Annotated in this window: 56 protein-coding genes and 1 tRNA gene (2 of these 57 cut by a window edge); 34 read left to right on the top strand and 23 right to left on the bottom strand. The window is 71.2% G+C overall.

The genetic code is table 11. The features are described from left to right. The 3 genes from AB0B35_RS10695 to AB0B35_RS10685 all read left to right on the top strand — a co-directional run. A protein-coding gene (locus AB0B35_RS10695; RefSeq protein ID WP_361043349.1) for a YfjI family protein crosses the window boundary here: on the top strand, positions 1–1,024 show its 3' portion. It extends 494 nt beyond the left edge of the window; the window shows 1,024 of its 1,518 coding nt (coding positions 495–1,518); its start codon lies off the left edge, out of view; it ends in the stop codon at positions 1,022–1,024. A gap of 244 nt (positions 1,025–1,268) precedes the next feature. Further along, positions 1,269–1,511, top strand: coding sequence for a helix-turn-helix domain-containing protein (locus AB0B35_RS10690; protein WP_361043346.1), 243 nt, complete (start codon positions 1,269–1,271; stop codon positions 1,509–1,511). Beyond that, positions 1,512–2,888, top strand: a complete 1,377-nt coding sequence (locus AB0B35_RS10685; protein ID WP_361043343.1) for an integrase — start codon at positions 1,512–1,514, stop codon at positions 2,886–2,888. A 129-nt stretch (positions 2,889–3,017) separates the two neighbouring features. On the opposite strand, the gene AB0B35_RS10680 is transcribed toward AB0B35_RS10685, so the two are convergent. Then, positions 3,018–3,089 (bottom strand) — tRNA-Arg (locus tag AB0B35_RS10680). A gap of 179 nt (positions 3,090–3,268) precedes the next feature. Here AB0B35_RS10680 and AB0B35_RS10675 point away from each other — a divergent pair. Beyond that, a complete protein-coding gene (locus AB0B35_RS10675; protein ID WP_361043340.1) occupies positions 3,269–4,027 on the top strand; it encodes an LPXTG cell wall anchor domain-containing protein in 759 nt (252 codons plus the stop codon). Between the two features lie 66 nt (positions 4,028–4,093). Here AB0B35_RS10675 and AB0B35_RS10670 read toward each other — a convergent pair whose 3' ends face one another. Further along, on the bottom strand, positions 4,094–4,723 hold the full coding sequence (locus tag AB0B35_RS10670) for a DUF305 domain-containing protein (RefSeq protein WP_360520994.1): 630 nt from the start codon (positions 4,721–4,723) through the stop codon (positions 4,094–4,096). A 10-nt stretch (positions 4,724–4,733) separates the two neighbouring features. After that, positions 4,734–5,528 carry a DUF3105 domain-containing protein gene (locus AB0B35_RS10665; RefSeq protein WP_361043338.1) on the bottom strand — a complete coding sequence of 265 codons (795 nt, stop codon included), beginning with the start codon at positions 5,526–5,528 and terminating at the stop codon, positions 4,734–4,736. A gap of 86 nt (positions 5,529–5,614) precedes the next feature. Here AB0B35_RS10665 and argS point away from each other — a divergent pair, with 86 nt between their 5' ends. The 7 genes from argS (at position 5,615) to AB0B35_RS10630 (ending at position 13,773) form a co-directional block, all read left to right on the top strand. After that, positions 5,615–7,258, top strand: coding sequence for an arginine--tRNA ligase (gene argS, locus AB0B35_RS10660; protein WP_361043335.1), 1,644 nt, complete (start codon positions 5,615–5,617; stop codon positions 7,256–7,258). 6 nt (positions 7,259–7,264) lie between these two features. Next, positions 7,265–8,650, top strand: a complete 1,386-nt coding sequence (gene lysA, locus AB0B35_RS10655) for a diaminopimelate decarboxylase (protein WP_361043332.1) — start codon at positions 7,265–7,267, stop codon at positions 8,648–8,650. 44 nt (positions 8,651–8,694) lie between these two features. After that, complete coding sequence (locus AB0B35_RS10650) at positions 8,695–9,981, top strand: homoserine dehydrogenase (RefSeq protein WP_361043329.1); 1,287 nt, start codon at positions 8,695–8,697, stop codon at positions 9,979–9,981. A gap of 183 nt (positions 9,982–10,164) precedes the next feature. Next, entirely contained in the window at positions 10,165–11,214 is a 1,050-nt protein-coding gene (gene thrC / locus AB0B35_RS10645; protein ID WP_203698788.1) for a threonine synthase, read from the top strand. Between the two features lie 89 nt (positions 11,215–11,303). Then, positions 11,304–12,521 carry an MFS transporter gene (locus AB0B35_RS10640; protein ID WP_361043326.1) on the top strand — a complete coding sequence of 406 codons (1,218 nt, stop codon included), beginning with the start codon at positions 11,304–11,306 and terminating at the stop codon, positions 12,519–12,521. A gap of 166 nt (positions 12,522–12,687) precedes the next feature. Further along, complete coding sequence (locus AB0B35_RS10635) at positions 12,688–13,551, top strand: SPFH domain-containing protein (protein ID WP_361043323.1); 864 nt, start codon at positions 12,688–12,690, stop codon at positions 13,549–13,551. A gap of 9 nt (positions 13,552–13,560) precedes the next feature. Then, on the top strand, positions 13,561–13,773 hold the full coding sequence (locus tag AB0B35_RS10630) for a hypothetical protein (protein ID WP_361043321.1): 213 nt from the start codon (positions 13,561–13,563) through the stop codon (positions 13,771–13,773). A 30-nt stretch (positions 13,774–13,803) separates the two neighbouring features. Here the strand turns inward: AB0B35_RS10630 and AB0B35_RS10625 are convergent, their stop codons facing one another. Further along, positions 13,804–14,178 carry a hypothetical protein gene (locus AB0B35_RS10625; protein ID WP_361043318.1) on the bottom strand — a complete coding sequence of 125 codons (375 nt, stop codon included), beginning with the start codon at positions 14,176–14,178 and terminating at the stop codon, positions 13,804–13,806. A gap of 126 nt (positions 14,179–14,304) precedes the next feature. Between AB0B35_RS10625 and thrB the strand changes: the two genes are divergently transcribed. Together thrB and rho are read left to right on the top strand one after the other, a co-directional pair. After that, positions 14,305–15,216, top strand: coding sequence for a homoserine kinase (gene thrB, locus AB0B35_RS10620; RefSeq protein ID WP_361043316.1), 912 nt, complete (start codon positions 14,305–14,307; stop codon positions 15,214–15,216). A gap of 384 nt (positions 15,217–15,600) precedes the next feature. Continuing rightward, positions 15,601–17,538, top strand: a complete 1,938-nt coding sequence (gene rho, locus AB0B35_RS10615) for a transcription termination factor Rho (RefSeq protein WP_361043313.1) — start codon at positions 15,601–15,603, stop codon at positions 17,536–17,538. Between the two features lie 62 nt (positions 17,539–17,600). Here the strand turns inward: rho and AB0B35_RS10610 are convergent, their stop codons facing one another. Beyond that, on the bottom strand, positions 17,601–17,966 hold the full coding sequence (locus AB0B35_RS10610) for an alpha/beta hydrolase (RefSeq protein ID WP_361043393.1): 366 nt from the start codon (positions 17,964–17,966) through the stop codon (positions 17,601–17,603). A gap of 148 nt (positions 17,967–18,114) precedes the next feature. Between AB0B35_RS10610 and AB0B35_RS10605 the strand changes: the two genes are divergently transcribed. Then, positions 18,115–21,504, top strand: a complete 3,390-nt coding sequence (locus AB0B35_RS10605) for a phosphodiester glycosidase family protein (protein ID WP_361043310.1) — start codon at positions 18,115–18,117, stop codon at positions 21,502–21,504. Between the two features lie 131 nt (positions 21,505–21,635). On the opposite strand, the gene AB0B35_RS10600 is transcribed toward AB0B35_RS10605, so the two are convergent. The 3 genes from AB0B35_RS10600 to AB0B35_RS10590 all read right to left on the bottom strand — a co-directional run bounded on the left by AB0B35_RS10600 (position 21,636) and on the right by AB0B35_RS10590 (position 24,305). Further along, positions 21,636–22,223, bottom strand: coding sequence for a Uma2 family endonuclease (locus AB0B35_RS10600; protein ID WP_361043307.1), 588 nt, complete (start codon positions 22,221–22,223; stop codon positions 21,636–21,638). Between the two features lie 88 nt (positions 22,224–22,311). Continuing rightward, the gene (locus tag AB0B35_RS10595) at positions 22,312–23,193 is read right to left on the bottom strand and encodes an AAA family ATPase (RefSeq protein ID WP_361043304.1); all 882 of its coding nucleotides are present in this window, start codon (positions 23,191–23,193) and stop codon (positions 22,312–22,314) included. A gap of 20 nt (positions 23,194–23,213) precedes the next feature. Continuing rightward, positions 23,214–24,305: a 2'-5' RNA ligase gene (locus AB0B35_RS10590; protein ID WP_361043301.1), complete on the bottom strand. Its 1,092-nt coding sequence runs from the start codon at positions 24,303–24,305 to the stop codon at positions 23,214–23,216. A gap of 184 nt (positions 24,306–24,489) precedes the next feature. On the opposite strand from AB0B35_RS10590, the gene rpmE reads away from it, so the two are divergent. Both rpmE and prfA read left to right on the top strand, forming a co-directional pair. Beyond that, a complete protein-coding gene (gene rpmE, locus AB0B35_RS10585) occupies positions 24,490–24,714 on the top strand; it encodes a 50S ribosomal protein L31 (RefSeq protein ID WP_360520943.1) in 225 nt (74 codons plus the stop codon). A gap of 84 nt (positions 24,715–24,798) precedes the next feature. Continuing rightward, entirely contained in the window at positions 24,799–25,887 is a 1,089-nt protein-coding gene (prfA, locus tag AB0B35_RS10580) for a peptide chain release factor 1 (RefSeq protein ID WP_360520941.1), read from the top strand. Positions 25,888–26,046: 159 nt separating this feature from the next. Here prfA and AB0B35_RS10575 read toward each other — a convergent pair whose 3' ends face one another. Genes AB0B35_RS10575 through AB0B35_RS10565 form a run of 3 tightly spaced genes read right to left on the bottom strand, consistent with a single transcriptional unit; the run spans position 26,047 to position 28,671 of the window. Next, positions 26,047–26,835 (bottom strand): ABC-2 family transporter protein, encoded by a 789-nt coding sequence (locus AB0B35_RS10575; protein ID WP_361043299.1) that lies wholly within the window; start codon positions 26,833–26,835, stop codon positions 26,047–26,049. A 1-nt stretch (position 26,836) separates the two neighbouring features. Further along, positions 26,837–27,676, bottom strand: coding sequence for an ABC-2 family transporter protein (locus AB0B35_RS10570; RefSeq protein WP_361043296.1), 840 nt, complete (start codon positions 27,674–27,676; stop codon positions 26,837–26,839). Beyond that, on the bottom strand, positions 27,673–28,671 hold the full coding sequence (locus tag AB0B35_RS10565) for an ATP-binding cassette domain-containing protein (RefSeq protein ID WP_361043294.1): 999 nt from the start codon (positions 28,669–28,671) through the stop codon (positions 27,673–27,675). The genes AB0B35_RS10570 and AB0B35_RS10565 overlap by 4 nt, the downstream gene beginning before the upstream one ends. Before the next feature lie 118 nt (positions 28,672–28,789). On the opposite strand from AB0B35_RS10565, the gene prmC reads away from it, so the two are divergent. From prmC to AB0B35_RS10545, 4 genes are all read left to right on the top strand, one after another. Beyond that, positions 28,790–29,602 carry a peptide chain release factor N(5)-glutamine methyltransferase gene (gene prmC, locus AB0B35_RS10560; RefSeq protein WP_361043291.1) on the top strand — a complete coding sequence of 271 codons (813 nt, stop codon included), beginning with the start codon at positions 28,790–28,792 and terminating at the stop codon, positions 29,600–29,602. 168 nt (positions 29,603–29,770) lie between these two features. After that, positions 29,771–30,439, top strand: coding sequence for an L-threonylcarbamoyladenylate synthase (locus AB0B35_RS10555; RefSeq protein ID WP_361043288.1), 669 nt, complete (start codon positions 29,771–29,773; stop codon positions 30,437–30,439). Then, positions 30,439–31,038, top strand: coding sequence for a phosphotyrosine protein phosphatase (locus AB0B35_RS10550; protein ID WP_361043285.1), 600 nt, complete (start codon positions 30,439–30,441; stop codon positions 31,036–31,038). The genes AB0B35_RS10555 and AB0B35_RS10550 overlap by 1 nt, the downstream gene beginning before the upstream one ends. An 89-nt stretch (positions 31,039–31,127) precedes the next feature. Continuing rightward, a complete protein-coding gene (locus AB0B35_RS10545; RefSeq protein WP_361043282.1) occupies positions 31,128–31,532 on the top strand; it encodes a hypothetical protein in 405 nt (134 codons plus the stop codon). Positions 31,533–31,613: 81 nt separating this feature from the next. Here the strand turns inward: AB0B35_RS10545 and AB0B35_RS10540 are convergent, their stop codons facing one another. Continuing rightward, positions 31,614–32,072 carry a hypothetical protein gene (locus AB0B35_RS10540; RefSeq protein ID WP_361043279.1) on the bottom strand — a complete coding sequence of 153 codons (459 nt, stop codon included), beginning with the start codon at positions 32,070–32,072 and terminating at the stop codon, positions 31,614–31,616. 182 nt (positions 32,073–32,254) lie between these two features. Between AB0B35_RS10540 and AB0B35_RS10535 the strand changes: the two genes are divergently transcribed. The 11 genes from AB0B35_RS10535 to AB0B35_RS10485 all read left to right on the top strand — a co-directional run bounded on the left by AB0B35_RS10535 (position 32,255) and on the right by AB0B35_RS10485 (position 41,389). Next, positions 32,255–32,470: an AtpZ/AtpI family protein gene (locus AB0B35_RS10535; RefSeq protein WP_203696950.1), complete on the top strand. Its 216-nt coding sequence runs from the start codon at positions 32,255–32,257 to the stop codon at positions 32,468–32,470. Between the two features lie 25 nt (positions 32,471–32,495). After that, positions 32,496–33,296 carry a F0F1 ATP synthase subunit A gene (gene atpB / locus AB0B35_RS10530; RefSeq protein ID WP_361043276.1) on the top strand — a complete coding sequence of 267 codons (801 nt, stop codon included), beginning with the start codon at positions 32,496–32,498 and terminating at the stop codon, positions 33,294–33,296. Between the two features lie 135 nt (positions 33,297–33,431). Next, entirely contained in the window at positions 33,432–33,638 is a 207-nt protein-coding gene (atpE, locus tag AB0B35_RS10525; RefSeq protein ID WP_155371925.1) for an ATP synthase F0 subunit C, read from the top strand. 73 nt (positions 33,639–33,711) lie between these two features. Continuing rightward, the gene (locus tag AB0B35_RS10520) at positions 33,712–34,260 is read left to right on the top strand and encodes a F0F1 ATP synthase subunit B (protein WP_361043273.1); all 549 of its coding nucleotides are present in this window, start codon (positions 33,712–33,714) and stop codon (positions 34,258–34,260) included. Beyond that, positions 34,260–35,075: a F0F1 ATP synthase subunit delta gene (locus tag AB0B35_RS10515; protein ID WP_361043271.1), complete on the top strand. Its 816-nt coding sequence runs from the start codon at positions 34,260–34,262 to the stop codon at positions 35,073–35,075. Before AB0B35_RS10520 ends, AB0B35_RS10515 begins: the two co-directional genes overlap by 1 nt. A gap of 119 nt (positions 35,076–35,194) precedes the next feature. Further along, positions 35,195–36,829: a F0F1 ATP synthase subunit alpha gene (atpA, locus tag AB0B35_RS10510; RefSeq protein WP_361043268.1), complete on the top strand. Its 1,635-nt coding sequence runs from the start codon at positions 35,195–35,197 to the stop codon at positions 36,827–36,829. Between the two features lie 2 nt (positions 36,830–36,831). After that, the gene (locus tag AB0B35_RS10505) at positions 36,832–37,761 is read left to right on the top strand and encodes a F0F1 ATP synthase subunit gamma (RefSeq protein ID WP_203696943.1); all 930 of its coding nucleotides are present in this window, start codon (positions 36,832–36,834) and stop codon (positions 37,759–37,761) included. Then, a complete protein-coding gene (atpD, locus tag AB0B35_RS10500; protein ID WP_360520897.1) occupies positions 37,761–39,194 on the top strand; it encodes a F0F1 ATP synthase subunit beta in 1,434 nt (477 codons plus the stop codon). The genes AB0B35_RS10505 and atpD overlap by 1 nt, the downstream gene beginning before the upstream one ends. 113 nt (positions 39,195–39,307) lie before the next feature. Further along, on the top strand, positions 39,308–40,561 hold the full coding sequence (locus AB0B35_RS10495; RefSeq protein ID WP_361043265.1) for an LCP family protein: 1,254 nt from the start codon (positions 39,308–39,310) through the stop codon (positions 40,559–40,561). A 98-nt stretch (positions 40,562–40,659) separates the two neighbouring features. Beyond that, positions 40,660–40,944 (top strand): F0F1 ATP synthase subunit epsilon, encoded by a 285-nt coding sequence (locus AB0B35_RS10490; protein WP_360520890.1) that lies wholly within the window; start codon positions 40,660–40,662, stop codon positions 40,942–40,944. A 22-nt stretch (positions 40,945–40,966) separates the two neighbouring features. Then, entirely contained in the window at positions 40,967–41,389 is a 423-nt protein-coding gene (locus tag AB0B35_RS10485; protein ID WP_361043263.1) for a DUF2550 domain-containing protein, read from the top strand. 12 nt (positions 41,390–41,401) lie between these two features. Here the strand turns inward: AB0B35_RS10485 and AB0B35_RS10480 are convergent, their stop codons facing one another. The 4 genes from AB0B35_RS10480 to AB0B35_RS10465 form a co-directional block, all read right to left on the bottom strand. Then, a complete protein-coding gene (locus AB0B35_RS10480; RefSeq protein WP_361043261.1) occupies positions 41,402–42,196 on the bottom strand; it encodes an ABC transporter permease in 795 nt (264 codons plus the stop codon). Positions 42,197–42,278: 82 nt separating this feature from the next. Further along, entirely contained in the window at positions 42,279–43,250 is a 972-nt protein-coding gene (locus AB0B35_RS10475) for an ATP-binding cassette domain-containing protein (protein WP_361043258.1), read from the bottom strand. Positions 43,251–43,298: 48 nt separating this feature from the next. After that, the gene (locus AB0B35_RS10470; protein WP_361043255.1) at positions 43,299–43,685 is read right to left on the bottom strand and encodes a VOC family protein; all 387 of its coding nucleotides are present in this window, start codon (positions 43,683–43,685) and stop codon (positions 43,299–43,301) included. Continuing rightward, positions 43,682–44,260 (bottom strand): cob(I)yrinic acid a,c-diamide adenosyltransferase, encoded by a 579-nt coding sequence (locus tag AB0B35_RS10465; protein ID WP_361043252.1) that lies wholly within the window; start codon positions 44,258–44,260, stop codon positions 43,682–43,684. The genes AB0B35_RS10470 and AB0B35_RS10465 overlap by 4 nt, the downstream gene beginning before the upstream one ends. A gap of 85 nt (positions 44,261–44,345) precedes the next feature. Between AB0B35_RS10465 and murA the strand changes: the two genes are divergently transcribed. Further along, the gene (gene murA, locus AB0B35_RS10460) at positions 44,346–45,635 is read left to right on the top strand and encodes a UDP-N-acetylglucosamine 1-carboxyvinyltransferase (RefSeq protein WP_361043390.1); all 1,290 of its coding nucleotides are present in this window, start codon (positions 44,346–44,348) and stop codon (positions 45,633–45,635) included. A gap of 135 nt (positions 45,636–45,770) precedes the next feature. Here the strand turns inward: murA and AB0B35_RS10455 are convergent, their stop codons facing one another. Further along, a complete protein-coding gene (locus tag AB0B35_RS10455; protein ID WP_360520869.1) occupies positions 45,771–46,091 on the bottom strand; it encodes a hypothetical protein in 321 nt (106 codons plus the stop codon). 134 nt (positions 46,092–46,225) lie between these two features. On the opposite strand from AB0B35_RS10455, the gene AB0B35_RS10450 reads away from it, so the two are divergent. Next, positions 46,226–47,074, top strand: a complete 849-nt coding sequence (locus AB0B35_RS10450) for a 3-hydroxyacyl-CoA dehydrogenase family protein (RefSeq protein WP_361043249.1) — start codon at positions 46,226–46,228, stop codon at positions 47,072–47,074. Positions 47,075–47,179: 105 nt separating this feature from the next. Here AB0B35_RS10450 and AB0B35_RS10445 read toward each other — a convergent pair whose 3' ends face one another. Genes AB0B35_RS10445 through AB0B35_RS10435 form a run of 3 tightly spaced genes read right to left on the bottom strand, consistent with a single transcriptional unit; the run spans position 47,180 to position 49,703 of the window. After that, entirely contained in the window at positions 47,180–47,974 is a 795-nt protein-coding gene (locus tag AB0B35_RS10445; protein WP_361043246.1) for an alpha/beta hydrolase-fold protein, read from the bottom strand. Beyond that, a complete protein-coding gene (locus tag AB0B35_RS10440; RefSeq protein WP_361043243.1) occupies positions 47,974–48,843 on the bottom strand; it encodes an ABC transporter permease in 870 nt (289 codons plus the stop codon). Before AB0B35_RS10440 ends, AB0B35_RS10445 begins: the two co-directional genes overlap by 1 nt. Beyond that, positions 48,840–49,703 (bottom strand): ABC transporter ATP-binding protein, encoded by an 864-nt coding sequence (locus AB0B35_RS10435; RefSeq protein ID WP_361043240.1) that lies wholly within the window; start codon positions 49,701–49,703, stop codon positions 48,840–48,842. Before AB0B35_RS10435 ends, AB0B35_RS10440 begins: the two co-directional genes overlap by 4 nt. A 126-nt stretch (positions 49,704–49,829) precedes the next feature. Between AB0B35_RS10435 and AB0B35_RS10430 the strand changes: the two genes are divergently transcribed. Continuing rightward, the gene (locus tag AB0B35_RS10430; RefSeq protein WP_361043237.1) at positions 49,830–51,821 is read left to right on the top strand and encodes a protein meaA; all 1,992 of its coding nucleotides are present in this window, start codon (positions 49,830–49,832) and stop codon (positions 51,819–51,821) included. 11 nt (positions 51,822–51,832) lie between these two features. Here AB0B35_RS10430 and AB0B35_RS10425 read toward each other — a convergent pair whose 3' ends face one another. The 3 genes in view from AB0B35_RS10425 to AB0B35_RS10415 are tightly spaced (each overlapping or abutting the next) and all read right to left on the bottom strand, a layout consistent with a single transcriptional unit that may run on beyond the window. Continuing rightward, a complete protein-coding gene (locus AB0B35_RS10425; RefSeq protein WP_361043234.1) occupies positions 51,833–52,483 on the bottom strand; it encodes a hypothetical protein in 651 nt (216 codons plus the stop codon). Continuing rightward, positions 52,480–55,188 (bottom strand): FtsK/SpoIIIE domain-containing protein, encoded by a 2,709-nt coding sequence (locus AB0B35_RS10420; protein WP_361043231.1) that lies wholly within the window; start codon positions 55,186–55,188, stop codon positions 52,480–52,482. Before AB0B35_RS10420 ends, AB0B35_RS10425 begins: the two co-directional genes overlap by 4 nt. Continuing rightward, positions 55,181–55,871: the 3' portion of a hypothetical protein gene (locus AB0B35_RS10415; protein WP_361043229.1), read on the bottom strand. It continues 317 nt past the right edge of the window; only the last 691 of its 1,008 coding nucleotides appear in the window; its start codon lies off the right edge, out of view; it ends in the stop codon at positions 55,181–55,183. Before AB0B35_RS10415 ends, AB0B35_RS10420 begins: the two co-directional genes overlap by 8 nt.

Here is a 55,871-nt window from a genome sequence, read left to right as displayed (position 1 = left end):
CGCTGAGGCCCTGGCCGCTGTCATGGCCGTGGAAGAGATCGCCGTGCCGACGCTGCCCCGGCTGATCTGCGACGACCACACCCCCGAAGCCCTCGTGAGCATGATGGCCGCCAACGGCGGGCGCATGGCCGTGATCAGCGACGAGGGCGGGATCTTCGACACCCTGGCTGGCCGCTACTCCAGCACGCCGAACCTGGATCCGTATCTGAAGGGCTACAGCGGCGGGCACCTGTCCACCGACCGGCAGAGCAGGGCAGGCGAGACCATCGAAGACCCCGCCCTCACGGTCGGGGTGATGACCCAGCCGTCCGCGCTGCGCAAGTTCGGGTCCAACGCCGAGCTGTTCGGCCGCGGGCTGCCAGCGCGGTTCTGGTTCATCCTGCCGCGCAGCCTGGCCGGATACCGCGACCAGGACTCGCCCTCCGTGCCGGTGTCCGTGGCCGCGCGGTACGAGTCCACCGTCCGCATCCTGGCCACCACCCTGGCCGAGTGGGACGGGCCGCGCGTGCTGACCCTCACCGACGAGGCCAGCCGCGTACGCGCCGCAGCAGCCGAGACCATCGAGGAGCAGTTGCGCCCCGGTGGCGCGCTGCACGACGTGCGCGAGTGGGCCAACAAGCTGTTCGGGGCCATGCTCCGGCTGGCTGGGCTGTTGCACCTGGCGCACCACCCGACCGACGCATGGGAGCGCCAGATCAGCGGGGAGACCATGAGCCAGGCCGCGCAGGTCACGGCGTGGCTGATCGCCCACTACACCGCCGCTCTCGCGCTGGTCCACGGCGACCCCGCAGGCGAAACCGCGCATGACGTCCTGGCCGTGCTGGTCGCCAAGGACATGCGCACCTTCACCCGGCGCGACCTCCACAGGCGCGTGCAGCGCAAGCTGCCGCGCGCTGAGCAGGTCATGTCCGTGCTGGCCACCCTGGCCCAGCACGGATGGGTCCGCACCACCGCCGACGGGGACTACGAGCTACACCCCGACGCACCCGCCTACGTCAATGGCAGCGCGCCGACCGGCAGTTGATCTTTCCTGTCACCGCTGTCACCGCCTGTCACCGGCAGGCGGTGACAGCACTTCAGGCCACCTGAACAGCGCGAACAACGTGTGGCGGGAGCGATTGTCACCGTGTCACCGCTGTCACCGCCTCCCGTGGCCCCAGCCGACGACCGCACGGAATGCGCCGGCCGCCAGGCAAGCGCGCCCCGACATCTAACTAGCACCAAACGCGCACAGATCTTGGCTCAGAAATGCTCTCAGGCCGCTTCTCGTGGCCACGACACAAGGGGGACTGCTGCTAATGACCGCGCCAACGCTTCCCAGACAGCGCAGCGCTGACGTCCTGCTCAAGGTCAACGAGGTTCTGGAAATTCTCGGCATCGAGCGCTCGACGTTCTACGACTGGCGCGCGAAGCGGCGAGCACCGCGGTGCGTCAAGTTGCCGAACGGTCAGCTTCGGGTCCGTCGCAGCGTGCTGGACGCGTGGGTGGACGCACAGGAGGAGGGCAACTGAATGACCACGACCTATGACGTGCGCATTTGGAAGAACGAGGTATATGTAGGCAAGCGCACGACCACTTACTGGGTCCTGTGGTCGGTAGCCGGCCAGCGGCGAAAGGAGCCGTTCAAGACGGCGGCGCTAGCTGACAGCTTCCGGTCCGGCCTGGTCAGCGCTGCCCGCGTGGGTGAGGCGTTCGACGTCGAGACCGGCCGACCGGTCTCGATGCTACGGGCGGGGCGACAGGCAACCTGGCTGACCCTTGCTCAGTCCTTCGCAGACGCCAAGTGGCCGCGGGCCGCTGCCACGACCAGGCGAACGCATGCCGAGGCGCTAACTGCGGTGACTACCGCGATGTTCAGAGACAGCCGCGGGACACCCGACGCCAGGCTGATCCGGCACGCGCTCAACCGGTGGGCGTTCAACCCCACCCGGCGGGATGATCCGGGGTGCCCTCCGGAGGTGCGCGCCGCTCTGCGATGGATCGCCGACCATACTCGGCAAGCCTCTGAACTGGCCCGGCCCGATGTACTGCGCACTGTCCTGGACAGCCTCACGGTGCGGCTCGACGGTAAACCGGCGGCATCGAGTGTGGTCAGCCGACGTCGGAAGATCCTGAATACGTGCCTGTTCTACGCCGTGGAGCAGCAGATTCTCTCGACCAATCCCATGCCGGCGCTGAAGTGGACGCCTCCGCGGACCAGTCACGCGGTCGACCGAAGATCTGTGGCCAATCCGGCCCAGGTGCGTTCGGTGCTCAACGCCGTGGGGGAGCAGCAGCGAAGCGGACCCCGGCTGGTGGCGTTCTACGCCTGCCTTTACTTCGCAGGGCTGCGGCCGGAGGAGGCGGCGAGCCTGTGTCGCAGCAACCTGGCCTTACCTGCGCGGGGATGGGGAGAGCTGAACATTGAGGTAGCGGAGCCGCACGCGGGCCGGGAGTGGACCGACTCCGGCAAGAACCGTGACCGGCGGCAGCTCAAGCAGAGGGCGGTGGGGGAGAGCCGTGCCGCGCCGTGCCCGCCTGAGTTGACGGCTCACCTTCATCGCCACATCGAGACCTTCGGCATCGCCGAAGACGGCCGCCTATTCCGGGGAGAGCGCAACGAAGAGGAGATGCCCAAAGGAACGATCAACAAGACCTGGCGGCTAGCCCGAGCGGCGGCGTTCACGCCGGAGGTCTGCGCGACACCCCTAGCGCGCACGCCCTACGACCTGCGGCACGCTGCCGTCTCGACGTGGCTCAACGGTGGGGTGCCTGCCACGCAGGTGGCTGAGTGGGCCGGCCACTCGGTGGAGGTGCTGTTGAAGATCTACGCCAAGTGTCTGGACGGCGGTACGGCTCAGCTCAGACGCCGGATGGACGAGGCCTTAGGCCATGATCCGGGGGCCTAAAACTTCGGAACGTATTCGGAACGGGTGCCCGTAGAAGGCCGGTAACAACCGGACACAGTCGTACATAGGCTTGAGGCCGCTGGTCTGCTTCGCGCAGGTCAGCGGCCTCTTTTTGCTGGTGCTCCGTAGTGCCCCCGGCAGGATTCGAACCTGCGCCCCCGCCTCCGGAGGGCGGTGCTCTATCCCCTGAGCTACGGGGGCTCAGTGACCGACAAAGAGTAGCAGGTCCCCTTCGTGGCATCGAATCGGTATCCGGGTCGTCCGTTCGGCCGATGGTGTGTCGTGTCGATCATCGGTCCACGGCCGGTTAATCCGATCCGAGCCCTCATCGCACCGGGTCACGATGTGGCGTTGCACCACTTCCACCCCCCGGAGGACCCATGAACAAGCGTCTGCTGGCGCCGCTGGCCACCGTCTCGCTGGCGGCCGTGGGCGCTGGGCTCGCCACGTTGTTCGCCCTGCCCGCGCAGGCGCACAACGCGCCGACCGCGCCCTATGACGCGGTGCTGCACCACGCACACCACAACACCAAGGCGAAGATCTTCACCCGCGGCTGTACGGAGATCGGCAACCTGGCCGCCGCGGACAAGGACGGCTGGGTGTTCAACATCGCGCCGGACGAGTTCGACACCACGATCGGCATGTGGGCGAAGTTCGACACCCCCGGCGGCCAGGTCACCACCTATATCAAGGACGGCGACGCCGACGCGTACCCGCACGGCTTCGCCAACGCCACCAACAAGCACCTGGCCTGGGTGGTCGTGCCGGCCGGCTGGACCCTGCTGGACGCCGAGGGCAAGAGCGTCGGCAGCAAGAACGTGGACCGGATCGTGGTCACGCACACCTGCGCGGGGGAGGGTGGCAACACCCCGTCGCCGTTCCCGTCGGAGTCGCCGAGCGGCACGCCGACACCGGGGACGCCGACGCCCGGCACGCCGACCCCGGACTCGTCCGAGTCCCCGGGCACGAGCGGCACGCCGGGCGTCCCGGGTGACTCGCCGTCGCCGTCGGAGCCGGGCCTGCCGGTGACCGGCGCGGCCGTGACCGTTTTCGCTTCGGTGGGCCTGACCCTGGTCGTCGGCGGGGCGGGCACGATCTTCCTGGTGCGTCGCCGCCGGGACCTGCCGACCGAGGTCTGAGCGCGCAGCGATGAATGAGAAGGGCCCCGCCGGAGTTCCGGCGGGGCCCTTGCTCTGCGTGTCCGATCAGCGCTTGGCGAGCGTGGTCTGCAGCTTCTGCATCTCGGAGATCTCCAGCTGCTGGCGGGCCTTCATGCCCTTGGCGAGCCAGAGCACGTCGGGATCGTCGGTCTGGGTCAGCACGGCGTCGACCATGTGCACGCCGCCCAGGTGATGCTTGATCATCATCTCCAGGAACAGGCGGTCGACGTCCTTGCCGGTGGCGTTCTCCAGCGCGGTCATCTCCTGCGAGGTGGCCATGCCGGGCATCAGGTTGCCGTTGGTCAGCGACTTGTCGCCGTCGGGCATCCAGGCCATGGGCTTGGCGTCGGAGTTGATGTTCAGGCTCCAGTCGCGCAGCCACTGGCCCATGATGCCGATCTGGGCCTGCTGGGTGAGCGCGATGTCCTCGCCGAGGACGCGCACCTCGTGCGCGTTGCCCTTCTTCGCAGCGATCATGGCCATGGCCACGGCCTGGGCATGGTGCGACGACATGTCGCGGGCGAAGCCGGCGGCGGCCGAGTCGTCGGCCGGCGTGGCAGGTGCGGCCAGCCGGGTCACGCCGAAACCGATGGCGAGCCCGACCAGCACCGCGAGCGCCACGGAGAGGGCCAGCCCTCGCGTGCTGAACCGAGGGCTGTTCCCCACGTCCGTCATGTCGCTCCTGTCAGCCCTGCTGCTGCTGGGTGAGCGCGGCGACCTGCTGCTCGTTCAGCGGCTTGTCGCCGGTGGCGGTGTTGCCGCCCTGGCACGTCGCGCCCGGCTCCTGGGTCGCGTTGACCCGCAGCGCGCCGATGAAGTCGTCGATCCGGGAATCGCTCGCGTTGTCGACCTTGAGCTGGTAGGACCAGGCCTGCAGGGAGATCGGCTTGTCCAGGTTCTCGACCGGGCTCATCAGCATCATCTCCTTGCCCTCGACCTTGGCGGCCAGCGCGGCCACCTGGTCGGCGGGCAGGTCCTTGCGGTACGTGATCCAGACGGCGCCGTGCTCCAGGCTGTGCACCGCGTGCTCGTTCGGGATCGGGGCCTCGTAGACGTCGCCCATGCACTGCTGCCACACGTAGCTGTGGGTGCCGCCGACCGGCGGGTTCTGGTCGTACTTCTCCGGGTTGTACGTGTGGTTGCTCTTGAGCTCCGTCGTCACGTGCGTGATGCCGTCGATGGCGTTGGCGCGCGTCTCCCAGTCGTAGCCCGCGCCGCCCGGCCGGAACGCCGCCCAGGCGCCCCAGCCGATGATGCCGACCGCGATCAGGCCGACGGCGGCGAACATGGCGATGGGACCCCAGTTGCGGCCCTGGTTGACCTTGACAGGCGTGATCGGCTTCTTGGGGCCGCCCTTGACGCCCTTCGGCGGGGTCTTGGCACCGCCGCCGGTGGCGGGCTTGGCGCCGGCCGCGGGCTTGCCGCCGACCTTCACAACATTGGGGCGGTGCTGCTCGCCGCCTTGCGTGCTGATGCTCATCGTGGTGTCCGTCACATCGAGGGGTGGGCGCGCCCGCCGTGCGGTGGGACGCAGAGGGCCGAAGTCTACCCGGTTAGCATGGCCGGGTGACTCCCGCGAATATCGCCGATGCTGTCCTGACCGCCGCAAAAGCCGTCTTCACGGCCCGCGGCCTCGACCTGGCGGCCCTGCCGGCAGCGGCGACGGTGGAGCGTCCGCGCAACCCGGAGCACGGAGATTACGCCACCAACCTGGCTCTTCAGGTCGCCAAGAAGGTCGGCGCGAACCCGCGCGATCTCGCCTCGGCCCTGGCCGCGGAACTCAGCAAATTCACAGGGATCGCTGCTGTGGAGATCGCCGGGCCGGGCTTCCTCAACATCCGGGTGGACGCGGCGGCGGCGGGGGAGCTGGCCCGCCTGGTCGTCACCCAGGGTGCGGCGTACGGGCACGGCACGGCGCTGGCCGGGCTGCGGCTGAACCTGGAGTTCGTGTCGGCGAACCCGACCGGCCCGATCCACCTGGGCGGGGTGCGCTGGGCCGCGGTCGGCGACGCGCTCGCGCGGCTGCTCAAGGCGGCGGGCGCGGACGTCACGACCGAGTACTACTTCAACGACGCCGGTTCGCAGATCGACCGGTTCGCCAAGTCGCTGCAGGCCGCGGCGCGCGGTGAGGCGACACCGGAGGACGGCTACGGCGGCGCGTACATCGCCGAGATCGCCGAGGCGGTCCAGGCCAAGCACCCCGGCGCGGACGACCTGGAGACGTTCCGGGTCGAGGGCGTCGAGCTGATGTTCGCGCAGATCAAGTCGTCGCTCGCCGAGTTCGGCACGCACTTCGACGTGTACTTCAACGAGAAGGACCTGCACACCAAGGGTGAACTGGACCTGGCCCTGGAGCGGCTGCGGGCGCAGGGGCACATCTACGAGGCCGACGGCGCGACCTGGCTCCGGACCACCGACTTCGGCGACGACAAGGACCGGGTGCTGCGCAAGAGCGACGGCGAGTGGACCTACTTCGCCGCCGACTGCGCCTACTACCTGGACAAGCGGGAGCGGGGCGCGGAGAAGATCGTCATGATGCTGGGCGCCGACCACCACGGCTACGTGGGCCGGATGCGCGCCATGGCGGCCTGCTTCGGCGACGACCCGGACGTCAACCTGGAGATCCTCATCGGGCAGCTGGTCAACCTGGTACGCGACGGCCAGCCGATGCGCATGAGCAAGCGCGCGGGCACCGTGGTGACCATGGAGGACCTGGTCGAGGCGATCGGCGTGGACGCCTCCCGCTATGCCCTGGCCCGGTACAGCATCCACTCGCCGATCGACATCGACGTCGACCTGTGGACCCGGGCGACCCGCGACAACCCGGTCTACTACGTGCAGTACGTCGCCGCCCGCTCCGCGAGCGTCGCCCGCAACGCGGCCGAGCTGGGGCTGACCAGGGATACGGGCGAGTTCGACCCGGCGCTGCTGGCCCACCCGAAGGAGCTGGAGCTGCTCAAGGCGCTCGGCGACTATCCGGCCGTGGTGGCCGGCGCGGCCGAGCTGCGGGAGCCGCACCGGGTGGCGACCTACCTGGAGACCCTGGCCGGGGACTACCACCGCTTCTTCGACAACTGCCGGGTGCTGCCCATGGGGGACGCACCGATCGAGCCCGTCAACGTCGCCCGGCTCTGGCTCAACGACGCCACTCGCACCGTCATCGCCAACGGCCTCGGCCTGCTCGGCGTGACCGCCCCTGAACGGATGTGAACAGCCTTGCGCGCACATGAGGCCGGTGCCCTGCACGGAGACTTCGGGCACCAGGGACCTTCCTGGCTGCGTACACCCGCTGACGTGAACGAGCTGATGGCGCCGCTGTGGCCGCGTACCGCGACCAAGGACGACGCGGGTGTGCTGCGGGTCGGCGGCCGGGACGTGACCTCCCTGGCCGAGGAGTTCGGGACGCCGGCGTATGTGCTGGACGAGGAGGACTTCCGGGCCCGCTGCCGCGACTTCAAGCAGGGCTTCGCGGGCGCGGACGTGTACTACGCGGGCAAGGCGTTCCTGTGCCGGGCGATCGTGCGCATCCTGGTCGAGGAGGAGATGAACCTCGACGTGTGCAGCGGCGGCGAGCTGCGCACCGCGCTGGCGGCGGGCATGGATCCGGCGCGCATCGCGCTGCACGGCAACAACAAGTCGGTACGCGAGCTGACCCGCGCCGTCGAGAACGGGGTGGGCCGCATCGTCGTCGACTCGTTCGACGAGATCGAGCGCCTGTCGGCGATCGCCCGCGAGCGCGGGGTCCGCCCCCGCGTCATGATCCGGGTGACCGTCGGCGTGGAGGCGCACACCCACGAGTTCATCGCGACCGCGCACGAGGACCAGAAGTTCGGCTTCTCGCTGGCGGGCGGCAAGGCGTTCGAGGCGGCACGGCTGATCCTGGAGCAGGACACGCTGGAGCTGCGCGGCCTGCACTCGCACATCGGCTCGCAGATCTTCGACACGTCGGGCTTCGAGGTCAGCGCCCGGCGCATCCTGACCCTGCAGGAGCGCATCCGCACCGAACTCGGCGCGGAGCTGCCCGAGCTGGACCTGGGCGGCGGCTTCGGCATCGCGTACACCAGCCAGGACACGCCGTCGCCGGCCGCCGACCTGGCCGAGCGGATGTTCAAGATCGTGGCGGACGAGTGCCGCGGCCTGGAGCTGGCCCAGCCGCACCTGTCCGTGGAGCCGGGCCGGGCGATCGTCGGCCCGTCCACCTTCACGCTGTACGAGGTCGGCACCGTCAAGCCGCTCGACGGCCTGCGCACGTACGTGAGCGTGGACGGCGGCATGAGCGACAACATCCGCACCGCGCTGTACGACGCGTCGTACTCGGCGACCCTGGCGTCACGTGCGTCACAGGCGGAGCCGATTCTTGCCCGCGTGGTGGGAAAACATTGTGAGGCGGGGGACGTGGTGGTGAAGGATGAATTCCTGCCTGCCGACGTCCGGCCCGGAGATCTTATCGCGGTGCCCGGCACGGGCGCCTACTGCCGGAGCATGGCCAGCAATTACAACCACGTGCCGCGGCCGCCTGTCGTGGCGGTGCGGGACGGGCAGGCGCGGGTGATCGTGCGCAGGGAGACCGAGGACGATCTCCTGGCGTTGGACGTGGGGTAGGGCGCGATCTCGCCCCTGCCAGGTTGAGCGTTACGGGAGACGAAGTGGCTGACTCGGTCAAGGTGGCGTTGCTGGGATGTGGCGCCGTCGGCTCGGAGGTCGTACGCCTGCTGCACGAGCAGGCCGACGACCTGACGGCGCGTATCGGCGCACCCGTCGAGCTGGTCGGCATCGCCGTACGCAGAGCGGGCCGGGACCGGGGCGAGCTGCCGGTCAGCCCCGACCTGTTCACCACGGACGCCCTCGGCCTGGTCAAGCGCGACGACGTGGACGTGGTCATCGAGGTGGTGGGCGGCATCGAGCCCGCCCGCACCTGGCTGGTCGAGGCGCTGCGCGCGGGCAAGTCCGTGATCACGGGCAACAAGGCGCTGCTGGCCGAGGACGGCGGCAGCCTGCACGACGCCGCCGCCGAGGGCGGCGCGGACCTGTACTACGAGGCGTCGGTGGCGGGCGCGATCCCGCTGCTGCGCCCGCTGCGCGAGTCCCTGCACGGCGACCGCATCACCCAGGTCACCGGCATCGTGAACGGCACCACGAACTTCATCCTCTCGGCGATGGACGCCACCGGCGCGGGCTTCTCCGAGGCCCTGGAGGAGGCGACCGCCCTCGGTTACGCCGAGGCCGACCCGACCGCCGACGTCGAGGGCTTCGACGCCGCCGCGAAGGCCGCGATCCTGGCCAGCCTCGCCTTCCACACCCGGGTGAAGGCCGCCGACGTTTACCGCGAGGGCATCACCGAGGTCAGCGCGGCCGACGTGGCCAGCGCCAAGGCGATGGGCTGCACGATCAAGCTGCTGTGCATCGCGGGCCGCACCGCCGACGGCGGCGTCAGCGTCCGCGTGCACCCGGCGATGATCCCGCGCACCCACCCGCTGGCCGGGGTCGGCGAGGCGTTCAACGCCGTGTTCGTCGAGGCCGAGGCCGCCGGGCAGCTGATGTTCTACGGCCGCGGCGCGGGCGGCGCCCCGACCGCCAGCGCCGTGCTCGGCGACCTGGTCGCCGTGGGCCGCAACCGCCTGGCCGGGGTGCGCGCCGCCAGCGAGTCCGCTTACGCCGACCTCACCGTCCACCCGATGGGCGAGGTCCGCACCCGCTACCACGTCTCCCTCGACGTCGCCGACCGCGCCGGCGTCCTCGCCGCGGTGGCCGGCGTCTTCGCCCGCCACGACGTCTCCATCGCCACGGTCAACCAGTCCGGCCGCGGCGACGAGGCCATCCTGGTCATCGTCACCCACTCCGCCCCCGACTCCGCACTGGCCGCCACCGTCGCCGAACTCCGCACCCTCGACTTCGTCCGCGCCGTGGCCTCCGTCCTCCGGGTCGAGTTCTAGCCCAGGCCCGCCCCGCGGGCCGAGGCGTCGATCATGAACTTATGGCACGGGTCGACGGCGTGTCGGTGACATAAGTTCATGATCAACGGTGGAGGATGCGCGCGTCTCGCTGCGTGGAACCCGAGTGGAGTTACGGGCGGAGAGACGGCAAGGTACTCGATGACACTCGGTAAGGAGGCCAGCATGTGGCGTGGGTTGATCGAGCAGTACCGGGACCGGCTGCCGGTGACGGACAAGACGCCCGTGATCACGCTGCACGAGGGCAACACGCCGCTGGTGCCCGCGCCGGTGCTGTCCGACCGCACCGGGTGTGACGTCTACCTGAAGGTCGAGGGCGCGAACCCGACCGGCTCCTTCAAGGACCGGGGCATGACGGTCGCCGTCTCCACCGCCGTCGAGCACGGCGCGAAGGCGATCATCTGCGCCTCGACCGGCAACACCTCCGCCAGCGCCGCCGCGTACGCCGCCCGCGCCGGCATCACCTGCGCGGTGCTCGTGCCGCAGGGCAAGATCGCGCTGGGCAAGCTCGCCCAGGCGCTCGTGCACGGAGCCAAGCTGCTGCAGGTCAGCGGAAACTTCGACGACTGCCTGGCGATGGCCGGCAAGCTGTCCCAGGACTACCCGGTGGCGCTGGTCAACTCGGTGAACATCGACCGGCTGCACGGGCAGAAGACCGCCGCGTTCGAGATCGTCGAGGCGCTCGGCGACGCGCCGGACATCCACTGCCTGCCGGTCGGCAACGCCGGCAACATCAGCGCGTACTGGATGGGCTACAACGAGGACGTAGCGGCGGGCAACGCCACGAAGGCCCCGAAGATGTACGGCTTCCAGGCCGCCGGCTCCGCCCCGATCGTCAACGGTGCGGTCGTGCCGAACCCGTCGACGATCGCCACCGCGATCCGGATCGGCAACCCGGCCTCGTGGACCAAGGCCCTGGACGCGCGCGACGCGTCGGGTGGTCTCATCGACGCGGTCACCGACCGGGAGATCCTGTCGGCATACCGGCTGCTCGCCCGGGAGGTCGGCGTCTTCGTCGAACTGGGTTCGGCGGCCAGTGTCGCGGGCCTGCTGCAGGCGTCGGCGGCCGGCAAGGTGCCGCACGGCTCGCGCATCGTGTGCACGGTGACCGGGCACGGGCTCAAGGACCCGGAGTGGGCCATCTCCACCGCGCCCGCCCCGACCACCATCGGCAACGACCCGCTCGCCGCCGCCCGCGAACTCGGCCTCGCCTGACCTGTCCGTGACGTGCGCCCCGTGGATCGGGGTGCACGTCACAGCGCGCCCGTGATCCGTGAGATCGCTCTCAGGTGTACGGTGCCTACGTGCTCAGGGTCCTTACGCGTAGCGCCGACTTCCGCCGCCTGTTCCTCGCCGAGGTCATCGTCTTCGGGGCGGACTGGTTCGTCATGGTCCCGCTGCTGGTGCTGCTCAACCGGGAGACCGGCCAGGGACTCTGGGGCGGCCTGGCACTCGCCGTGGAGACCGGCACCGTCGCGCTGCTCCTGCCGTACGCGGGCACCATCGCCGACCGGTTCAACCGCAAGCACATCCTGATCGCCTCGAACCTCTCCGCGCTCGTCGCCGTCGGCGGCCTGTTCCTGGTGCGCGGCCCCGGCGCGGGCCCGATCGCCCTCGTCGCGCTGGGCGCGCTCGCCGCGGCGAAGGCGTTCTACACCCCCGCTGCCAACGCCTCGGTGCCCAACCTGGTGGACCCCGCCGACATGGGCCCGGCGATGGCCGTCAACGGCACCGCCTGGGGCACCATGACCGTGGTCGCCTCGTCGCTGGGCGGCCTGGTCACCGAGTGGCTGTCCCCGTACGCCTGCTTCGGCCTGGTCGCGGTCAGCCTGCTGACCTCGGCGCTGCTGACCTCGCGGATCAAGCGGCCGACCCAGGACTCGCTGCCGGCCGTGTCCCGTCCGGCGTTCGCGGCGATCCGCGAGGCGCTGGGCTACCTGCGGCGCGAGCCGCGGCTGCTGGCCCTGGTCACCGTGAAGTCTGCGGTGGGCACCGGCAACGGCCTGCTGGCCACGTTTCCGCTGATCGCGGCGACGTTCGGGGTCGGCGCGCGCGGGCTGGGCCTGATGTTCGCGGTGCGCGGCCTGGGCAGCGTGGTCGGCCCGTTCCTGTTCCGGGCCGCGCTGGCCCGGCCGCACTGGCTGTTCCCGGCGCTGGCGCTGTCCATGTCCACCTACGGCCTGGTGTACGTCGGCGTGGCCGGGGCGGGCTGGTTCCCGCTGGTGCTGGCCGGCATCTTCCTGGCGCACGCGGCCGGCGGCGGCAACTGGGTGATGTCGAACTACGCCATCGCCCAGGAGGTGCCCGACGAACTGCGGGGGCGGGTCAACGCCACCGACACGATGATCGCCATGCTCGCGGTGACCGCTTCTCAGCTGGTCGTGGGCGCGTTCGTGGACTCGGTGGACTGGCGGGTGCTGGTCGCCTGCTGCGGCGTCACCACGCTGTCGTACGCGGTCGGCTGGTTCCTGGTCACCCGGCGCATCCCCACCCAGACCCCGGTGCCGGCGCTCGCCGACTGACGCCCGCCGCCGCTCACCGTTGATCGCTCGACTTGCCAGGCAAGTGGGCGAAAGCGGGTTCAAGATACGCACGGGTGCCAGGCAAATCGGGCGGTCTTGACGGGAAGAGAAGTGGCTTGACACCTCCTGCTAGCTTGGTGATATCACTTCGATATGAGGAGTCGCCATGCAGCGTAAGGCGTTCCGGATCTCCGGGTTCATCATGGTTCTCGTGGCGCTGCTGGTGGCAGCCGCCATGGTCGCCGTCATCGCCGCGAACGTGGGCGTGCCGGGCACCGACGCAGCCATCGGCGTGGCCGTCGCGGTGGGCACTCTGCTGCTCGTGCTGATCGCGACCGGGTTCATCGTGATCAGCCCCAACGACGCCCGGGTCATCCAGTTCTTCGGCAAGTACGTCGGCACGATCGGCGAGCCCGGTTTCCACTGGACCTGGCCGCTGACGGAGAAGACGAAGATCTCGAAGCGGGTGCGCAACTTCGAGTCCAACCGGCTGAAGGTCTCCGACGCCGACGGCAACCCCGTGGAGATCGCCGCCGTCGTGGTGTGGCGGGTCGTGGACACCTACGCCGCCAAGTTCGCGGTGGACGACTTCGCGCACTTCGTCGAGGTGCAGGCGGAGACCGCGGTGCGGCACCTGGCCACCAGCTACCCGTACGAGGCGCACGCCAGCGGCCGGGCCAGCCTGCGCGACAGCGCGTCGGTCAGCGACGAGCTCACCGCCGAACTGCGCGAGCGGGTCACCCTGGCCGGCGTCGAGGTGGTCGAGTCGCGGATCACCCATCTCGCCTATGCTGCGGAGATCGCGCAGGCGATGCTGGCCCGCCAGCAGGCGCAGGCCATCGTCGCGGCGCGCTCCACCATCGTGGAGGGCGCGGTCGGCATGGTCTCCAGCGCGCTGGAGCAGCTGCGCGAGCAGGGCGTGGTCGAGCTGGACGAGGAGCGCAAGGCGCAGATGGTGTCGAACCTGCTGGTGGTGCTCTGCGGTGACCGCAACGCGCAGCCGGTCGTCAACGCGGGCACCCTCTACTGAGGACATAGCGTGCCTGAACGCAAGAAACTGCTGCTGCGGCTGGATCCCGCGGTGTACGACGCGATCGCCCGCTGGGCGGCCGACGATCTGCGCAGCGTCAACGCGCAGATCGAGTACGCCCTGCGGGCCGCGCTGAAATCGGTGGGGCGGCCGGTCGACCGCCCCACCGCGGCCACGTCCGACGGCGGTGGTTCAGCCACCGACGAGGAGCCTGACGACTGAACCGCCGATCGTCCACGGCGGACAGCGCTGCTACAGCGGCGATCCGGGAGTCAGCACGGCGTTCTCGACCACTGGCGGCCGGCGCCGCCCGGCGAACACCGCGCCGATCAGCAGGCCGGTCCAGACCAGGTGCATCAGCCACAGGATGAGGGCGACCACGCTGATCAGGGTGTAGCGGCCTTCGCCACCGTCCTCGATCACCGAGCGGATTCCGAAGGCCTGCCACCAGGTGCTGATCACGAAGGTCACCGCGCCCAGGCCGGTGGCCGCGACGGTGAGAGCGGTGGCCAGCGAGCCGAGGCGGGCGCGTTGGGCCAGCGCCGCGATCAGGCCGGCGATCATCAGCAGTACGCCGACGAGCTGGGGCAGGATGATGCCGAGCAGCGACAGGTCGAACGATTCCACAGGTTCTCCCGAGGGGTGGGCGACCCCGACACCGTATCGAGCGCCTGCCATGCGTCGCGGAGCCGCTCCCGAGGAGTGGGCGGCCGCGCCACCGGATCGGCCGGGCGGCCCGTGCCCGGCCCTACCATGACGATCGTGACGATCTCCTTCGCGCCCGGGGCGTACACCGTCCACGCGCCCGCCACCAGCGCCAACCTCGGACCGGGCTTCGACGCCCTGGGCCTGGCGCTGGACCTCTGCGACGAGGTCACCGCCTGGGTGGCCGAGGACGGCAAGACCACCGTCGAGGTCACCGGCGAGGGCGCGGGCGAGCTGCCCGGCGACGAGACCCACCTGGTCGTACGCGCCATGCGGGAGACGTTCGCCGAACTGGGCGCCCAGCCGGTGGGCCTGGGGCTGAGCTGCTACAACCGGATTCCGCAGGCGCGCGGCATGGGCTCGTCCAGCGCCGCGATCACGGCCGGGGTGACCCTGGCCAACGCGCTGGCCGGGGGCAGGCTGACCCGGGCCGACGAGGTGCGCATCGCGGGCCGGATCGAGGGGCACCCGGACAACATCGCCCCGTGCCTGCTGGGCGGCTTCACCATCGCCTGGACCGAGGCGGGCGGGGCGCGGGCCGTGGCGCTGCCGGTGGCCGCGGAGATCCGGCCGACGGTGTTCGTGCCCGCTGTGCGCGGCCTGACCGCCCACGCGCGGGCCGCGCTGCCCACCACCGTGCCGCACGCCGACGCCGCCTTCAACGCGGGCCGGGCCGCCTTGCTGACCCACGCCCTGACCAGCGCCCCGAGCCTGCTCTTCCCGGCCACCGAGGATCGCCTCCACCAGGGCTACCGGGCCTCGGGAATGCCGGAGACCGCCACCCTGGTTGCACAGCTGCGGGAAGCAGGTGTGGCCGCCGTGGTCAGCGGGGCCGGGCCGAGCGTCCTGGCGCTTTCGCCCGTGCCGTCCGGTTTCGAGGCGGGTGGCAGTTGGTTGGCACACACTCTTGCGGTGTTCGCTGGTGGCGCCCGCGTATCGGCGGGTAGGATCCCTGGTTAGAAACCGGGGCGTATCACCTGTCTTTTGCAGCATTTCAGACACGCCGAGTAGCCCGGTGTTGCCGCTGGTCTCAGTCGTTGATTACGCTCTAGGGCAGCACAGCCGCGAAGCGCCCGATCTTGCGGGGCGGCGTTACCGGAGCTCGGTTCAGACGGACACGTTAGCCAGACGGCCGTCCACCCCCAGTCCTATGCCTGCCGCAGACTGATCGCACGCTCCAGGCGTGTCCACGCCGTCGATTATGGACGGCGGCGGAACGCCGTCGTGACTGCGCGAAAACTCCCGTAGCGCTCTGGGTGAGCACCACGGGTTTCCGAGGCCGCCCGGCCGCCAACTGTCGTAAGAAGACCCGGGCTGCCCCGGCCAATCGAGGGAAGGAATCCATTGAGCGACACCACCGACATGACGTCGGATGTCTCCCACGTCGCTGACGACGCCTCCACCGGCCGGCGCCGCCGCTCCGCCGGCAGCGGTCTCTCCGCGAAGCTGCTGCCCGAGTTGCAGACCATGGCAGCGGGGTTGGGTATCACGGGCACCGCACGCATGCGCAAGGGCGAGCTGATCGCCGCGATCACGGCCAGCCAGGGCGGTGGCGCACCGCGCCCCCGTGCTGACGTCGCCGCGGCCGCCGCACCGGCTCGCGAGGAGGTGCGGGCCGAGGTCCGCGAGGCGGCGGGCGAGTCCGCGCCGACAGCAGCAGAGGGCACCGAGCCGCGGGGCGAGCGCCGTAGCCGCCGCAACGCTCCGGAGCCCCGTGGTGAGGCGGAGGCGCCGGCGGAGGGCCGCGAGAACCGTCGCGAGTCCCGCCGTGAGCGCGCCGAGCGGGGCGACCGGGCCGAGCGCGGCGACCGGGCCGAGCGCGGCGACCGGGCCGAGCGCGGTGACCGGGCCGAGCGCGGAGAGCGCAACGCCGACCGCGGCGAGCGCGCCGAGCGGGGCGAGCGTCCTGAGCGCGGTGACCGGCCCGAGCGCGGGGAGCGTGCCGAGCGCGGCGACCGCCAGGAGCGCGGGGAGCGTGCCGCCGACCGGGGCAGTGACCGCGGTCCGGACCGCGGCGGCTTCGACGGTGACGAGGACGGCGACGGCCGTCGTGGCCGGCGCAGCCGGTTCCGTGACCGCCGGCGTGGCCGCGAGCGCGGCGAGACCGTCGGCGCGAGCGGTGGCGGCGGCGAGCCGCACGTGGGTGAGGACGACGTGCTCGTGCCGGTCGCCGGCATCGTGGACGTGCTGGACAACTACGCCTTCGTGCGCACCACCGGCTACCTCTCCGGCCCCAACGACGTCTACGTGTCGATGTCGCAGGTGAAGAAGTACGGCCTGCGCCGCGGCGACGCCATCACCGGCGCCGTCAAGGCCAGCCGCGACGGCGAGCAGCGGCGGGACAAGTACAACCCGCTGGTGCGCCTGGACACCGTCAACGGCATGGAGCCCGAGGAGGCCCGCCGCCGTGGCGAGTTCTACAAGCTCACTCCGCTGTACCCGCAGGAGCGCCTGCGCCTGGAGACCGAGCCGCACATCCTCACCACCCGGGTCATCGACCTGGTCATGCCGATCGGCAAGGGTCAGCGTGCGCTGATCGTGTCCCCGCCCAAGGCCGGCAAGACCATGGTCCTGCAGGCGCTGGCGAACGCGATCACGAACAACAACCCCGAGTGCCACCTGATGGTCGTGCTGGTCGACGAGCGGCCTGAAGAGGTCACCGACATGCAGCGCTCGGTCAAGGGCGAGGTCATCGCCTCGACGTTCGACCGGCCGCCGCAGGACCACACCACCGTCGCCGAGCTGGCGATCGAGCGGGCCAAGCGCCTGGTCGAGCTGGGTCACGACGTGGTGGTGCTGCTGGACTCGATCACGCGTCTGGGCCGGGCCTACAACCTGGCCGCGCCGGCCTCCGGCCGCATCCTGTCCGGTGGTATCGACTCGACCGCGCTGTACCCGCCCAAGCGCTTCCTCGGCGCGGCCCGCAACATCGAGAACGGCGGCTCGCTCACCATCCTCGCCACGGCGCTGGTGGAGACGGGCTCCATGATGGACACGGTCATCTTCGAGGAGTTCAAGGGCACGGGTAACGCCGAGCTCAAGCTCGACCGGAAGATCGCCGACAAGCGCATCTTCCCGGCCATCGACATCGACCCGTCCGGCACCCGCAAGGAGGAGATCCTGCTGGCGCCGGAGGAGCTGGTCATCGTGCACAAGCTCCGTAAGGTCCTGCACTCGCTGGACTCGCAGGCGGCCCTGGACCTGCTGCTCGACAAGCTCAAGCAGACCCGGACCAACATCGAGTTCCTGATGCAGATCGCGAAGACCACTCCCGGCGAGTGATCTGAGCGAACAAACGGCAAGGGCCGGCACCGCGAGGTGCCGGCCCTTTCGCGTGTACGGGCTCAGCCCGCCTCGGCCGCCTCGACGATCAGGTCGGTGACCGGGCCGGGCTGAGAGGCCGGCGAGGCGTGGCCCGCGTCCAGCTCGATGGTCCGCCGGGTGCCCATGCGCTCGGCCATGCGGCGCTGGTTGTCCGGGTTGATCATGCGGTCCTGGGTGGAGACCTGGTACCAGGTCGGCTTGGCCCGCCAGGCGGGCGCAGTGATCGTGTCACCGAAGGTGGAGGCCAGGGGCGCTTTCTGGGTCACCGCCATGACCAGGGAATCGTCGGCGGGCAGGTCCTGGCAGAAGCCGTGGACCAAGACGATGGTCGGCTTGTCTGCCATAGCTCCCAGGCTAGATCCGGCCCGGGTCGCCCGGGGCCGGATCGCGGATGGTCCGGGATCGGGGGATGTGCAATTACCTTTCGGGTTCTATTGTTTGACTGAAGTTTTCCTTCAGGCATCCGCACTGCCGCGCGCGCCTCTCCGGAGGGGACTGCACTGGCGGCAGCACCCCACACCCCCGGGAGGAACCGTGCCTTCACGAAGGCGGATACACCCCCTGCTCACTGCCCTGACCGCGCTCACCGTGACCGCCGGAACGGCCCTGTCACAGCCTGCCGCCGCCGCGCTGCCCACCCCCGCGGGATCGGGGCAGGACGGCGGCGTCGTGGTCGGACCCGACTACGTGGACACCCCGACCAGCACCCGGCCCGTCGCGCCCGGCGTCACCCTGACCTCGTTCGACCGGTACGACGCCCGTGGTTTCCTGCGCGCCGACGCGCTCACCGTGGACCTGTCCGGCAGCGCCACCGTCGACTACGTGTTCCCGGGCGCGGTCGCGGCCACCCAGCCGCTGTCGCAGCAGTTGGCCGCCCGCGACGACAAGCGGGTCGTCGGCGCGGTCAACGGCGACTTCTTCGACATCAACAACTCCGGCGCGGCACAGGGCGTCGGCATCCAGGGCGGCGAGCTGATCCAGGCCCCGATCGCCGGCCACCACAAGGCCGTCGGCTTCACCGCCGGTGACGTGGGCCGCCTGGTCGAGGTGTACTTCGAGGGCACGGCCACGCCCGACGGCGGCGCCGCGCTCGCGCTGAGCGGCTTCAACACACACGTCCTGGGCGCGAACGCGATCGGGGTGTACACCGGCCTGTGGGGCGACTTCGGCCGCGCCCGGCCGGTGACCGGCGCGGGCCGGGTCACCGAGGTCGTGCTGCGAGACGGGGCGGTCGAGTCCGTCTCGGCGACACCGGGCAGCGGCGCGATCGCCGAGGGCACCCAGGTGCTGCTCGGTCGCGAGGCGGGCGCGGACGCGCTGGCGGCGCTGACCCCGGGCACCCGGGTCGCGGTCGCCTACCGCCCGCGCAGCTCCGACGGCGGCGAGCTGACCACGGCCATCGGCGGCAACGCGTGGCTGGTGCGCGGCGGGCAGCTTGCCGACGGGGCGGTCGTGGACAGCGACAACCCGCGCAGCGCGGTCGGCTTCGACGCCACCGGCACGAAGATGTACCTGCTCACCGTGGACGGTCGGCAGGCCGACAGCCACGGCCTGACCCTGCGCGACCTCGCGGTGATGATGCAGCGCCTGGGCGCGCACGACGCCCTGAACCTGGACGGCGGCGGCTCGTCGACGCTGCTGGCCCGCGAGCCCGGCACCGCCGCGCCGCAGATCGAGAACGCGCCGTCGGACGGCAGCGAGCGGCCCACGCCCAACGGCCTCGCGGTGCTGTCGCCGGTCGGCACCGGACGGTTGAGCGGCTACTGGGTCGAGACCGCGACGGCCCCGATGACCGCGCCGACGCTCAACGACGTACGCGGGGGACGGCCGGACCGGGTCTTCCCCGGGCACTCCCGGCGGCTGACCGCGGCCGGCTACGACGAGACCTACGGCCCCGCGACGGGCACCCCGTCCTGGAAGGTGTTCCCCGTGCTGTCCGGCCGCGTCGTCGACGGCTCCTTCCGTGGACTCCTGCCGGGCGAGGCGACCGTCACCGCGTCCCGCGGATCGGCGTCCGGGCAGCTCACCATGACCGTGCTGAACCGGCTGGAGCGGATCAGCCCGACCACCGGGCGGCTGTCGCTGGCCGGGACGGGCAGCACCGGCAGCTTCGGCGTGCTGGGCTTCGACCGGGATGCGCTGAGCGCGCCGATCGAGGCCGGCGAGGTCCAGCTCAGCTACGACACGTCGGTCGTGGACATCGCCCCGGACGGGGCGGGCGGCTTCCGGGTCACCGGCAAGGCCGACGGCGGCACCGTGGTCGAGCTGACCGTCGACGGCAAGACGACGCGGGTCGGCGTCACCGTCGGCTCGCGCGAGGTGGTCGTCGCGAACTTCGACGACGCCGCCGCGTGGAAGTGCACCACCGCGCGGGCGACCTGCGCGGTCTCCGCCGTGCCGGGCCACGACGGGCTGGGTCTGCGCATGTCGTACGACTTCACCCAGTCCACCGGCACGCGCACCTCGTACGCGACCCCGCCGGCGCTCATCGAGCTGCCCGGGCAGCCGCTCGCGGTCAGCATGTGGGTCAACCCGGAGGCCGGGCGGGGTGAGTGGGCGCGGCTGCAGGTGTACGACGCCACCGGCGCGCTCGTCCCCGCGTTCAGCGGGCCGTACCTCACCGGCACCGGCTGGCAGAAGATCGAGTTCCCGGTCCCGGCCGGGCTGCAGCACCCGCTCAAGTTCCGCTGGTTCTACCCCGCGGAGATCAAACCGGAGGCCTCCTACACCAACGCGATCGTCATCGACGACCTCGCCGTCAAGCTCCCGGCCACCATCGACGTCCCGGCCGACCCGGCGTACGAGCGCGATTTCGTGATCCGCGACGGTGCGGCGGCCGACGAGCCGTGGCGCTTCGCGGTCATGTCCGATGCCCAGTTCGTGGCCCGCAACCCGGACAGCGACCTGGTCCGCAACGCCCGCCGCACGCTGCGCGAGATCAAGGCCGCGGCACCGGACTTCCTCGTGATCAACGGCGACTTCGTGGACGAGGCCGCGCCCGCCGACATCGCGCTGGCCAAGCAGATCCTCGACGAAGAACTCGGCGGCACGCTGCCGTACTACTACGTGCCGGGCAACCACGAGATCATGGGACCGGGCAACCTGGACAACTGGCGGGCCGTGTTCGGCGAGACCCACCGCGTCGTCGACCACCGGGGCACCCGCCTGGTCATGCTCGACTCGGCCAAGGGCACGCTGCGCGGCGGCGGGTTCGACCAGGTGCTGATGCTGCGCCAGGCGCTGGACGAGGCGGCCCGCGACCCGGCGATCGGCTCGGTCGCGGTGTTCTTCCACCACCCGCCCCGCGACCCCACGCCGGTGCAGGCGAGCGAGCTGGCCGAAGCGAAGGAGGTGGCCACCGTCGAACGCTGGCTGGCCGACTTCCAGTGGGCCTCGGGCAAGGGCGCGGCCATGGTGAACAGCCACGTCGGCACGTTCGCGGCCAGCGAGGTCGACGGGGTGGCGTACCTGATCAACGGTAACTCGGGCAAGGCCCCGTCCACCTCGCCCGCCGAGGGCGGCTTCACCGGCTGGACCATGGTCGGCGTCGACCCGGTCAGCCCGCTGGAGTGGCTGGTGCCTCGGCTTTTCCCGCAGGCCGGAGTGGCGGACTGGTTCCACGCCGAGATCCGCCCGCACGTGGACACGCTGGACCTGACCGCGCCCGCGACTCTGGCCGTCGGTGCCGGCGGGCCGGTGTCCGCCGTGGTCACCCAGGCCGGCCGGGCTGTTCCGGTGGCCTACCCGGTCTCGGCGGACTGGGCGGGCACGGTCCACATCGGCCCGGCGCGGACGGCTCCGCGTGACGCGGTCGCCGCGTACGACCCGGCGACCGGGCAGCTCACCGCCCTGCGCCGGGGCACCGCCACCCTCACCGTGACGGTCAACGCCGTCACCGCCACCACCACGATCACCGTCCCCTGACCCGCCGGACCGGGCCGGGCCTCGCCCAGTCGGGCCCGGCCAGGCGCGGCCCCTGGTCAGCCAGGCGGGGAGGGCCGCGGCAGGCGGGAGGGCCGCGCCGGGTGGCGCGGGGTGCGAGAGGTGGGGCTCGGTCAGGGGACCAGTTCGGTGACGGGGATGGTGGCCCAGTCGAGGCGGGGGACCGTGATGACGTCGCCGGGGTGGAAGACGCCGGTGGACTCGTACACGTCGGTCTCGTCGAGTTGGTAGGTGTGCACGACCAGCTCGGGCAGCGGCTCGATGCGCCAGTAGCAGGGGATGCCGGCGTCGGCGTACTCGGCGGGCTTGTGTTTGCGGTCGGCGGTCTGCGTGCCGGGGCTGACGATCTCGACGGCGAGCAGCACGGCCTTGGGCGGGAAGCTGAACCAGTCGAGGTTCACCGCGTCCTGGCGCACCACCAGCACGTCGGGATTGCGCCGGTGGTCGTCGGCGATGCGGATCTCCTGCTCGTGCAGCGCGGTCAGGTGCTCCGGGCACCGGCGGAGCAGGCTGGTGACGAGCCTCATCATGACGATCTGGTGCCGGGCTGTGGGAGGCGTCATGACGTGCAGCACTCCGTCCACGAGCTCGATCCGGGGATCCGGGGGCAGGGCGTCGTACTCGTCAGGGGTTACCGTCACCGCGCTCGGCAGCGTGATGTGCGCCCCGTCCTGGGCGACCTTCGGCGACGGCCTGTTCATCTCGTCCTCTCGACCTATGTCTGTCCATCCATGTTAGGAAGGGCACCTTCCACTACCAATAGCGATGGCAAGGTGCCCTTCCTTCGGGTCAGAAGTCGCCCTCGGCGACCTGGAAGACGGTGAGGCCCAGTTCGCGCCACATGCGGACGACCTGGTTGCGGTCGTCGAGGACGGCTACGACGTACCAGGTGTCGCGGATGTGCTCATCGAAGATCTCGCGCTTGACCACGGAGTCCTTGCGCGGGTCCCCGGTCTCGCGCATGTGCAGGGCGGCGTACGGGACGCCGACGTGCTTGTCGAGCCAGGCGGCGGTGGAGTCGCGGCAGGCGTCGACGCGGCCGGAGCAGTAGACGATCGTGTGGCCCGCGGCGTGCAGGGCGCGGACGGCGTCGATCACCGGCTGGTGCGGCAGGTCGAGGTGGACGCGGGTGTGGTCGTACGGGCTGCGGTCGCCCATCAGCGCGACCGTGCCGTCCAGGTCCACGAGCACCGCCCGGGGCAGGCCGGGCTTCGGCTCGTAGACCAGGCGCGGGCCGCGCTGCGGCAGCACCAGCGGCTCGCGGCGGCCGGCGAGGTAGCGCTCGTGCATACCCTCGATGACCTCGGGGCCGACCCGCTCGGCCGCGGGCCGGGCCGCGTCGCGCTCCAGGCAGACGGCCAGCGGCACGTCGGTGAAGTCGCGCACGGTCACCTGCGCGCCGCAGTCGATCGCCAGCTCGGCCAGCTCGCGGACGACCCTGGCACGCAGGTTCGTGTCGTCGCAGATCACGTCCGCTCCCGCCTTCAGCAGCGCCTCCACCTGGGCCCGCTGCGCCACGGTCACCTGCCGCTCCGCCCAGCCCGCACCGAGGTTGCCGCCGTGCAGCATGCGGCGCAGGTCGTCGCGGTTGACCCGGACGCCGGGCTGCTCCTTGGCCCAGGTGGTCTTGCCCGAGCCGGGCAGGCCGCGGGTGATGGTGAGGGTGGGCATCGCATCGGCTCCTGTCGTGGTCACTCGTCGTCGAAGGTACGGCCGTGCGGGCGCTCGTCGCCGTCGGGCTTGAGCTCCTCCCACAGCTGGCGGCGGTACGGCTTGCCGTCCAGGTGCGCGAACAGGTATCCGCGCAGCGGGTGCCGCCCGGCGACCATGGCGTAGTCCTTGCGGGCCCAGCCCTCGGGCAGCCCTTCCATGATCTCGTCGTGCGCCTGCTCGACCTGCTTCTCCAGCTCGGCGAGGCCGGCGGTGAGGCGGGTGGCCAGCTCGGTGACCCAGCCGTGGAACTCGTCGGGCAGCGGCTCGGCGATCTCGGCGACCGTCGCGCCCTCGCCCAGCGCCGCCCACACGCCGCGGGCACTCAGCCCGGTGACGATGCGGTGCAGGTGCACGTACTCCGTGTACTTGATCTTCACGCGGGCGTCCGTGGCGAGCGCGTGCACGACCAGACCCTCGCGGCCCGGCCGCGCCGGGGCGGCCAGCGCCTGCTCGAACGTCGGGTACGCGAACGTCTCCACCACCGGGCCGGGCCAGCCCGCCACCGCCCCGGGCGGCAGCGAGCGCCCCGTCGCGATCTCCACCGCGCCGAGCAGCACCAGGTCGTTCAGGCCGCCGTAGTCGACCACGATCCGGTTGCCCGGGTAGATGATCTCCACGAGCACGGTCAGGCCCGCCGGCGGCGACCAGTGCGGGTAGCGCTCGCGCAGCAGCGCCGTGGCGTGCCGGGCCTGGTCCGAGGCGAACGAGCCGCGGGTGGCCACGGCCGGGCCGTCCGGGGTGGGGTAGACGATGCCCAGCGAGCCGTCGGCCTTGTCGGTCACCACCACCGGCTCGTCCAGGCCGATCGCGGCAGCGCCCGGCTGCCCGTGGTTGAAGAACTTGACCAGGGGCCGCGCCAGCACCGTCCCGGCGGCATCACAGATCAACCCGCGGCACGCCAGTGTCACCTCGTCCCACGCGTTCGCGTACGTGCACTTCTCCGTGTAGTTGTAGATCGTCAGCGGCAGCTCCGGATGGGTCTGCGCGCGGACGAGCCCCTCGGCCATGGCGCGGTCCAGGGCGTCGGGCGGGAAGACAGCGGCGAGGGTCGTTGTTGTGGTGGGGGACATGGCCGGAGACGCTACGAGAATCGTTCGCGAAACGCAGCCGAGTTAGCCGCTGAAGATCGCGATCGGGACGGATGGCATACTGGTCAGTCGGCCACCGGGACTGGTTCACGCCCGAGCTGTCCGGACGGGCGTCCGGCAGTGATGACAGCGACCCAGCGCCCATGAAAACGAAAGGACCGAGGCTATGAAGTCCGGTATCCACCCGCAGTACAACGAGACCACCGTCACGTGCTCCTGCGGCAACACCTTCACCACCCGCAGCACCGCCAAGGGCGGTTCGATCCACGCTGAGACCTGCAGCGCCTGCCACCCGTTCTACACGGGCAAGCAGCGCGTGCTGGACACCGCGGGCCGGGTGGCCAAGTTCCAGGCCAAGTACGCCAAGGTTCAGAAGAAGGACGCCAAGTAGCTGTCGTGACGACGCCCGCTCCGTACCCACGGAGCGGGCGTTGTGCTGTTGCAGGTCATACCGCTGTCGAGTGAGGATTCGGACATGAGTAACGAACGGCTCACCGCGCTGCTGGCCGAGTACGCGGAGCTGGAGGCGCGGCTGGCGGACCCGTCGATCCACGCCGACCAGGCCGCGGCGCGCAAGGTGGGGCGGCGCTTCGCCGAACTGACCCCGATCCACAAGACCGCGCATGAGCTGGAGTCGCTGCGCGCCGATCTGGAGGCCGCCCGCGAGCTGGCCTCGATCGACCCCGACTTCGCGGCGGAGGCGGTCAGCCTGGAGCAGCGCCTGCCGGAACTGGAGGAGAAGCTCGCCGAGCTGCTCGCCCCGCGGGACCCCAACGACGCCAAGGACGTGATCCTGGAGATCAAGTCCGGTGAGGGCGGCGAGGAGTCCGCGCTGTTCGCGGGCGACCTGCTGCGCATGTACCTGCGCTATGCCGAGCGCCGTGGCTGGATCACCGAGGTCCTCGACTCCCAGGACTCCGACCTGGGCGGCGTCAAGGACGTCTCGGTCGCCATCAAGACCCGCGGCGTGCCCGACGGCGGCTACGGCGTCTGGTCCCGCCTCAAGTGGGAGGGCGGCGTGCACCGCGTGCAGCGCGTCCCCGCCACCGAGTCCCAGGGCCGCATCCACACCTCTGCCGCGGGCGTCCTGGTCATGCCCGAGGCCGAGGAGACCGAGGTCGAGATCGACGCCAGCGACCTGAAGATCGACGTCTACCGCTCCCAGGGCGCGGGCGGCCAGTCCGTCAACACCACCGACTCGGCCGTCCGCATCACCCACCTCCCCACCGGCACGGTCGTGACCTGCCAGAACGAGCGTTCCCAGCTGCAGAACAAGGACCGGGCGATGCGCATGCTGCGCGCCAGACTCGCCCAGCTCGCCGAAGAACAGGCCCTGGCCGCCGCGGCCGACGCCCGCAAGGCCCAGATCCGCACCGTCGACCGCTCCGAGCGCATCCGCACCTACAACTACCCCCAGAACCGCATCACCGACCACCGCATCGGCTACACGGCGTACAACCTGGACCTCGCCATCGGCGGCGACATGGACGGCGTCCTCGAAGCCCTCACCACCGCCGACCGCGCCGCCCGCCTGGCCGGCGAGACCGAACTCTCCCGCGCCTGACCCCTGCCGCGCCCCCGGCCGCCAGTGAGATCATCCGACTTGCCGGGCAGGTGTGCGTATCTTGAACGCGCTTTCGCCCAGTTGCCTGGCAAGTCGAACGACCTTGGTGCGTGCCGCGCCCGGCTCACTGCCGGGCGGGGTGGCGGCCGGCACGGGCGGTCAGTGGCCGGCGGAGTCGTAGCGGCGCAGGCCGAGGCGGAAGACGAGGCGGGCCAGGAAGACGCAGTAGAGGGCGACCAGCGGGGTGAGCAGGCCGATCCAGGCGGATTCCTTGCCCAGTAGCCAGGAGGCGGGGAAGTAGCTGATGAAGGCGTACGGGACCAGGACGGTGAAGGTCGCGCGGACCGCCAGGCCGTAGATGCTGAGCGGGTACTTGGCCATGTCGCCGGTGCGGATCAGGGTCATCGCGAAGACGGGGTGGTTGCCGCCGACCCAGAACGACGCCGCGTTGCCCACGACGATCAGCGACAGCAGGATGGCGGCGCTGGAGGCGAAGAGCAGCAGCCCGCCGGCGACGCGGGTGGCGCTCCAGTCGATGTCGGAGTTGGCCAGGCCCCAGGCGATCATCGCGCCGCCGCCGATGAAGTCGCCGATGCCGTGCAAGCCGATGCCCGCGCTGACCACCTGGGTGAGCACCGGGGCGGGCCGGACCAGGGGGTAGTCCAGCTCGCCGTGGTTGATCTTCCCGGCGAGCCGCCAGGTGCCCTCGAAGAAGAGCGGGCCGAGGCCGTTGACGAGGCCGTACGTCCCGGCGAGCAGCACCGCCTCCGGGTACGACCAGCCGTTGAGGGCCGGCACGTGGGCGAAGACGGCGCTCAGGAAGATCAGGTTGAGCACCTGGAACAGCAGCCCGGCGACGATGAGCACCCAGAAGTCGGCCTCGTACTCCAGCACCGCGCGCAGGTGCGCGCCGAGGCTGCGCCGGTAGATCCGCAGCGTGCGACGCACGTCAACCTCCGTGGACGGTGAGGGCGCGCAGCGCGCGCCGCCAGATGAGCCGGGCTCCCCACCACAGCGCCAGCACCCAGGCGGCCTGCACGGCCAGCAGCCGCAGGGCCTCCCAGCCGGTGGCCTGGCCCAGGTAGAGCGCGGCGGGGGTGGCGGTGATGCTGGCGAACGGCAGCACCGAGGCCGGGCCGGCCAGCCACGCCGGCAGCAGCGCCAGCGGGATCAGCGCGCCGGAGAACAGGGTGACGATCGCGTCCTTGGCCCACGAGACGCCCATGAAGTTCTGCGTCCAGAAGCAGGCCATGGTGGTGATGTACGCGATGGTGAACTTCAGTGGCGCGACCATCAGGAAGCTCACCGCGAACAGCAGCGCCTGCGCCGGGCCGGGCACGATCAGGTCGCCGGTGAAGGCCACGATGGCCGTCGCCGCGACGGCGATCGCGATGAACTCCGTGGCCAGGCCGCCCATGTGTTCGCTGAACCGGGCCCACTGGTAGTCCAGCGGTTTGGTCAGGTCGGTGGCCACGTGGCCCTCGAAGATGCGCGAGGCCATCCACCAGTCGCCGTACGCCGAGCCGATGGACGCGGTCGCCCAGCCCACCAACAGGTAGGCCTTCATCTGGTGCCAGTCGTAGCCGCCGATCGCACCCTCGGACAGCAGCGCATGCCACACCGCCAGCGAGCCGGCCAGGAACGTCGCGCCGCCGATCCACAGGATCAGCGAGTTCAGCCGGTAGGTGAGGATGCGCCGCGTCGACATGCGCAGCAGCCCGAGATAGGGCTTCACGCCCGCACCCCGCCGCGCCCGCCGGGCGCCGAGTTCAAGGACGTGCTCGCTCATCGCAGCAGCTCCCCTGCGTACACCTTGCGCACCACGTCCTCGATGGCCGGCTCGTCCAGGTGCAGCTCGCCGACCTCGACGATCTCCAGCACGGCTGCGATGAGCTGCCCGGCGGTATGGGTGAACCGGTCGAAGGTGAGCGTGACCTCGGTGGGACTGTCGCCCGCGACGACCTCGACGTCGGGCAGCCGCTCGGCGAGCTTCTCCACCGGGGTCGGCTCGGCCAGTTGCAGGTGCATGCGGCGTACCCGGGCGAAGCGGTCCTTCATCTGGGCCAGTGGACCGTCGAAGATCTTGCGGCCCTCGTCGATGATGACGATCCGCTCGCACACGTCCTCGATGTCGCCCAGGTCGTGCGTGGTCAGCATGAGCGTCGTGCCGTCCTGGCGCAGCTCCCTCAGGAACTGCCGGACCCGGTCCTTGACCGAGATGTCCAACCCGATGGTCGGTTCGTCCAGGTAGACGATCTTCGGCTGGTGCAGCAGCGCGGCGGCCAGGTCGGCGCGCATGCGCTGGCCCAGCGACAGCTTGCGGGCCACCACGGGCAGCAGGTCGGCCAGGCCGAGCACGTCGTCGAGGCGTTCCAGGCGCTGCCGGTAGAAGGCGGGGCTGAGGTCGTACATGTCGCGCAGCAGGGCCAGCGATTCACGGACCGGCAGGTCCCACCACAGCTGGGTGCGCTGGCCGAACAGCACGCCGATGTTGCGGGCGTTGACCATCCGGTCGGTGTGCGGCTCGGCCCCGGCCACCCGTACCGTGCCCGCCGTCGGCACCAGGATGCCGGTGAGCAGCTTGATCGTCGTGGACTTGCCCGCCCCGTTGGGCCCGACGTACGCCACGGACTCGCCCGCCTCGATGGACAGGTCGATGCCGTCCACCGCCCGGAACTCCTTGAACCTGCGCTGCACCAGATGTTTCAGCGAGCCGCGAAGACCCGGATCCTTCTCCGGCCGACGGAAGATCTTCGTCAGGCCACGGGCCTCCACCAACGACATGCGCCGACCATGTCAGCGTGCCGGGCGAGGGGTCAACCGGTTTCTCGCGGGCTGTCCCGACCCCGCGGCCACCCGCCTCTGGCGCGGGCGCTGCCGCCGCGCCAGCTAGGTTGATCGGGTGCCAGTGCTCTCTGCCCAGCTCCGCGCCGCCGCCGTCCGGCTCGCCACCGCCGGCATCGACTCACCCCGGGTCGAGGCGGAGCTGCTCGCCGCGCACGTGCTCGGCGTGGCCCGCGGACGCCTGCTGCTGATCGACTCCGTCACCGATGTGCAGGCCGAGGCGCTCGACGAGCTGGTCCACCGGCGCACCGAGCGTGTTCCGCTGCAGCACCTGACCGGCACCGCCCCGTTCCTCGACCGCGAGCTGCTGGTCGGTCCCGGCGTCTTCATCCCCCGCCCCGAGACCGAGCTGCTGGCCCGCTGGGGCATCGAGGCCCTGCACGGCGTGGCCGACCCGGTGGTCCTGGACCTGTGCAGCGGCTCCGGCGCGCTGGCGATCGCGGTCGCCGACGCCCGCCCCGACGCGACCGTGTACGCGGTCGAGCGCAGCGACGACGCCCTCCCGTGGCTGCGCCGCAACACCGCGGACACGTCGGTGCGCGTGCTGCCCGGCGACGTCCGCGACTTGCCGCTGCCCGCGCCCGCCGACCTGATCCTGTGCAACCCGCCCTACGTGCCGCTCACGGTCGCGGTGCCCCCGGAGGTCGGCCACGACCCCGCCGAGGCGGTCTTCTCCGGCGAGCACGGCCTCGACCTCATTCCGGTGATCATCGCTCGGGCCTGGGCCGTGCTCAGCGACGGCGGCCGCCTCGGCATCGAGCACGACGACACCCATACCCCCGCCATGGCCGACCTCCTCAGCGCCTGGCGCGACGTCACCACCCACCCCGACCTCGCCGGCCGCCCCCGCTTCACCACCGCCCGCAGGTAGCGCCCCCGTCCGGCGCGACGGTCCTCAAGATCGCCCGATTTGCCCGGCACCTGTGCGTATCTTGAGGTCGCATTCGCCCACGTGCCGGGCAAGTCCGCCGATCTTGGGGCCGCCGGCGGACCGGCTGTCCGGTGGGTGGGAGCCGTGTGTGCCGGATGCGAACAGCGCATGACAGACTGGCTCCTCGTGAGGCTCTACGACTGCCGCAACGTCGTCGAACGGGACCGCGGGATCCAGGCCGCGATCGACGCCGTATCCAGTGGCGACCTTGTGGTCCTGCCGACCGACACGGTGTACGGCATCGGCGCCGACGCCTTCAAGCCCTGGGCGGTGACCAACCTGCTCAGCGCCAAGGGGCGAGGCCGGCACATGCCGCCGCCGGTGCTGGTCGGCTCCCGGCACACGCTGGACGGGCTCGTCATGCGGCTGCCGTCGGTGGCCCGGGATCTGGTCGAAGCCTTCTGGCCCGGCGCGCTGACCATCGTGGTCGAGCAGGCGCCGAGCTTGCAGTGGGACCTCGGCGAAACCGGCGGCACGGTGGCCGTACGCATGCCGCTGCACCCCGTGGCCCTGGAGGTGCTGCGCAAGACCGGCCCGATGGCCGTCTCCTCCGCGAACCTCAGCGGCCAGTCCGCGGCGCTCACCGCCGAGCAGGCCCGCGACCAGCTCAGCTACAAAGTCAGCGTGTACCTGGAGGCGGGGGAGTGCCCCAACCCGGTGCCGTCGACCATCGTGGACGTCACCGGCGAGCGCCCGCGCGTGCTGCGCGCCGGGGCGATCAGCCTCGACCAGCTGCGCGAGGTCGCCACCGACATCCAGGGTCCGGAGGAGTCGTGATGGCGCCGTTCACGGTCCTGCACGTGTGCATGGGCAACATCTGCCGCTCGCCGATGGCCGAGCGCCTGCTGGCGCTGGCGGTCACCGAGCAGGCCGGCCCGGTCGGCGCCGACCTGGTGCTCTCCCACTCGGCGGGCACCGGCGGCTGGCACGAGGGCGAGGAGATGAACCCGCCCGCGGCCCGCCAGGTGCGCTCGCGCGGCGGCTCGCCCGACGACTTCAGCGCCCGCAAGCTGCGCGCGGAGCACATCGAGTCGGCCGACCTGATCCTCACCGCCACCGCCGACCAGTACGACTACGTGGTCGCCCTGCGCCCCGACGCCGCCGACCGCACCTTCGTGCTCGGCGAGTTCGGCCGCCTCCTGCCGTCGGTCGACCTGACCCCACTGCCCGCCGCCGACCGCACGCCCGACGCGGTGTACACCCGCGGCGTCGCCCTGGTCGCCGCCGTCGCCGCCGCCCGCAACGGCGAACCCGCCCAGGCCAAGGACGACCTCGACGACCCCTGGGGCCGCGGCGACCAGGTCTTCGCCCGCGTGGCCGACGAGATCCAGTCCACCGTCCACCCCCTCACGGCTGTCCTCCTCCCCCCAGCGTGACCCACCCCACGCCCCCACCTGGTTGATCATGAACCTATGGCACGGTTGGTCGGCGTGTCGTTGGCACAACAACCTGATGACCTTGAGGCGTGATGCTCGGTAAGCGGCTGAAGTTCCTGCCGTTCATGCTCGGTGTGACCGCGGCGGTGGCCGTGGTGGCGCCGCTGGTGGCGTACCTCGCCGTCGGCTCGGCGGCCGCGGTCGGCGTGCTGGCGGGCGTGGTCCTGGTCGGCGTCAGCTACCTGCTGTCCAGCTTCGTGATCGCCTGGGCGGACTCGATCAACCCGAAGATGGTGCTGTCGGTCGGCCTGCTGATGTACGGCGTCAAGTTCACCGTGCTGTTCCTGGTGCTCGCCGTGATCGCCAAGTCGGGCTGGGCCGGCCTCAAGCCCATGGCGATCGGCATCGGCATCGCCGCGATCGCGTGGACCATCGGCCACGGCTGGTGGCTCTGGCACGCCAAGATCCCGTACATCGACGAGCCCGAGAAGTAGCCGATCATGAACTTGTGGCCATGACACACCGTCGAGCCGTGCCATAAGTTCATGATCAACCCGGGAGGACCCCGGGGGCCGCTAGCCGAAGATGGGTGGGCGGCAGGGGTCTTTGACGGCGCCGGAGATGAGGTTGTCGCCTTCGGTGTCCTTGCGGGAGGTGCGGGACCAGTCGACGACGGTGCGGAAGGTGCCGGAGCGGCAGCTGAGGCTCAGGTCCTTGGACTGGTATTTGAGCTCGGCGGCGTAGGTGGCCTTGCCCTTGAGGGTGTGTGTGCGGGAGGCCACACTGCGCCATGCGTCACCGTCGCGGCGCTCGATTTTGATCTTCAAGGTGAGCTTCTCGGCGCCGGGAGTGGCGCATCGATAGCGGACGCGGCCCGCGAAGTTGTCGCGATCCTCGTCGGCCTTCGGACCATCGACGATGACCGTGCAGTGCACCGGCTTGGTCGACTCGGTGTCGTCGTTGCCGCGCGGCTCACAACCGCTGCTCAATGCTGTGAGCAGCACGAAAACTACAGGTATCGTGAGCTTGCGCATCGCCGCACCGCCGTGGGGGAGAACGGAAGGGTTGTCTCCATCTCAGCGGTTCGACGCGGTTAAATCAACATCGATCTCATCCTGATGGAAGATGACGCAGCGCCGACCTGGTGATGAACATCGCTCGCGTACGGGGGGTGCGTCGTCCGCTGCAGGGGGTGGCTGATATTGTTCGCCGCGTCATGGCCGATGACCAGCCTCCGAAGCGCCCTCACGCAGAGGGCGCCGATGCGGGTTGGGCGGCCATCGGGTATCTCCTCGGCGGAATGCTGGTCTGGGGAGGGGTCGGGTGGCTCATCGATAAGTGGCTGGGACTCCCCAACGTCGGGCTGTTGATCGGTTTGATCGGCGGCGCGGCCGCCGGGGTCTATCTGACCGTGAAAAGACTGGACGGGTGACCGTGCCCGATCGACGGAGGACAGGTTGATTACGCAGCCGGGTTTCCTTGCCTCGGAGTTCCCTCCCGGGCCGGAGGTATTCGACTACAAGACCCTCATCCCGTCGCTCGAGGGCAGCCCCTGGGGGCACGCCTTCACGAAGCTGACGCTGCTGGTCTGGATCGCCGTCGCCATCGTCATCGTCTTCTTCCTCGTGACGTACCGCAACCCCACGCTGGTGCCGAGCAAGAAGCAGTGGCTCGCCGAGTCGGTGTACGGCGTGGTGCGCAACAACATCGCCACCGACATCATCGGCCCGCAGGGCGTGCGCTTCGCGCCGTACCTGGCGACCATCTTCTGCTTCGTCTTCGTGACGAACCTGTGGAGCATCGTGCCGTTCGCGCAGATCTCCCCCAACTCGCACCTGGCCTTCCCGGCCGTGCTCGCCGTGCTGACCTGGTTCGTCTACATCGGCCTGGGCATCAAGAAGCACGGTTTCTTCGGCTACCTGAAGCACGCGTGCGTGCAGCCGGGCGTGCCGCTGGCGGTGCAGCCGATCCTGATCCCGATCGAGTTCATCTCGAACCTGGTGCTGCGGCCGATCACGCTCGCCGTCCGTCTCTTCGCGAACATGTTCGCGGGTCACATGATCCTGCTGGTGTTCACCCTCGGCGGTGTGGCCCTGTGGAACGCGGGTCCGCTGCTGCTGAAGCCGGCCGCGCTGGGCAGCTGGGCCTTCGCGATCATCATGACCCTGTTCGAGCTGTTCATCCTCAGCCTGCAGGCTTACGTCTTCACCCTGCTGTCGGCGACCTACTTCCAGAGCTCGATCTCCGAAGAGCACTGAGTTCCCGGCAACCGAGTATTCGCGCCGGCCAGGCGCGACACCCCTGGCTTCTCGATCCACAACTGAAGATCGCTCATACCTGTAAACAAAAACGTGCGCGTGACCGACACGCGTCGAACTCAGGAGGAAACCAACATGACCGGCAGCCTTAACGTCATCGGCTACGGCATCGCCGCCCTCGGCCCGGGTATCGGCGTGGGTCTGGTCTTCGCCGCCTACATCCAGGCGACCGCCCGTCAGCCCGAGAGCGCCGGCCTGACCCGCACCTACATGTTCATGGGCTTCGCGGTCGTCGAGGCGCTGGCCCTGCTGGGCCTGGTTCTCGCGTTCGCCCTCAGCTAAGCCGGGTCCCGAGCGCCGAGACGATCCGGTGACCGGTCCAAGCCGACCGGTCACCGCCGAAGGGGAGTGACCTATGTACATCGCACAAGAGGCGCCAGGCGCGCCCGCGGAGCACGGCTACAACGTGCTCGGCGTGCCGCTGGCCGAGGTGATCGTCGGCCTCATCGCCTTCGGCGTCCTGCTGTTCGTGCTGACCAAGTTCGTGTTCCCGCGTATGGAGAGCATGTTCCAGCAGCGCGTCGAGGCCATCGAGGGCGGGCTCGTCAAGGCGGAGAAGGCTCAGGCCGAGGCCGCGGCCCTGCTGTCGCAGTACAAGGCGCAGCTGGCCGAGGCTCGTACGGAGGCCGCGCGCATCCGTGACGAGGCCCGTGCCGACGCCGAGGGCATCCGCACCGACGTGCTGGCCAAGGCTCGCGAGGAGTCCGACCGCATCATCGCGGCCGGTCGCGAGCAGCTGGCCGGCGAGCGGGCGAGCATCGTCCGCGAGCTGCGTGCCGAGATGGGCACGCTGGCGGTCAGCCTGGCTGGCAAGATCGTTGGCGAGTCGCTGGAGGACGAGGCCCGTCGCCGTGGCACGGTCGAGCGCGCGCTCGCCGAGCTCGAGACCGCCGGAGCCCGTTGATGCAGGCGGCAAGCCGTGAGTCGTACACCGCGGCCCGGGCAGCGCTGGAGACCAGCGCCCGGGCGGCGGGTGCCGCCGCCACCGCGGTGATCGCCGAGGAGCTGCTCGGCTTCGCGGACCTGCTGCGCCGGGAGCCGCGGCTGCGCCGCGCGCTGTCGGACCCGTCCCGTTCCGGGCAGGAGCGGGCCGAGCTGGCCGCGACCCTGCTGGCGGGCAAGGTCGGCCAGGGTACCGTTGACCTGATCAAGGTGCTGGCGTCGGGCCGCTGGTCGGCCGCGTCGGAGCTGCTGGACGGCACCGAGCGCCTGGGCGCGGACGCGCTGCTGGCCTCGGCCGAGCTGGCCGGCGACCTCAGCGAGGTCGAGGACGAGCTGTTCCGCTTCGGGCAGATCGTCGACGGCGACCTGCAGCTGGCCGCCACGATCGGGGAGACCATCGTGCCGGTGGCGCGCCGGGCCGAGCTGGTCGGCGGGCTGCTGCGGGGTAAGGCGAAGCCGGTGACGGTGAGCCTGGCCGAGCTGGCCGTGCAGGGCTTCGGCGGCCGCACGTTCAGCGGCGCGATCACCCGGCTGGTCGAACTGGCCGCCGAGCGCCGGGAGGCGCAGGTCGCGTACGTCACGGTCGCGCAGCCGCTGACCGAGGCCGAGGAGTCCCGGCTGGCCTCGTCACTGTCCGCCATCTACGGCCGTCAGGTCTCGGTGAAGGTAACCGTCGACCCCGCGGTGCTGGGTGGGCTGAGCGTGCAGGTCGGCAGCGACCTCTACGACGGCACCATCGCACGGCGGCTGGCCGCAGTCCGCAACGCGTTCGCCTAGCGAGCGCCCGGAACCCGGTCCGACCCGGTGCGCCGCTTCGGCGGCACGCCAGCGCCCGGGTTCCCCTGAACCGATACCGAACCTGACTTGACAGTCACGACACCGATAGGAAGCTGAGGATGGCCGAGCTGACCATCTCGTCCGAGGAGATCCGTGGAGCGCTTGAGCGTTTCGTCTCCTCGTACGCGCCCGAGATCTCCCGCGAGGAGGTCGGCGTCGTCACCGAGGCCGGTGACGGCATCGCCAAGGTCGAGGGTCTCCCCTCCACCATGGCCAACGAGCTGCTGGAGTTCGAAGACGGCACCCTGGGTGTCGCGCTGAACCTGGACGTCCGCGAGATCGGTGTCGTCGTCCTGGGTGCCTTCGAGGGCATCGAGGAGGGGCAGCCGGTCAAGCGCACCGGCCGCGTGCTCTCCGTGCCGGTCGGCGACAAGTTCCTGGGCCGCGTGGTGAACCCGCTGGGTGCCGCCATCGACGGGCTGGGCGAGATCGACAACGAGGGCTTCCGCGAGCTGGAGCTGCAGGCTCCGAACGTGATGGTCCGCAAGAGCGTGCACGAGTCGCTCGAGACGGGCATCAAGGCCATCGACGCGATGACCCCGATCGGCCGCGGCCAGCGCCAGCTGATCATCGGTGACCGCAAGACCGGCAAGACCTCGGTCGCGCTGGACGCGATCATCAACCAGCGCGCCAACTGGAAGACCGGCGACCCGAAGAAGCAGGTCCGCTGCATCTACGTCGCCATCGGCCAGAAGGCGTCCACCATCGCGTCCGTCAAGGGCACGCTGGAGGCCGCGGGCGCGATGGAGTACACCACCATCGTCGCCTCCCCGGCGTCGGACCCGGCCGGCTTCAAGTACCTGGCGCCGTACGCCGGTTCGGCCATCGGCCAGCACTGGATGTACGCCGGCAAGCACGTTCTGATCGTCTTCGACGACCTGAGCAAGCAGGCCGAGGCCTACCGTGCCGTGTCGCTGCTGCTGCGCCGTCCGCCGGGCCGTGAGGCCTACCCGGGTGACGTCTTCTACCTGCACTCCCGCCTGCTGGAGCGCTGCGCGAAGCTGTCCGACGAGCTGGGCGCGGGCTCGATGACCGGTCTGCCGATCATCGAGACGAAGGCCGGCGACATCTCGGCGTTCATCCCGACCAACGTCATCTCCATCACCGATGGGCAGATCTTCCTCGAGGAGAACCTGTTCAACTCGGGTGTGCGTCCGGCCATCAACGTCGGCACCTCGGTCTCCCGGGTCGGTGGCTCGGCGCAGGGCAAGCCGATGCGCAAGGTCTCCGGCCGTCTGCGCCTGGACCTGGCCCAGTTCCGTGAGCTGGAGGCGTTCGCCGCCTTCGCCTCCGACCTGGACCGTGCCTCGCGCGCCCAGCTGGAGAAGGGCTCTCGCCTGGTCGAGCTGCTCAAGCAGCAGAACTACTCGCCGTACCCGATCGAGGAGCAGGTCGTCTCGGTCTGGACCGGCACCGAGGGCAAGCTCGACGACATCCCGGTCAAGGACGTGCGCCGCTTCGAGGGCGAGTTCCTGCAGCACCTGCGTGCCTCGCACAGCGACGTGCTTAAGACCATCGCGTCCGGCACCTGGGACGACGACGTCGTGGCGAACCTCGACAAGGCGATCACGGCGTTCAAGGCCGGCTTCCTGCCCGCCGAGGACAACATCGTGATCAACGAGGCTGAGGCCACCGCGCTCGAGGGCCCCGAGGTCACCGAGACGGTCACCCGCATCGTGGACGAGAAGAAGTAGTCATGGCCGGTTCGGTACGAGTGCTTCGTCGACGGATCAAGGCGACCCGCTCGACGAAGAAGATCACCAAGGCGATGGAGCTGGTCGCGACCAGCCGCATCGCCAAGGCGCAGGCTCGGGTCGACGCGTCCTTGCCGTACGCGAACGCGATCACCGGTGTGCTGACCGCGCTGGCGTCCAACACCAACGCCCAGCACCCGCTGCTGGTGCCGCGGGACCCGGAGCACCGGGCCGGCGTGTTGCTCGTCACGAGCGACCGCGGCCTGTGCGGCGGTTACAACGCCAACGCGATCCGGCTCGCCGAGCAGCTCATCGCTCGCCTGAAGAGCGAGGGCAAGCAGGTCGCGCTGTACGTCGTCGGCCGCAAGGGGATCAGCTACTACACCTTCCGCGGGCGCGAGCTCGCCGGAAGCTGGAGCGGCTTCTCCGAGCAGCCGCGCTTCGAGGACGCGCGCCGGGTCGGCGAGACGCTGATCCAGGCGTTCGTGCACGGCGCGGACGACAGCCTCGACGGCGCGGGCGACGACGGCGTGCTGGGCGTGGACGAGTTGCACATCGTCTACACCGAGTTCAAGTCGCTCATGACCCAGAACGCCAGCACGAAGATCTTCGCGCCGATGCAGGTCGAAGAGCGTGCGGGCAACAAGGGCGAGCTGCTGCCGGCGTACGACTTCGAGCCGAACGCCGAGGAGCTGCTCGACGCGCTGCTGCCGAAGTACATCAACACGCGGATCTACGCGGCGTTGCTGGACTCGGCGGCCAGCGAGTCGGCCTCCCGCCGTCGGGCGATGAAGAGCGCGACGGACAATGCGGAAACCATGATCAAGTCGCTGACGCGGGAGATGAACTCCGCGCGTCAGGCCGCGATCACCCAGGAAATCAGTGAGATCGTCGGCGGCGTGGACGCGCTGGCGGCGGCGGGGAGTGAATGATGACCACTGCTACTGACACCAAGGCGGGCGTCGGTCGAGTCGTCCGGGTCATCGGCCCGGTCGTCGACGTCGAGTTCCCGCGCGACGCGATGCCCGCTCTGTTCAACGCGCTCCAGGTCGAGGTGACCCTGAGCGAGGGCGACCGCACGCTGACCCTCGAGGTGGCCAACCACCTCGGCGACAACGTGGTCCGGGCCATCTCGATGCAGCCCACCGACGGCATGGTCCGCGGTGCGGAGGTGCGCGACACCGGTTCGCCGATCAGCGTGCCGGTCGGCAACGAGACCAAGGGCAAGGTGTTCAACGTCCTCGGTGACTGCCTCAACCTCGAGAAGGGGCAGAAGCTCGAGGTCACCGAGCGCTGGCCGATCCACCGCAAGCCTCCGGCGTTCTCCGAGCTGGAGCCGAAGACCGAGATGCTGGAGACCGGCGTCAAGGTGATCGACCTGCTGGCCCCGTACGTCAAGGGCGGCAAGATCGGTCTGTTCGGCGGCGCGGGCGTGGGCAAGACGGTGCTCATCCAGGAGATGATCATCCGCGTTGCCCGTAACTTCGGCGGTACGTCGGTGTTCGCGGGCGTGGGTGAGCGCACCCGTGAGGGCAACGACCTGATCCACGAGATGGCCGACGCCAACGTGCTCGGCGACACCGCGCTGGTCTTCGGCCAGATGGACGAGCCCCCGGGCACCCGTCTGCGGGTCGCGCTGTCCGCGCTGACCATGGCCGAGTACTTCCGCGACGTGCAGAAGCAGGAGGTGCTGCTCTTCATCGACAACATCTTCCGCTTCACGCAGGCCGGTTCCGAGGTGTCCACCCTGCTCGGCCGTATGCCGAGCGCCGTGGGTTACCAGCCGACCCTCGCCGACGAGATGGGTGAGCTCCAGGAGCGCATCACCTCGGTGCGTGGCCAGGCCATCACCTCGCTGCAGGCCATCTACGTGCCCGCGGACGACTACACCGACCCGGCGCCGGCGACCACCTTCGCCCACCTGGACGCGACCACGAACCTCGAGCGCAAGGTGTCCGACAAGGGCATCTACCCCGCCGTGGACCCGCTGGCCTCGTCCTCGCGAATCCTGGCCCCGGAGTACGTCGGCGCGGAGCACTACGCCGTCGCCTCCGAGGTGAAGCGGATCCTGCAGAAGTACAACGACCTGCAGGACATCATCGCGATCCTCGGTATGGACGAGCTGTCCGAGGAGGACAAGGTCACCGTGGCCCGGGCCCGCCGGATCGAGCGGTTCCTGTCGCAGAACACCTACGCGGCCAAGCAGTTCACCGGTGTCGAGGGTTCGACCGTGCCGGTGAAGGAGACCGTGGAGGCGTTCAAGAAGATCTCCCAGGGCGACTACGACCACGTCCCGGAGCAGGCCTTCTTCATGTGCGGCGGCCTCGACGACCTCGAGAAGAACTACCGCGAGCTGACCAAGTAAGGTCCGCGAGCGGCAAGCGGCCCCTGTCCCGACCGGGACGGGGGCCGCTTCGCGTCCGGCCTCCGACGCGGGACGGGAGGAGCCAACGGTGCATCTGCCTCGTTAGCCACATCATGGTGGCGAAACGGTGGCGTGCCGCGGCGCGCTGGGCGCGCTGGAGCGTGCTCGCGGGCACGGCGCTGATGATGCTGAGCGGTGCGTCCCTGGTCACCGTGGACCGTGTGCTCGCGCGCTACGAGAGCGCGATCCACAGCGAGGACCTCTTCGGCGACCAGACGCCGGGCCGGCAGGCGCCCCCGCGCCCCGAGGACATCAAGGGGCCGCTCAACATCCTGCTGGCGGGCATCGACCCGCGGCACAACGACCCGTTCTGGATCCCGCGGGCCGACTCGATCCTGGTCATGCACATCCCCGCCGGCCTCGACCGGGGCTATCTCTTCTCGCTGCCCCGGGACCTGCTGGTGGCCATCCCGCCGTTCGCCAAGTCCGGCTACGGCGGCAACCCCGCGGACAAGCTCGCGCACGCGATGTACTTCGGCTCGATGGTGCCCGGCGACCGGCGTGCCAACCACGCCCAGGGCTTCGAGCTGCTGGCTGCGACGGTCAGCCAGTACACCGGGATCGCGCGGTTCGACGCGGGGGCGATCATCGACTTCAGCGGGTTCAAGGACGTGATCGACGCGCTGGGCGGCATCGACATGATGGTCGACGAGCGGGTCGCCTCGATCCACCTGGAGCCCGACGGCGACCCCCGGGACCGGGGCGCGAGCAGCACCGGGTACGTCGGCGAGCAGATGGTCTACGAGCCGGGTTTGCGCCACTTCAAGGGCTGGCAGGCGCTGGACTACGCCCGCCAGCGGTACGTGACCGGCGGGGACTACGCCCGCCAGCGGCACCAGCAGCAACTGGTCCGCGCGATGATCGCCAAGGCGTTCAGCGACGACGTGCTGGGTGATCCGCTGCAGATGGACACCGTGCTGCGCGCGGCCGGCTCGTCGCTCACCTTCAGCGGCCGCGGGCACGGCGTGATCGACTGGGCGTTCGCGCTGCAGGACCTGCGCCCGAGCACCGTGCACATGGTGAAGCTGGCCGGTGGCGGAGTGGGCCGCTACGTCGTCGACAAGGGCAAGGACGACGACGAGGGCGACGACGGGGGCGGTGACGACGGCGACGACGGCGGGGATGACGGCGACGACGGCGACGACGGCGACAAGAAGGACGACAAGAAGAAGAAGTCCAAGCCCAAGATGAAGTACCAGTACCTGGGCGAGCAGTTGGACATGTACTCCCGGCAGTTCCTCGCCTCGGTCGCGGCGGGCTCGGTCGAGAACTTTGTGGCCTTCCATCCCGAAATGCTGGGTAAGTGATGGTGGCCGGTTAGCTCACACTGACCGGTCCTGCTGGGGGCCGCTGATCACCGGCGGTTAGACTCGCTGCACCAATCTTGCACACCTGAGGAGTCATCGTGGCCAAGCTGCTCCAGGTCGAGCTCGTCGCCGTCGAGGAGAAGGTCTGGTCCGGGCAGGCCGAGATGGTCATCGCCCGCACCACCGAGGGCGAGCTGGGCGTGCTGCCCAGCCACGCGCCGCTGCTCGGCCAGCTGGCGAACCCGGGCGGGGTGCGCATCATCCTCCCCGGCGGCGAGGAACTGGCCTACGAGGTCTTCGGCGGCTTCCTGTCCGTCACGACCGAGGGCGTGACGGTGCTGGCAGAGACCGTCGCCCCGGTCACTCCGGCCGCCCGCCACTGAGCGACCAGCGCCGCCCACGACGATGAGGTCGCTGCTCGAAGTAGTCGCCATCGGCCTCGTCGTCCTGCTCGCCCTGCTGGCGGGCCTGTTCGTGCGCCGCGAGGTGTTCGCCCGCGGCCACGGCACCGTCGAGCTGTACCTCCGGCTGCGCCAGACGGCCGGAGGGCGCGGCTGGGCGCCCGGCTTCGCCCAGTTCCGCGGCGACGACCTGCGCTGGTACCGGATGTTCAGCCTGTCCCCGCGCCCCCGCCGCACCCTCTCCCGGCGCGACTTGAAGGTCATCGCCCGGCGTGCGCCCAGCGCGGACGAGTCGGTGCTCGTGCCCGCCGACTGGGTCGTCCTGCAGTGCGCCGACTCGCGGGCCCAGGTGGAGATCGCCATGCCCCTGCACACCGTCACCGGCTTCCTCTCCTGGCTCGAAGCAGCCGCCCCCTACTCCACGTAGGCGAAGGCCGGGTCAAGGCGCGGGCGTGCGGCGGTAGCGGCGCAGCGCGAGCGGGATCGCCGCCACCAGCACCGCGAAGATCCAGACCAGGGCCGGCGGGTACGCCGAAGCCGCGGTCGCGCCGGAGCCGGCGGGTTCATCGCCCCAGAGCACGCGCAGCGCCGTGACGACGGCCGAGACGGGGTTCGCCTCGGCGAGCGGGCGCAGCCACTGCGGCATGGTGTCCGGCGGCGCGAGCACGTTCGACACGAACGTCAGCGCGACGAGGCACGCCGGCATGACGGCCCGCGCCGCGCGGGGTGTGCGTGCGGACAGCCCCACGAGCACGGACAGCCACGCGACGGCGTACCCGAAGGTCAGGACAAGCAGGAAGCCCGCGGCGGCCGCAGCGGGGCCGCTGTGGACGCGCCAGCCCGCGATCACCCCCGCCGCCGCGGCGACCGCCGCCGTCATCGCGATCCGGAGCAGGTCCGAGACGGTACGCCCGAACAGCACCGCACCCCCCGGCGTCGGCAGCGCCCGGAACCGGTCGACCATGCCGTGGCGCACGTCGCCCGCGACGTCGACCGCGGCCATCCCGGCAGTGAGCGCGACGGCCTGCACGATCAGGCCCGGGATCAGGAAATCCGGATAACCCGCGACACCCGGCACGCTGATCACGCCGCCCAGCAACACCCCGAACAGCAGCATGAACAGCACCGGCTGCAGCAGCGGCAGGACGAGCAGCCGGGGCTCGCGCCGCCCGCGTACCAGCCCGCGTCGAGCCGTCACCCACACGTCCTGCGCCACCGCCGCGAACTCGCTCACGTCATCTCCTCGCCGCCCCGGGTCTTGGTAAGGAAGGGCACCTTCACATCGCTATGTGTTGTAGAAGGTGCCCTTCCTTCGCTCAGGTCCTGGCCTCTTCGTCGGCCAGGGTGGGGGTGGCGGCCTGGCCGGTGAGTTTGCGGAAGACGTCGTCGAGGCTGGCGCGGTGGATGCCGATGTCGACCGGCTCGATGCCGGCCGCGTCGAGCCGGCGCACCAGCTCGATCAGGGCCTGCGCGCCGGACACGACCGGGGCCTGCACCAGGTGCTGGTCCAGGAAGACCACGGCCTGGCCGCCGCAGACCCGGTTCAGGATGTCCTCGGCTACCTGAGTCTCTGCGCGGTCGCCCAGCACGACCTGCAGCCGCTCCCCGCCGATCTGCCGGGTGAGCTGGTCCGGGGTGCCCCGCGCGAGCACGTGGCCGCGGTCGAGCACCACGATCTCGTCGGCCAGTTCGTCGGCCTCCTCCAGGTGCCGGGTCGCCAGCAGCAGGGTCGTGCCGTCGCGCACCCGCTCGCTGATCACGTCCCAGATGCCCAGCCGGCTGCGCTGGTCCAGCCCCGCCGTGGGCTCGTCGAGCAGCACCACGGCGGGGGCGGCCACCAGCGCGCAGGCCAGGTCGAGGCGGCGGCGCATCCCGGCGGGATAGCAGCTCACCCGCCGGTGCGCGGCCTCGCTCAGGTGGAAGCGTTCCAGCAGCTCCTCGGCCCGCGCGCGGGCCCGGCGGCGGCCGAGCCGGTGCAGCCTGCCGAGCTGCTCCAGGTTCTCGAAGCCGGTGAGGAAGCCGTCCACGGCCGGGCGCTGCCCGCACACGCCGATGTCCGGGCGCGCCCAGGCCGGATGGGTCAGCACGTCGACGCCGTTGACCAGGCAGCGGCCGGCGTCCGGGCGCAGCAGGGTCGCCATGATGCGCACCGCGGTCGTCTTGCCGGCCCGGTCGGGTCCGAGCAGGCCCAGCACGGTGCCCTCCGGCACGCTCAAGGACAGCCCGGCCAGCGCGGTCGCCGAGCCGTACCGCTTGACCAGACCTTCCGCGACGATCGCAGCGGCCATGGGCTCACGGTAGTCACGGTGTGGACCCCGCGCGCCGGATCCGCCCTTTTACCGGGTCGCGACCAGTTCGACCTCGTAGCCCTGCTCGTCCTCCAGGTACGCCGCGTAGGTGTCCGGACCGCCCGCGTGCGGGTGCCGGTCGGCGAACAGCAGCCGCCAGCCGTGCTCACCCGCCGCCGCGACCAGCCGGTCCACGTCGGCCGGGGAGCCCGCGTGCAGCGCCAGGTGGTTCAGGCCGGGAGCGCGCCGCTCGTGCCGCCCGCCGGTCAGATCCGGGGAGCACTCGAAGACGACGTACGCCGTGCCGTGCCGCCAGGAGACGCCGGCCGCCCACCGCTGGTGCTCGGTCCAGCCCAGCTCGGTCAGCAGCCAGCCCCAGGAGCGCTCGGTCGCCGCCAGGTCCGGCACCCACACCTCGACGTGGTGCAGGCTCACCGGTTGGCCCCGGGCACCCACTTCACGTCCGCCGCGCCGTCGGAATTGGCGACTCTTCCGAGGATGAACAGCAGATCGGAGAGCCGGTTGAGATACTGTGCGGGCAGCGGGCCGGTGCGCTCCGCGTCCACGCTCAGCAGCGCGAACGAGGAACGTTCCGCGCGCCGGGCGGTGGTTCGCGCGACGTGCAGCAGGGCCGCTCCCGGCGAGCCCCCCGGCAGGACAAAAGAATCCAGCTTGGCCAGTCGCGCGTTGAACTCGTCGCACCAGCCCTCCAGGCGGGTGACGTAGTCCTGCGTGACGCGCAGCGGCGGGTACTTCGGATCGGGGGTGATCGGGTTGCACAGGTCGGCGCCCACATCGAACAGGTCGTTCTGGATGAGGGTCAGCACGTCGCGCACATCATCGGCCAGGTTGCCCAGAGCGAGCGCCACACCCAGCGCGGCGTTGCACTCGTCCACATCGGCGTACGCGGCGATGCGCGGATCGGTCTTGTCCACGCGCTCGCCGTTGCCGAGCGCGGTGGTGCCGGCGTCGCCGGTCCTGGTGTAGATGCGGGTGAGGTGAACAGCCATGACAGCGAGCCTAATGGTGGCCGACGGTGGTGAGTCCGTCGGCGCGTTGCTGGCGGACGTCCGGACGGGGGGCCTGGCTTCTACGATGGCCGACGTGGATGTGATCCGGGTCAAGGGCGGCGTACGGCTGGCCGGCGAGGTCGGCGTGGTCGGCGCGAAGAACAGCGCGCTCAAACTGATGGCGGCGGCGCTGCTCGCCGAGGGCGAGAGCGTGATCACCAACGTGCCGCGCATCACCGACATCGCGCTGATGGGGGAGGTGCTGCGGCGGCTGGGCGCCGGCGTCGTCTTCGAGGGCGACCGGGTGCGCATCGACGTGCCCGCCAAGCTGCACCCCGAGGCCGACTACGAGCTGGTGCGCCGGCTGCGCGCGTCGATCTGCGTGCTCGGGCCGCTGCTCGCACGCTGCGGCAGGGTGCGGGTCGCGCACCCGGGCGGCGACGCGATCGGCTCGCGCGGGCTGGACATGCACGTGTCCGGCCTGGCGAAGATGGGCGCCGACATCAGCGGCGAGCACGGCTTCGTCGTCGCCGAGGCCCCGTCGGGCCTGCACGGAGCCAAGATCAGCCTGGACTTCCCCAGCGTCGGCGCGACCGAGAACCTGCTGATGGCGGCTGTGCTGGCGCGCGGCACCACGGTGATCGACAACGTGGCGCGCGAGCCGGAGATCGTCGACATCTGCCGGATGCTGACCGGCATGGGCGCGCGCATCGAGGGTGCGGGCACCTCCGAGCTGACCGTGCACGGCGTCAGCGCGCTCCGGCCCGTCGAGCACGCCACCATCGGCGACCGCATCGTGGCGGGCACCTGGGCCTTCGGGGCCGCGATGACCCGTGGCGACGTCACGGTGCGCGGCATCGACCCGCGCTGCCTGGAGATCGCCCTCGACAAGATCCAGCAGGCGGGCGGCGCGGTCGACTACGGTCCCGACTGGTTCCGGGTGCGCATCGCCGACCGGCCCAGCGCGGTGGACGTACGCACGCTGCCCTTCCCGGGTTTCGCCACCGACCTGCTGCCGATGGCGATCGGCATGGCCGCGGTGGCCGACGGCGTCTCGCTGATCACGGAGAACATCTTCGACGGGCGGTTCATGTTCGCCGAGGAGCTCAAGCGGCTCGGCGCGGACATCCGCATCGAGGGCCACCACGCCATGGTCCGCGGCCGGGACCGGCTGTCCAGCGCCGAGGTCACCGCCAGCGACATCCGGGCCGGGGCCGGCCTGGTCATCGCCGGCCTCTGCGGCGACGGTGTGACCACCGTCCGCGCCGTCCACCACATCGACCGCGGCTACCCCGACTTCGCCCGCGACCTACGCGCCCTGGGCGTCCAAGTCGAACGCGCCGAAACCCCCGCCGACCCCGAATACGGCTTCTGATCCTTTCGCGCCGCAACTCTTGAACACTTGCGGCCTCAGGACAGTCCTGAGGCCGCAAGTCTTCAAGAGTTGGGCGGCCGGCCCGGGCCCGGCGTGGTGGGACCGGGTGCCGGCGGCGTTGGCGGCAACCGGGGTCTAGCGGGTTTCGCCGACCACGCGGCGGGCTCGGCTCACCTCGTCGGCGAAGACCAGCACCCGGATACGGCCGTCGGGTGCGGTGGCGAGCGTGGCGCGGATGCCGACGCTGTGCAGGTGCTCACGGATGAGCGTCGCGTCGGCGAGGGTACGGACCACCGCAGCGCTGGCGAGCAGGCCGTAGTCGTCGAGGGCGGGGCTCGGCGCGAGCGGCACGGGTGTCTCGGCGTCGCGCTGCAGTCCGCGGTGCAGGACCACGGCGAGGACCGCGATCGTCAACATCGCGATCATCGGGCCGGCAAGGTAGGCACTAGCAGGCATGATCCCAGTTTGCACCCCGACGGCGGGGTCGCGAGGCCGTTCCCGGTCCCCTGAGCGATCGTTTAGGCTCGACTGCGGTCGGCGGCTGCACCGGCGGCCGACGACGAGCGGTTCACCCAGTGGGAGGCAGTGCAATGGCAGGCAAGCTCGCGGTCATCGGGGCGGGACTCATGGGCGCCGGTATCGCCCAGGTGGCGGCACAGGCCGGATGGCAGGTCACGCTGCGCGACCTCGACGACACGGCCACCGGGCGCGGTCTGGACGGCATCCGCACCTCGCTGGCGCGGTTCGCGGCCAAGGGCACCATCACCGAACAGGACGCCCAGGACGCGCTGGGGCGTATCACCACCACCACGGACCTGGAGGCCGCGGCCGAGGCCGACATCGTGATCGAGGCGGTCTTCGAGAAGCTGGAGATCAAGCAGGAGGTGTTCCGGGCGCTGGACCGCATCTGCAAGCCGGACGCGGTGCTCGGCACCAACACCTCCGCCATCCCGATCACCCAGATCGCGGCGGCCACGCAGCGCCCCGAGATGGTCGTGGGCACCCACTTCTTCTCGCCGGTGCCGATGATGAAGCTGTGCGAGCTGGTCCGGGGCCACCGCACCAGCGACGAGACGCTGGCCACCGCGCGGGCGTTCGCCGAGGGCATCGGCAAGACCTGCATCGTGGTGAACCGTGACATCGCGGGCTTCGTCACCACCCGCCTGATCGCGGCGCTGGTCGTGGAGGCGGTCAAGCTCGTCGAGTCGGGCGTGTGCACCCCCGAGGACCTGGACACGGCCTGCAAGCTGGGCTTCGGCCACGCCATGGGCCCGCTGGCCACCACCGACCTGACCGGCGTGGACATCCTGGCGCACGCCGCCCGCAACATCTACACCGACACCGCCGACCCGAAGTTCTTCCCGCCGGAGCTGCTCCAGCGCATGGTCACCGCCGGCGAACTGGGCCGCAAGTCCGGCAAGGGCTTCTACACGTACTGACCGGCCGCGCCGCGATCCTCATGGACGTCGGCCTGTCACGTCGACTTTCCGCGTGCCGGAGTCGATGTGACGGGCCAACGTCCATGTCAAAGCGTGGTGGAGGGATCACACCGGTGACAGGGCGCGGCCGAGGAAGTCGAAGGCGGCCGGGGTGATCGAGTTCCAGTAGGTGCGGGTGTGCGCGCCCGGGGCGTACGCCGTGGTGGCGGCCGGGATCGCGGCGGCCAGGGCACGCACGTCCTCGTAGAAGCCGTCCTGCTCGCCGCACCACAGCGCGACGGGCGTGCCGGCCAGGGCGGAAGCGCCCGCGAAGACGCGGTCCCCGGGCGCGACGGCGGGGGAGAACGCCGCCACCGCGCGGTACGCCCCCGGGTGCGACTGGGCCAGCCGCAGCACCCCGTAGCCGCCCATCGACCAGCCCCACAGGGCCAGGCGAGTCGTGTCGAAGCCGCGTTCGGCGCACCACGCCGGGATCTCCTCGTACGCCATCCGCTGCGGGTCGTCGGCCCCCGACGGCTCCCAGCGCAGTCGTCCGCCGGTCGCCCCGGCCAGCACGAACGGCGGCACGCCGCGCGCGGCGGCGTCGCTGAGGAAACGCCCGAAGCCGAAGCCGGGGAAGTTCGCGGCCGTCGCCGACGCGCCGTGCAGCACGAGGCACACCGGCAGGCCGCGGCCGTCGCCGTGGCCCGCGGGCACCGCCGTGTAGAAGTCCACGGTCGCACCCCGCGCCGCCGAGGAGCGCTGCTCCAGACGCTCGTCGCCGAGCGGCACGTCCGGGACCAGCTTGGCGGCGGTCTCCGTGTCGTCGGGTCGGCTACCCCGCCAGAGCGCGACGCCGCCGAGCGCCGCCGCGCCGAGGGTCACCCCCGCGGCGATCCGCAACGCCCGGCGGCGCTGCATCAGCCCTCCCGCTTGCTCGTCCAGCGGAACCCGACCAGGCACAAAACCAGCCCGCCGACGCACCAGGCGGCGAGCACCAGGGCGACCTTGCCCAGCTCGTACGAGCCGGCGACCTCCTGGCTCGCGAAGGACTCGGGCAGGAACACGCTGCGCAGTCCCTGGCACATCCACTTCAGCGGGAACAGTGCGGCGAACTGCTGCATCCACGGCGGCAGGTCGTCGTATTCGAAGAACACGCCCGAGGTGAACTGCAGGATCAGCGCGATCGGGGTGACCACGGCCGGTCCGGCCCGCCCGGTCTTGGCGACGCCGGAGAACGCGATGCCGCACAGCGTGCAGGCGATCAGGCCGAGCACGCTGACCCAGCCGAAGGTGAACCACTTCTGCCCGGTGTCGGGCAGCCGCAGGTCGTAGAAGGCGACCGCGACGGCCAGCAGCATGACGACGCTGATGAAGGCGAGCGCCGCCACACAGAGGATCTTGCCGGCGAAGAACACCCACTTCGGCATGGGGGTGCCGCGGTAGCGCTTGAGCACACCCCGGTCGCGCTCGATCGGGATGGTGATCGCCAGGTTCTGGAAACCGGTGGCCATGATGCCGGAGGCGATCATGCCGGTGACGAAGTACTGCGACAGGGTCACCGCCGGGTTCTCGCCGGGCGGGGTGATGACCACGCTGCCGAAGATCGACCCGAAGATCAGCATCAGCATGACGGGGAAGAGCAGCGTGAAGACCAGGGACTCCCGGGTACGCACGAACTGCTTGAACTCGATCCCGCCCTGCGCCAGGGCCAGGCTCAGGCCGCCACCGCCACCTGCCCGCCGCGCGGCGGGCCGCGCCGTCTCCTGTGCCGCGGTCTGCGCGCTCATGCTCGCTCCTGCCCGTTCTCGCCGATCATCTTCAGGTAGACGTCCTCCAGCGTGGGCCGGGTGACGGTCAGCTCCGGGACCTCGCCGCCGAACGACGCGGCCAGCCGCTGCACCACCTCGGTGGGCCGGTCGGTGTCCTCGGCATGCGTGCCGTTGTCGTCGCGCCAGCTCACGGTGGCCGTGGCCAGGTGCCGCCCGCCCAGCTCGGCGGGGGTCGACACGGCGATCATCGTGCCGCGCGCGATCACGCCGACCCGGTCGGCGAGCGCCTCGGCCTCGTCCAGGTAGTGGGTGGTCAGCAGGATCGTGGTGCCGGTGTGCGACAGCGCCCGGATCAGGTCCCAGAACTCGCGGCGCGCGGCCGGGTCGAAGCCCGTCGTCGGCTCGTCGAGGAACAGCACCTCGGGCTGGTTGACGATGCCCAGGGCCACGTCGAGGCGGCGCTTCTGGCCGCCGGAGAGGGTGTGGGTACGCGAGTTCGCCTTCTCGCTCAGCCCGACCCGCTCGATGACCTCGTCGGGGTCGGCCGGGTTCGGGTAGAAGCGCGCGAAGTGGCGTACCACCTCGTGCACCTTGAGCTCGTCGAACTCCCCGGTGCCCTGCAGCACGATGCCGACCCGGCGACGCCAGTCGCGGTCGGCCTTCGCGGGGTCCGTGCCGAGCACGGAGACGGTGCCGGAGTCCCTGGCGCGGAAGCCCTCCAGGATCTCCACGGTGGTGGTCTTGCCCGCCCCGTTGGGGCCCAGCAGCGCGAAGACCTCGCCGCGCGGCACGGCCAGGTCGACCCCCGCGACCGCGACGTTGTCCGCATAGGACTTGCGCAGCCCGGAGACGCTGATCGCCAGCTCTTCGTGAGTCACACCCGGCACGATACGTCAGCGTGTCATCGACGCCCGCCCCTGCTCGGCCGGGCGCGAGAGACGCCACGCACCCCAGTGAGATTCTTCACCGGCACAAGTTACTGAACGTTCACTTAGCATCGGCGTATGGAGCCACGTCTCGCCGATCGTGACCGTCCCTGGGTCATGCGCACCTACGCCGGCCACTCGAACGCGGCGGCCACCAACGCGCTGTTCCGGCGCAACCTGGCCAAGGGCCAGACCGGCCTGTCGGTCGCGTTCGACCTGCCCACGCAGACCGGCTACGACCCCGACCACGAGCTCGCCGCGGGCGAGGTGGGCCGGGTCGGCGTGCCGGTGGCGCACCTCGGCGACGCGCGTGCCCTGTTCGACGGCATCGACCTGGCCGCCGCGAACACCAGCATGACGATCAACGCCACCGCGATGTGGCTGCTCGCGCTGTACGTCACCGTCGCGCAGGAGCAGGGCGCCGACCCCGCCGCGCTGGCCGGGACGACCCAGAACGACATCATCAAGGAGTACCTGTCGCGCGGGACGTACATCTTCCCGCCCGGTCCGTCGCTGCGCCTGACCACCGACGTCATCGCGTGGACCGTGGCCGACGCGCCGGCCTGGAACCCGGTCAACATCTGCTCGTACCACCTGCAGGAGGCCGGTGCGACACCCGTGCAGGAGGTCGGCTTCGCGCTGGCCACCGCCGTCGCGGTGCTCGACCGGGTGCGCGACGGCGGCCAGGTCGCGCCGGAGCGCATGGGCGACGTCGTGCAGCGCATCTCGTTCTTCGTCAACTCCGGCGTGCGCTTCGTCGAGGAGATGGCGAAGATGCGCGCGTTCGGCCGGCTCTGGGACGAGATCACCCGCGACCGGTACGGCGTCACCGACCCCAAGCAGCGCCGCCTGCGCTACGGCGTACAGGTCAACTCGCTGGGGCTGACCGAGTCGCAGCCGGAGAACAACGTCGCGCGGATCGTGCTGGAGATGCTCGGCGTCACCATGTCCCGCGACGCCCGTGCCCGCGCCGTGCAGCTGCCCGCCTGGAACGAGGCCCTGGGCCTGCCCCGGCCCTGGGACCAGCAGTGGTCCCTGCGCCTGCAGCAGGTCCTGGCGTACGAGTCCGACCTGCTGGAATACCCCGACCTGTTCGCCGGGTCGCACGTCGTCGAGAGGCTGGTCGACGAGATCGCCGACGGGGCCCGCAAGCAGCTCGCCGAGGTGCTGGACCTCGGCGGCGCGGTGGCCGCCGTGGAGAGCGGGCATCTCAAGAGCGCCCTGGTCGCCTCGCTGGCCCGCCGTCGCGGGCGGGTCGAGTCGGGCGAGGACGTGGTGGTCGGCGTCAACCGATTCGTCGAGACCGAGCCGTCGCCGCTGACCGCCGCCGGCGCGCAGGCCATCGAGCAGGTCGACCCGGCCGTGGAGAAGGCGGCGATCGACGCGGTGACCCGATGGCGCGCCGAGCGCGACGCGTCGGCGGCCGCCGAGGCGCTGGACCGGCTGCGCGCCGAGGCCGCCGGATCGCGCAACCTGATGCCGGCGACGCTGGAATGCGTCCGGGCCGGGGTCACCACCGGGGAGTGGGCCGGGGTGCTGCGCGAGGTGTTCGGAGAGTATCGCGCGCCGACCGGGCTGAGCAGCGGCGTGTCGGGCAGCGGGGACGGCTTGCTGGCCCGGGTGCGAGAGCGGGTGCGGGCCACGGCCCGCGAGCTGGAGCGCCCGGCACTGCGGCTGCTCGTCGGCAAGCCGGGCCTCGACGGGCACTCCAACGGGGCGGAGCAGATCGCCGTACGCGCCCGCGACGCCGGGTTCGAGGTCGTCTACCAGGGCATCCGGCTGACCCCGGCGCAGATCGTGGCGGCGGCGGTGCAGGAGGACGTGGACCTCGTCGGGCTGTCGGTGCTGTCCGGCTCGCACCTCAACGCGGTGCCCGCGGTGCTGGCCGGGCTGCGTGCGGCCGGTCTGCCCGACCTGCCGGTCGTCGTCGGCGGCATCATCCCCGAGGACGACGCCGAGGTGCTGCGTGAGGCGGGCGTCGCCCGCGTCTTCACCCCGAAGGACTTCGCCCTCACCGACATCATGGCCGAACTGGTCACCGTCGTCCGCGAACGCCACCACCTCCCCTGACCGCCACGCGGTCAGGCGAGGGTCAGAGCGGTGGTGGCGAGCATGCCGGCGAGGATGGTCAGGGCGATGGCACCGGGGTCGAGGCGGGCGCCGAACCAGCGGTCGGCGAGTTCGCCGGCCGGGACCAGGCCGGACAGGGGCGCACCGAGCAGGACGAGCCAGCCGGCCAGCAGGCCGACGGGGCCCTGGGACTGCAGGAAGGCCGCGAGCAGGGTGACAACGGCCGAGCAGGCCGCGCCGAGGGCGAACAGCAGCGGCAGGATCAGCGGGGGCAGTTTCTCGCCGCCACGCTGAGCGCGGTCGATGCGGGCGGCGGCGCTTTCGAGCAGCGCGATCGGGTCCGTGGTGGTGGGGGAGTCGGGCACCGGCAGGGGCGGCGGCACGGGGCCCAGGCGGCGGCCGCGGCGGCCGCGTACCTGCTTGAGCTCGTCCCACAGGGCGCCGGCCGCGAGGTCGGTCTGGGCGACGAGACGCTGCGCGTGGGCCATCCGGGCCGTCGCGGCGACCACCGCGTCGTCGGCCGCGGCGAGGTCGTGCTCGATGGTGGCGATGCCGTCGGCGTGGGACTGGACGGCCGCGGTCAACGCCGTCTCGTGCCGCCGGGACGCGGCGACCAGGTCGGCGATCAGCGCGCGGTAGCGGACCGTCGGCGGGGAGGTCACGGGGCCACCTCGTACGGGATGATGGTCTGGGCGCGGTGGTGCACCGAGCGGTCGAAGTGCAGGGCGCGGTTGAGCCGGGGGAACCAGGCCGGGCCGCCGGGCTGCGGGTAGAGCGCGGACAGCTCGGGCCCGTGCACGTCCAGCGCCACCCACGCGCCGATCGCGTCGAAGCGGGCACCCGGCCCGCCGAGGTCGTCGCGCAGCCGAGCCACCGTGCGCCACCAGCAGAGCAGGTGGGTACGCCGCTCCGGCCCCCGGGCCAGCACGGTGCGCAGCAGCTCGTGGCCACTGGGCAGGCCGGGGCCGGGCTTGGCGGCCAGCTGCACGGCGACCGCGTCCATGGCGAAGCCGAACACGTAGTGCGGTTGCTCGCCGGTGTCCTCGGCGAGCTCGGCGAGCAGGCCGGTGACGCCGTCGGCGTCGTACCAGCCGCAGCGGTGACGGGCGTCGAGCACCGCGTGCAGCGACTTGGCGGGTGTGGTCGCGTCGGAGTCCAGGCACAGCACGCTGAACCGGGCCGAGCCGGCCGTGTGCTGGCTGCCCAGGGCATGTCCGGCGGCGAGCAGCACCGCGCAGGCCTCGTCGGCCCGGGTGCCGAGCACGGCGAGGTTGCGGCCGGGCGCGCGGTTGAGCCGCAGCGTGGCGGGACGGCCCGTGACGTCGATGGTCTCGCCGAGCAGGGCGACCGCGCCCACCGCTGCGGGCAGTTCCGGCGCGGGTGGCGGGGGCAGCAGCGGGAACAGCGGGCGGGAGTCGCCGTCGAACAGCCTCGGCGGCTCGGCCTCCGGCGGCCGGGCCGACCACAGCTGCTCCTGCAGGCCGAGCCACGTCGCGCGGTCACCGGCGTCGGGCAGCCGCACGATGGTGTTCGCCGACGGCACGCCGGAGTCGGCGTTGACCACGGCATGGCAGCGCGGGATCAGCTCGGCGGCCAGGTTCACATCGGACAGGATGCGGCGCGCCTTGGGCAGCGCGACGCGCAGCGTGAACTGCGAGACCAGCCCGGAGCGGCCCCACAGGGCTTCGATGCCGGACACGTCCTGGCTGGCCAGCACCAGGTGGATGCCCTGCGAGCGGCCCCGGCGGGCCAGGTCCTCCAGCAGGTCGACCGCCTCGCTGGTCACCGCGTCACGCGCGCCCAGCAGCACCTGGAACTCGTCGATCACGGCGACGATGCGCGGCCATACGCCCTGCGGGTCCTCGGCGCGCAGCTCGGCCAGCTTGGTCGCCTCGTGCTGCTTGGCGGCGGCGGCCCGGCGCTTGAGTTCTTCGGCCAGGTGGCGGAGCAGGGCCAGGCCGAACTCGCGGTCGCTGTTGACGTTGACGCCGACCAGCCGCACCTGCGGCAGCCAGCTGGGATCGCGGGTGCCGGGGGCGAAGCGGGCGAAGGACACGCCCTCCTTGAAGTCCAGCAGGTACAGCGACAGTTCGGCGGGGGAGTAGCGGGTGGCGAGCGCGGCGAGCCAGCAGTAGATCAGGTTGGTCTTGCCGGAGCCGGACGGGCCGCCGATCAGGGCGTGTGGCGGGTCGTCGCCGAGCACCAGCTCGACCAGCCGACCGTCGGTGCCCTCGCCGATGGGCGCGCGCAGCGCCTCGGCCGAGGACTGCTGCCAGATCTCGTCGGGCAGCAGCGCGGCGAACGGCACCGGCGGCGGCCCGGCCGTGGCCTGCTCGGCCAGCGCGCGGCAGACCCCGGTGACCAGGGCGGCACCGGGCGCGGCGTCGAGGCGTACGGGGATCTCGCCGGTGAGGCTGGTCCGTGCCGTGCCGCCGGCCCGGAGCGCGATCGTCTCGACGTCGGCGTCTGCGGCGAGGTCGAACCCTCGGCTGATCAGGTGCACCCCGGCGGCGACGCCGGTGCGGGTCACCCGGTCGAGCTGGGCGCGTTCGGCCTTGGACAGCTCCGCGCCGTTCGGGTCGGCCAGCAGCACCGCGACCCGCCAGGGCTCGGGACGGCGGCCGGTCTCGGCGGCCAGCTCGGCGACGCTGAGGTAGACCCCGCCGAGCACGTTCTCGTTGATCCGGCGGATCTGCTCGGCGAGGTCGTCGAGCAGCGGGGCGAGCCCGCCCGGCCCGAGGTACGAGATGAGCCCCGCCGGGGCCAGCGGGGCCAGCCCGGCCAGCGCGCCGCCGAGCCGGCCCGGGTCGTACACGCTGATCCGCAGCGAACCGGGTGGCACCGACGCCAGCGCGCGCAGCAGCATCGCCCCGATCAGGGCGTCCACCGCGGCCGTGCCGTCGCCGGACACGTCGAGGTGCGCGGTGTCCAGCAGCGGCACCAGGGCCGGGACGGCCGTCGGCGGAGCCGGTTCCTGCACCAGCGCGCCGATGCGCAGCAGCCCGGGGGTGAGCCCGGCCTGCTGTTCGGGCTTCATGCCGGGCCGCCACGCCGTCCACGGGCTGCCCGCGGTGCCAGGCGCGGCCGCCTCGGCGAGCCCGAGCAGCCCTCGGCCGAGTTTCGCGGTCTCGCGTTCCCGGCGGGCCCTGGCCTCGGCCAGGGCGGTGTCCCGGGTCGTCAGCAGCTCGTCGCGCCGGATCGGGGCCGAGCGCCGGACGGCGTCGAGCTGCGCGAGCGCCGCGACCCGGGCCGCCGCAGTGGCGGCCAGCGAGGCGCGGGCGGCGTGCCGGGCCGCGGCCAGTTCCCTGCGTACCGCCGCGACGATCCCTCGGCTGGTCGGCGCAGTCGCGGCGTCCTGTTCAGCCACCGCTGCGGCGGCGCGTGGGCTGCGTGACGCGGCCCAGCTCGTCGACGGCGGAGCGGCGGCGGCCGCTGTCGGTGATGCGCAGCGCGGCCCGGTGGGCTTCGGCCCGTTCGGCGGCCCGCTGCTGGGCGGCCCCGGCAGCGGCCCGTTCGGCCTCGATGATCTGGTTCAGCTCGTCGGGGGATCGGCCGTTGGCCCGCAGCAGCGCGGCGACCAGCAGCGCGGCGGCGGTCGCGGCGTCCACCGGGTGGGTGGGGGCCCGGTCGGCGGTGCGCTGGGGTGTGGTGTGGCAGACCCGCGCCACGATCTCCGCGGCCGCCTCGGCGGGCAGCGCCGGGAGCAGCTCGGCGGGCAGCGGCAGGGCCGCCCGGCGTACCCGGGCCAGGTCCTCCAGCCTCGGCGGGTAGCCGACCAGGTCGGCGGCGAGCTGGCGCAGCAGCGGTGGCGCGATGGCCGCCAGGCCCAGGCCGACGGCGGGTCCGGCGGCGGCCAGGTGCCGGTGCAGCCGGCGGCGGTCGCCGTCGTGGGCCGCCTGCACGCAGCGGCGCAGCAGCTCGGCGCTGGACTGCGCGGCGTCGGCGCGGTCGCCGACGAGCGTGGACGCGGAGAACTCCTCGCCGGTGAGCGCGGCGATCCGCTCGCCCCACCAGTCGGCCAGGCGGCAGTCAGCTGAGCCGCTGGCCTCG

It is taken from the genome of Catellatospora sp. NPDC049133 (assembly GCF_040648455.1).
In the GTDB taxonomy this organism is placed as follows: Bacteria; Actinomycetota; Actinomycetes; order Mycobacteriales; family Micromonosporaceae; genus Catellatospora; species Catellatospora aurea.
Note: the sequence above shows the minus strand (reverse complement) of the source record. Positions and strands in the feature narration are given on the sequence as shown.

Excerpts from the sequence above, each read along its gene's own strand:
- AB0B35_RS10685 (WP_361043343.1), top strand. The coding sequence starts at position 1,512 with ATGACCACGACCTATGACGTGCGCATTTGGAAGAACGAGGTATATGTA.
- AB0B35_RS10675 (WP_361043340.1), top strand. The coding sequence starts at position 3,269 with ATGAACAAGCGTCTGCTGGCGCCGCTGGCCACCGTCTCGCTGGCGGCC.
- AB0B35_RS10670 (WP_360520994.1), bottom strand. The coding sequence starts at position 4,723 with ATGACGGACGTGGGGAACAGCCCTCGGTTCAGCACGCGAGGGCTGGCC.
- AB0B35_RS10665 (WP_361043338.1), bottom strand. The coding sequence starts at position 5,528 with ATGAGCATCAGCACGCAAGGCGGCGAGCAGCACCGCCCCAATGTTGTG.
- thrC (WP_203698788.1), top strand. The coding sequence starts at position 10,165 with ATGTGGCGTGGGTTGATCGAGCAGTACCGGGACCGGCTGCCGGTGACG.
- AB0B35_RS10635 (WP_361043323.1), top strand. The coding sequence starts at position 12,688 with ATGCAGCGTAAGGCGTTCCGGATCTCCGGGTTCATCATGGTTCTCGTG.
- thrB (WP_361043316.1), top strand. The coding sequence starts at position 14,305 with ATGACGATCGTGACGATCTCCTTCGCGCCCGGGGCGTACACCGTCCAC.
- AB0B35_RS10600 (WP_361043307.1), bottom strand. The coding sequence starts at position 22,223 with ATGAACAGGCCGTCGCCGAAGGTCGCCCAGGACGGGGCGCACATCACG.
- AB0B35_RS10595 (WP_361043304.1), bottom strand. The coding sequence starts at position 23,193 with ATGCCCACCCTCACCATCACCCGCGGCCTGCCCGGCTCGGGCAAGACC.
- AB0B35_RS10590 (WP_361043301.1), bottom strand. The coding sequence starts at position 24,305 with ATGTCCCCCACCACAACAACGACCCTCGCCGCTGTCTTCCCGCCCGAC.
- rpmE (WP_360520943.1), top strand. The coding sequence starts at position 24,490 with ATGAAGTCCGGTATCCACCCGCAGTACAACGAGACCACCGTCACGTGC.
- prfA (WP_360520941.1), top strand. The coding sequence starts at position 24,799 with ATGAGTAACGAACGGCTCACCGCGCTGCTGGCCGAGTACGCGGAGCTG.
- AB0B35_RS10570 (WP_361043296.1), bottom strand. The coding sequence starts at position 27,676 with ATGAGCGAGCACGTCCTTGAACTCGGCGCCCGGCGGGCGCGGCGGGGT.
- AB0B35_RS10565 (WP_361043294.1), bottom strand. The coding sequence starts at position 28,671 with ATGTCGTTGGTGGAGGCCCGTGGCCTGACGAAGATCTTCCGTCGGCCG.
- AB0B35_RS10555 (WP_361043288.1), top strand. The coding sequence starts at position 29,771 with ATGACAGACTGGCTCCTCGTGAGGCTCTACGACTGCCGCAACGTCGTC.
- AB0B35_RS10550 (WP_361043285.1), top strand. The coding sequence starts at position 30,439 with ATGGCGCCGTTCACGGTCCTGCACGTGTGCATGGGCAACATCTGCCGC.
- AB0B35_RS10540 (WP_361043279.1), bottom strand. The coding sequence starts at position 32,072 with ATGCGCAAGCTCACGATACCTGTAGTTTTCGTGCTGCTCACAGCATTG.
- AB0B35_RS10535 (WP_203696950.1), top strand. The coding sequence starts at position 32,255 with ATGGCCGATGACCAGCCTCCGAAGCGCCCTCACGCAGAGGGCGCCGAT.
- atpE (WP_155371925.1), top strand. The coding sequence starts at position 33,432 with ATGACCGGCAGCCTTAACGTCATCGGCTACGGCATCGCCGCCCTCGGC.
- AB0B35_RS10520 (WP_361043273.1), top strand. The coding sequence starts at position 33,712 with ATGTACATCGCACAAGAGGCGCCAGGCGCGCCCGCGGAGCACGGCTAC.
- AB0B35_RS10515 (WP_361043271.1), top strand. The coding sequence starts at position 34,260 with ATGCAGGCGGCAAGCCGTGAGTCGTACACCGCGGCCCGGGCAGCGCTG.
- atpA (WP_361043268.1), top strand. The coding sequence starts at position 35,195 with ATGGCCGAGCTGACCATCTCGTCCGAGGAGATCCGTGGAGCGCTTGAG.
- AB0B35_RS10505 (WP_203696943.1), top strand. The coding sequence starts at position 36,832 with ATGGCCGGTTCGGTACGAGTGCTTCGTCGACGGATCAAGGCGACCCGC.
- atpD (WP_360520897.1), top strand. The coding sequence starts at position 37,761 with ATGACCACTGCTACTGACACCAAGGCGGGCGTCGGTCGAGTCGTCCGG.
- AB0B35_RS10495 (WP_361043265.1), top strand. The coding sequence starts at position 39,308 with ATGGTGGCGAAACGGTGGCGTGCCGCGGCGCGCTGGGCGCGCTGGAGC.
- AB0B35_RS10485 (WP_361043263.1), top strand. The coding sequence starts at position 40,967 with ATGAGGTCGCTGCTCGAAGTAGTCGCCATCGGCCTCGTCGTCCTGCTC.
- AB0B35_RS10475 (WP_361043258.1), bottom strand. The coding sequence starts at position 43,250 with ATGGCCGCTGCGATCGTCGCGGAAGGTCTGGTCAAGCGGTACGGCTCG.
- AB0B35_RS10465 (WP_361043252.1), bottom strand. The coding sequence starts at position 44,260 with ATGGCTGTTCACCTCACCCGCATCTACACCAGGACCGGCGACGCCGGC.
- murA (WP_361043390.1), top strand. The coding sequence starts at position 44,346 with ATGGCCGACGTGGATGTGATCCGGGTCAAGGGCGGCGTACGGCTGGCC.
- AB0B35_RS10455 (WP_360520869.1), bottom strand. The coding sequence starts at position 46,091 with ATGCCTGCTAGTGCCTACCTTGCCGGCCCGATGATCGCGATGTTGACG.
- AB0B35_RS10450 (WP_361043249.1), top strand. The coding sequence starts at position 46,226 with ATGGCAGGCAAGCTCGCGGTCATCGGGGCGGGACTCATGGGCGCCGGT.
- AB0B35_RS10445 (WP_361043246.1), bottom strand. The coding sequence starts at position 47,974 with ATGCAGCGCCGCCGGGCGTTGCGGATCGCCGCGGGGGTGACCCTCGGC.
- AB0B35_RS10440 (WP_361043243.1), bottom strand. The coding sequence starts at position 48,843 with ATGAGCGCGCAGACCGCGGCACAGGAGACGGCGCGGCCCGCCGCGCGG.
- AB0B35_RS10430 (WP_361043237.1), top strand. The coding sequence starts at position 49,830 with ATGGAGCCACGTCTCGCCGATCGTGACCGTCCCTGGGTCATGCGCACC.